General features: G+C 67.3%; 43 protein-coding genes. 22 read left to right on the top strand and 21 right to left on the bottom strand.

Annotated features, from left to right (window positions below):
- The 4 genes from J0F76_RS11645 to J0F76_RS11630 form a co-directional block, all read right to left on the bottom strand.
- On the bottom strand, window positions 1–864 hold an 864-nt coding region (locus J0F76_RS11645; RefSeq protein ID WP_207469592.1), incomplete at its 3' end, for an asparaginase domain-containing protein.
- Complete coding sequence (locus J0F76_RS11640) at window positions 864–2333, bottom strand: amino acid permease (protein ID WP_207469590.1); 1470 nt, start codon at window positions 2331–2333, stop codon at window positions 864–866. The genes J0F76_RS11645 and J0F76_RS11640, both read right to left, overlap by 1 nt.
- A gap of 120 nt (window positions 2334–2453) precedes the next feature.
- Window positions 2454–3155: a FadR/GntR family transcriptional regulator gene (locus tag J0F76_RS11635; RefSeq protein WP_207469588.1), complete on the bottom strand. Its 702-nt coding sequence runs from the start codon at window positions 3153–3155 to the stop codon at window positions 2454–2456.
- Between the two features lie 38 nt (window positions 3156–3193).
- A complete protein-coding gene (locus tag J0F76_RS11630; RefSeq protein WP_207469586.1) occupies window positions 3194–4192 on the bottom strand; it encodes a bile acid:sodium symporter family protein in 999 nt (332 codons plus the stop codon).
- Window positions 4193–4260: 68 nt separating this feature from the next.
- Between J0F76_RS11630 and J0F76_RS11625 the strand changes: the two genes are divergently transcribed.
- The 12 genes from J0F76_RS11625 to J0F76_RS11570 all read left to right on the top strand — a co-directional run bounded on the left by J0F76_RS11625 (window position 4261) and on the right by J0F76_RS11570 (window position 14987).
- A complete protein-coding gene (locus J0F76_RS11625) occupies window positions 4261–4896 on the top strand; it encodes a GntR family transcriptional regulator (protein ID WP_207469584.1) in 636 nt (211 codons plus the stop codon).
- Between the two features lie 63 nt (window positions 4897–4959).
- The gene (locus J0F76_RS11620) at window positions 4960–5793 is read left to right on the top strand and encodes a PaaX family transcriptional regulator C-terminal domain-containing protein (RefSeq protein ID WP_207469582.1); all 834 of its coding nucleotides are present in this window, start codon (window positions 4960–4962) and stop codon (window positions 5791–5793) included.
- A gap of 124 nt (window positions 5794–5917) precedes the next feature.
- Window positions 5918–7123 (top strand): 3-oxoadipyl-CoA thiolase, encoded by a 1206-nt coding sequence (gene pcaF, locus J0F76_RS11615; protein ID WP_207469580.1) that lies wholly within the window; start codon window positions 5918–5920, stop codon window positions 7121–7123.
- Window positions 7124–7135: 12 nt separating this feature from the next.
- A complete protein-coding gene (gene paaA, locus J0F76_RS11610) occupies window positions 7136–8134 on the top strand; it encodes a 1,2-phenylacetyl-CoA epoxidase subunit PaaA (RefSeq protein WP_207469578.1) in 999 nt (332 codons plus the stop codon).
- Between the two features lie 54 nt (window positions 8135–8188).
- Window positions 8189–8473: a 1,2-phenylacetyl-CoA epoxidase subunit PaaB gene (gene paaB, locus J0F76_RS11605; protein ID WP_207469577.1), complete on the top strand. Its 285-nt coding sequence runs from the start codon at window positions 8189–8191 to the stop codon at window positions 8471–8473.
- Window positions 8473–9324: a 1,2-phenylacetyl-CoA epoxidase subunit PaaC gene (gene paaC / locus J0F76_RS11600; protein WP_207469576.1), complete on the top strand. Its 852-nt coding sequence runs from the start codon at window positions 8473–8475 to the stop codon at window positions 9322–9324. Before paaB ends, paaC begins: the two co-directional genes overlap by 1 nt.
- A 4-nt stretch (window positions 9325–9328) precedes the next feature.
- Window positions 9329–9850 carry a 1,2-phenylacetyl-CoA epoxidase subunit PaaD gene (gene paaD, locus J0F76_RS11595; RefSeq protein ID WP_207469573.1) on the top strand — a complete coding sequence of 174 codons (522 nt, stop codon included), beginning with the start codon at window positions 9329–9331 and terminating at the stop codon, window positions 9848–9850.
- 26 nt (window positions 9851–9876) lie between these two features.
- Entirely contained in the window at window positions 9877–10950 is a 1074-nt protein-coding gene (gene paaE, locus J0F76_RS11590) for a 1,2-phenylacetyl-CoA epoxidase subunit PaaE (RefSeq protein WP_207469571.1), read from the top strand.
- Between the two features lie 7 nt (window positions 10951–10957).
- Window positions 10958–11710, top strand: a complete 753-nt coding sequence (locus J0F76_RS11585) for a Phenylacetic acid catabolic protein (RefSeq protein WP_207469570.1) — start codon at window positions 10958–10960, stop codon at window positions 11708–11710.
- 31 nt (window positions 11711–11741) lie between these two features.
- Window positions 11742–13805 (top strand): phenylacetic acid degradation bifunctional protein PaaZ, encoded by a 2064-nt coding sequence (paaZ, locus tag J0F76_RS11580; RefSeq protein ID WP_207469569.1) that lies wholly within the window; start codon window positions 11742–11744, stop codon window positions 13803–13805.
- Window positions 13805–14419, top strand: a complete 615-nt coding sequence (locus J0F76_RS11575; RefSeq protein WP_207469600.1) for an acyltransferase — start codon at window positions 13805–13807, stop codon at window positions 14417–14419. Before paaZ ends, J0F76_RS11575 begins: the two co-directional genes overlap by 1 nt.
- A 121-nt stretch (window positions 14420–14540) precedes the next feature.
- A complete protein-coding gene (locus tag J0F76_RS11570) occupies window positions 14541–14987 on the top strand; it encodes a hypothetical protein (RefSeq protein ID WP_207469568.1) in 447 nt (148 codons plus the stop codon).
- Between the two features lie 350 nt (window positions 14988–15337).
- Here J0F76_RS11570 and J0F76_RS11565 read toward each other — a convergent pair whose 3' ends face one another.
- From J0F76_RS11565 to paaG, 4 genes are all read right to left on the bottom strand, one after another.
- On the bottom strand, window positions 15338–15937 hold the full coding sequence (locus J0F76_RS11565) for a TetR/AcrR family transcriptional regulator (protein ID WP_207469566.1): 600 nt from the start codon (window positions 15935–15937) through the stop codon (window positions 15338–15340).
- Between the two features lie 77 nt (window positions 15938–16014).
- Window positions 16015–17325: a phenylacetate--CoA ligase PaaK gene (gene paaK / locus J0F76_RS11560; protein ID WP_207469564.1), complete on the bottom strand. Its 1311-nt coding sequence runs from the start codon at window positions 17323–17325 to the stop codon at window positions 16015–16017.
- Window positions 17326–17347: 22 nt separating this feature from the next.
- Complete coding sequence (paaI, locus tag J0F76_RS11555; protein WP_242690158.1) at window positions 17348–17773, bottom strand: hydroxyphenylacetyl-CoA thioesterase PaaI; 426 nt, start codon at window positions 17771–17773, stop codon at window positions 17348–17350.
- Between the two features lie 14 nt (window positions 17774–17787).
- On the bottom strand, window positions 17788–18582 hold the full coding sequence (gene paaG, locus J0F76_RS11550; RefSeq protein WP_207469557.1) for a 2-(1,2-epoxy-1,2-dihydrophenyl)acetyl-CoA isomerase PaaG: 795 nt from the start codon (window positions 18580–18582) through the stop codon (window positions 17788–17790).
- Between the two features lie 113 nt (window positions 18583–18695).
- Between paaG and paaN the strand changes: the two genes are divergently transcribed.
- The 7 genes from paaN to J0F76_RS11515 are packed head-to-tail and all read left to right on the top strand — an operon-like array spanning window position 18696 to window position 26783.
- The gene (gene paaN, locus J0F76_RS11545; RefSeq protein WP_207469556.1) at window positions 18696–20324 is read left to right on the top strand and encodes a phenylacetic acid degradation protein PaaN; all 1629 of its coding nucleotides are present in this window, start codon (window positions 18696–18698) and stop codon (window positions 20322–20324) included.
- Between the two features lie 26 nt (window positions 20325–20350).
- Window positions 20351–21493, top strand: a complete 1143-nt coding sequence (locus J0F76_RS11540; RefSeq protein ID WP_207469555.1) for an ABC transporter substrate-binding protein — start codon at window positions 20351–20353, stop codon at window positions 21491–21493.
- Window positions 21494–21549: 56 nt separating this feature from the next.
- The gene (locus J0F76_RS11535; RefSeq protein WP_207469553.1) at window positions 21550–22422 is read left to right on the top strand and encodes a branched-chain amino acid ABC transporter permease; all 873 of its coding nucleotides are present in this window, start codon (window positions 21550–21552) and stop codon (window positions 22420–22422) included.
- A gap of 1 nt (window position 22423) precedes the next feature.
- Window positions 22424–23380: a branched-chain amino acid ABC transporter permease gene (locus J0F76_RS11530; protein WP_207469552.1), complete on the top strand. Its 957-nt coding sequence runs from the start codon at window positions 22424–22426 to the stop codon at window positions 23378–23380.
- The gene (locus J0F76_RS11525) at window positions 23377–24156 is read left to right on the top strand and encodes an ABC transporter ATP-binding protein (protein WP_207469550.1); all 780 of its coding nucleotides are present in this window, start codon (window positions 23377–23379) and stop codon (window positions 24154–24156) included. Before J0F76_RS11530 ends, J0F76_RS11525 begins: the two co-directional genes overlap by 4 nt.
- Entirely contained in the window at window positions 24143–24844 is a 702-nt protein-coding gene (locus tag J0F76_RS11520; protein ID WP_207469548.1) for an ABC transporter ATP-binding protein, read from the top strand. Before J0F76_RS11525 ends, J0F76_RS11520 begins: the two co-directional genes overlap by 14 nt.
- A gap of 1 nt (window position 24845) precedes the next feature.
- The gene (locus J0F76_RS11515; RefSeq protein ID WP_207469546.1) at window positions 24846–26783 is read left to right on the top strand and encodes a 3-hydroxyacyl-CoA dehydrogenase NAD-binding domain-containing protein; all 1938 of its coding nucleotides are present in this window, start codon (window positions 24846–24848) and stop codon (window positions 26781–26783) included.
- 60 nt (window positions 26784–26843) lie between these two features.
- Here the strand turns inward: J0F76_RS11515 and pcaF (J0F76_RS11510) are convergent, their stop codons facing one another.
- Genes pcaF (J0F76_RS11510) through J0F76_RS11500 form a run of 3 tightly spaced genes read right to left on the bottom strand, consistent with a single transcriptional unit; the run spans window position 26844 to window position 29450 of the window.
- On the bottom strand, window positions 26844–28046 hold the full coding sequence (gene pcaF / locus J0F76_RS11510; protein ID WP_207469544.1) for a 3-oxoadipyl-CoA thiolase: 1203 nt from the start codon (window positions 28044–28046) through the stop codon (window positions 26844–26846).
- Between the two features lies 1 nt (window position 28047).
- On the bottom strand, window positions 28048–28719 hold the full coding sequence (locus J0F76_RS11505; RefSeq protein WP_207469542.1) for a CoA transferase subunit B: 672 nt from the start codon (window positions 28717–28719) through the stop codon (window positions 28048–28050).
- Complete coding sequence (locus J0F76_RS11500) at window positions 28716–29450, bottom strand: 3-oxoacid CoA-transferase subunit A (protein WP_207469540.1); 735 nt, start codon at window positions 29448–29450, stop codon at window positions 28716–28718. Before J0F76_RS11500 ends, J0F76_RS11505 begins: the two co-directional genes overlap by 4 nt.
- 104 nt (window positions 29451–29554) lie before the next feature.
- Between J0F76_RS11500 and J0F76_RS11495 the strand changes: the two genes are divergently transcribed.
- The gene (locus J0F76_RS11495; RefSeq protein WP_207469538.1) at window positions 29555–30313 is read left to right on the top strand and encodes an IclR family transcriptional regulator domain-containing protein; all 759 of its coding nucleotides are present in this window, start codon (window positions 29555–29557) and stop codon (window positions 30311–30313) included.
- On the opposite strand, the gene otnC is transcribed toward J0F76_RS11495, so the two are convergent.
- The 9 genes from otnC to J0F76_RS11450 all read right to left on the bottom strand — a co-directional run bounded on the left by otnC (window position 30310) and on the right by J0F76_RS11450 (window position 40555).
- Window positions 30310–30957: a 3-oxo-tetronate 4-phosphate decarboxylase gene (gene otnC / locus J0F76_RS11490; RefSeq protein ID WP_207469536.1), complete on the bottom strand. Its 648-nt coding sequence runs from the start codon at window positions 30955–30957 to the stop codon at window positions 30310–30312. The two genes, J0F76_RS11495 and otnC, sit on opposite strands and share 4 nt — an antisense overlap.
- The gene (gene otnK, locus J0F76_RS11485; protein WP_207469533.1) at window positions 30954–32192 is read right to left on the bottom strand and encodes a 3-oxo-tetronate kinase; all 1239 of its coding nucleotides are present in this window, start codon (window positions 32190–32192) and stop codon (window positions 30954–30956) included. The genes otnC and otnK overlap by 4 nt, the downstream gene beginning before the upstream one ends.
- Before the next feature lies 1 nt (window position 32193).
- Window positions 32194–33576, bottom strand: coding sequence for an NAD(P)H-dependent oxidoreductase (locus J0F76_RS11480; RefSeq protein WP_207469531.1), 1383 nt, complete (start codon window positions 33574–33576; stop codon window positions 32194–32196).
- A 9-nt stretch (window positions 33577–33585) separates the two neighbouring features.
- Window positions 33586–35091 (bottom strand): tripartite tricarboxylate transporter permease, encoded by a 1506-nt coding sequence (locus J0F76_RS11475; protein WP_207469530.1) that lies wholly within the window; start codon window positions 35089–35091, stop codon window positions 33586–33588.
- Window positions 35092–35103: 12 nt separating this feature from the next.
- Entirely contained in the window at window positions 35104–35616 is a 513-nt protein-coding gene (locus tag J0F76_RS11470) for a tripartite tricarboxylate transporter TctB family protein (protein WP_207469521.1), read from the bottom strand.
- 64 nt (window positions 35617–35680) lie between these two features.
- Window positions 35681–36673 (bottom strand): tripartite tricarboxylate transporter substrate binding protein, encoded by a 993-nt coding sequence (locus J0F76_RS11465; protein ID WP_207469519.1) that lies wholly within the window; start codon window positions 36671–36673, stop codon window positions 35681–35683.
- A 52-nt stretch (window positions 36674–36725) separates the two neighbouring features.
- On the bottom strand, window positions 36726–37772 hold the full coding sequence (locus J0F76_RS11460; protein WP_242690156.1) for a 4-hydroxythreonine-4-phosphate dehydrogenase PdxA: 1047 nt from the start codon (window positions 37770–37772) through the stop codon (window positions 36726–36728).
- A gap of 138 nt (window positions 37773–37910) precedes the next feature.
- Window positions 37911–39620 carry a dihydroxyacetone kinase family protein gene (locus J0F76_RS11455; RefSeq protein WP_207469515.1) on the bottom strand — a complete coding sequence of 570 codons (1710 nt, stop codon included), beginning with the start codon at window positions 39618–39620 and terminating at the stop codon, window positions 37911–37913.
- On the bottom strand, window positions 39617–40555 hold the full coding sequence (locus J0F76_RS11450; RefSeq protein WP_242690155.1) for a sugar phosphate isomerase/epimerase family protein: 939 nt from the start codon (window positions 40553–40555) through the stop codon (window positions 39617–39619). The genes J0F76_RS11455 and J0F76_RS11450 overlap by 4 nt, the downstream gene beginning before the upstream one ends.
- A gap of 208 nt (window positions 40556–40763) precedes the next feature.
- On the opposite strand from J0F76_RS11450, the gene J0F76_RS11445 reads away from it, so the two are divergent.
- Together J0F76_RS11445 and J0F76_RS11440 are read left to right on the top strand one after the other, a co-directional pair.
- On the top strand, window positions 40764–41447 hold the full coding sequence (locus J0F76_RS11445; RefSeq protein ID WP_341351587.1) for a GntR family transcriptional regulator: 684 nt from the start codon (window positions 40764–40766) through the stop codon (window positions 41445–41447).
- 160 nt (window positions 41448–41607) lie between these two features.
- Window positions 41608–42978: a transposase gene (locus tag J0F76_RS11440; protein ID WP_207469594.1), complete on the top strand. Its 1371-nt coding sequence runs from the start codon at window positions 41608–41610 to the stop codon at window positions 42976–42978.
- A gap of 83 nt (window positions 42979–43061) precedes the next feature.
- Here J0F76_RS11440 and J0F76_RS11435 read toward each other — a convergent pair.
- Window positions 43062–43273, bottom strand: a 212-nt coding sequence (locus J0F76_RS11435; RefSeq protein WP_207469513.1) for a PhzF family phenazine biosynthesis protein, incomplete at its 5' end; no start/stop codon positions are given.

Below are 43273 nucleotides of genomic sequence, written 5' to 3'. Positions count from 1 at the left end.
CGCGATCAGCGCCGCCAGCAGCACGCGCGCCTGTCCGGGGCGCAGCACCGCCGACAGCACCGCCCCGGCGCGCGCCAGGTCATGCCCGCCGCCGCCGCCGCCATAGCTGGCCGCCAGCCGTCCCATGGGCACACGGCTGGACACGACGACCGGCACCCCCGCCGCCGTGCAGCGCGCCACGGCCTGGGCGATCGCGGGCGTAGCGTTCCCGGACCCCAGCGCCGCCAGCACGATCCCCTGCGCCCCGGCGGCAAGGCTCGCGTCGAGATGGACCGCGTCGGCACCGGGATGGATCGCCACGACGTCGACGCGGATGCCGCCGACAGGGGCGGCCAGCCTCATGTCCGGCGCGGCGACGTCGCAGGCCAGCCGGAAGGCGTCGGCGCTGTCGGTGGCATGCTTGACCAGCCCCCAAGCCGGCAGCACGCGCCCGCCGAAGGCCAGCCGGACCCCGCCACCGTCCAGAACCGCACGGATGGCGGCGGCCATGTTCGCGGGACCGTCGGCCTGCGGATGGTCGTCGGTGAACTGCGCGCCGGTCAGCACCACCGACGCGCCCGGATGCTGAAGCGAGACCAGAAGCGCCGTTTCCTCCATTGCGTCGGTGCCGTGCAGGATCACGACGCCCGCCGCCCCGGCGGACAGTTCCGCCCCGACCGCGTCGCTGACCGCCTGCATGTCCGCCAGCGTCAGGGTCGAGGAGTCGCGCGCGAACAGGTCCACCGGCCTCAACCGGACCGGCGGCAGGTGGCCAAGCCGGGCCAGCAGCGCCTGCCCGTCCAAGCCGGGCGTACTGGAACCGTCGGCATTCGTCCGGCTGGCGATGGTCCCGCCCGTGGCGATGACGGCGATCAGCGGTTCCATCAGCGCAGGTCCAACCCGCCGCGATCCAGCCCGTGCTGCGCGGCGACGGCGCCGATCCGGTCGCGCGCCAGGAACCATCCCAGGACCAGCGCCGGGACGATCACCACCAGCGAGGCGACGGTCCAGGTGCCGACCGGATAATCGAAGGCCATCAGCACCACGACGCCCGCCAGGAAGGCCAGCGTCAGAACGCCCGTCCAGGGCGCGCCGAACATGCGAAAATCCGGGCGCGGCAGGATGCCCTGGCGCGACAGGTGCCACAGCTTCAACTGGCAAAGGATGATCGTGCCCCAGGCGGTGATGATGCCAAGGGCCGCGACGTTCAGCGCGATCTCGAAGGCCTCGGCCGGGACATAGGCGTTCATGATGACGCCAAGCACCGTCACCGCGGCCGTCACGGCGATGCCGCCATAGGGCACGCCCTGCCTGTTCATCCGGGCCAGGGCGGCGGGCGCCGATCCCGACACCGCCATGGAATGGAGGATGCGGCCCGTGGAATACAGCCCCGCGTTCAGCGACGACAGCACGGCGGTCAGCACCACCAGGTTCATGATGATGTCCGCGCCCTCGACCCCGATCTTGCCAAAGAAGGTGACAAAGGGGCTGACCCCGCCCTGATAGGCCGTATAGGGCAGCAGCAGCGACAATAGCAGGACCGAACCCACGTAGAAGACCACCAGCCGGAAGACGACCGTGCGGATCGCCTTGGGCATGACGGTGCGCGGGTCGGCGGTCTCGCCCGCCGTGGTCCCGATCAGCTCGATCGAGGCATAGGCGAAGACGACGCCCTGGATCACGATCAGCGCGGGCAGGATGCCGCCCGGGAACATGCCGCCGAATTTTGTGATGGTCGCCAGACCCGGCACGTGGCCCTCGATGGGGGTGCCGGTGACGACGAACCAGATGCCGACGACCAGAAAGGTCAGCAGCGCCAGCACCTTGATCAGGCTGAACCAGAACTCCAGCTCTCCGAAGACCTTGACCGACAGCATGTTCATGGCCAGCACCACGATCAGCGCGATCAGCGCGAAGACCCACTGGTCGATACCTTGCAGCATCGGCACGTAGGCCTTGAAGAAGTTCATGTAAAGCGCGACGGCAGTGACATCCGCGACCGAGGTCATGGCCCAGTTCAGCCAGTACATCCAGCCCGCCGCGAAGGCCAGCTTCTCGCCATAGAACTCTCGGGCATAGGACACGAAGGACCCGGACGTTGGGCGGTGCATGATCAGCTCGCCCAGGGCGCGCAGGACCAGGAAGGCGAAAAAGCCGCAGAGGGCATAGACCAGCACAAGGGCCGGCCCGGCGGCGGCAAGGCGGCCGCCCGCGCCCAGGAACAACCCGGTGCCGATGGCGCCGCCGATGGCGATCATCTGGATCTGGCGGGGCTTTAGCGCCTTGTGGAAGCCCGCTTCCTCCTCGGCATAGACGTGGCCTTCGGCAGGGTTCGTGGGTGGCGTGTGCAGCATGGATTTCCTTCTCGAGCCCGGGGACAAGGACCATCAGCCCGTCAGGCTGTCATACAGATTTGCGCGCCATAAAGACCCGGCAGCCGGCTGGTCAAGAAAAATCGTCAGCCCCTGGTGACGTCAGCCGGCCCTGTCGGCGGCGATCTGCGCCAGCGTAGCCTCGACATTGCGCAGATGGGTTTCCATCGCGGCGCGGGCGTCCGCCTCGCTGCCTCTGGCGATGGCCTCGACGATGGCGCGATGCTCTCGGTTCGAGGCGCTGCGGCGCGGCCCCAGCAGGTTCAGCAATCCCGACTGCCCGCGCAAGGCGTCGCGCATGTCGCCGACAAGCTTGGCAAAGACCCCGTTCTTCGAGGTTCGGGCGATCAGGCCGTGGAAATCGCTGTCCAATTGCGTCCAGGCCTCGGGGTCTTCCTCGGTGTCCATGCGGTCGCACAGGGCCAGCAGCCCGGCCAGTTCGGCGTCGTCGCGGCGACGGGCGGCCCAGCCTGCGGCGGGGATCTCGACGCAGGGCCTCGCCTCGGCCAAGTCGGCTGCGGAATAGCCGCCGAACCGCAGGTCGCCTTCCGCCTGCAGCACGAAGGTGCCGCTGCCGGTGCGGGTCCGGGTCAGGCCCAGGGCGTTCAGCGACCGCAGGGCCTCGCGGATCACGGGGCGGCTGACGGCATAGCGCGCGGCCATCTGCGCCTCGGACGGCAGGCGGGTTCCGGGGGACAGGCGGCCCGACCGGATCAGGTCGCGCAGGGATTCGAACACCTGCTGGGCCGCGCTCTTGCGGTCCAGCGGCGCGGGGCCGGTCAGCCAAGCATCGACATCGCTCATCCGGAAAGGATCGGCACGGGGCGGCGGACTGTCAATCGTCACGCGGGGCGCAGATCCAGCCGGCCCGCCATCCGCTGCGAGATGATCGCGCAAACGCCCAGTTGCAACAGGTGGAACAGCATCAAGGGCAGGATTATCAGCGACATGTCCTGGCCCGCGAACAGGATGCCCGCCATGGGCAGGCCGGTCGCAAGGCTTTTGGTCGATCCGCAATACAGCACCGCCATCAGGTCGGCATGGGGCATGCGCGCTGTCCGCCCGATCAGGAGGGCGGCCGCCAGCACCGCCGCCAGCAGGATCAGGCACAACGCCACCAGCACCGCCAGCGACGGGACCGAGATCACCTGCCAGATGCCGTTGACCACCCCCGCCGAGAAGGCCGAATAGACGATCAGCAGGATCGACCCGCGATCCACGATCATCGTGGGGGTCCGGTATCGGTTCAGCAGGCCCGACAGCAAGGGCCTGCACAGTTGCCCGACCGCGAACGGAAGCAGGATCTGCTGGACGATCTTCCAGATGGCCGAGGGGTCGATCCCGTAGCCGGACCCTTGCGGGATCAGCAGCGCGAACAACAGCGGCGACAGCACCACCCCGATGAGGTTGGAGATCGAGGCCGCGCAGATGGCGGCCGCCACGTTGCCCTGCGACACGGCGGTGAACGCGATCGAGCTTTGCACCGTCGAGGGCATGCAGCCGATGTAAAGAAAACCGATGCCGACGGCAGAGGGCAACCACAGCATCGACAAGGGCTTCAGCGCAAGGGCAAGCAGCGGGAACAACAGGAACGTCAGCGCCAGCACCGACAGTTGCAGCCGCCAGTTCGCCAGCCCCGCCAGGATCGTCGCCGTGGTCAGCTTGGCGCCATACAGGAAGAACAGCAGCGCGATGACCCAATAGGTCACATGCGACAGGCCGGCGGCCATGGCCCCCCGCGCGGGCAGCACGGACGCCAGCACCACCGTCAGCACCAGAAGCAGCATGTAGCGGTCGAAACCGAAACGGGCCAGCACGGCCTCGGCCCTGCGCAGGGACATGGAAAATTCCTAGGATTGTCGCTTTTTGCCAGCTTGTATAAGTGCCGTCCCTGCAATCCAAGAGGCTGATGAAGGCCTTTGATGCAATGCGGCTTGCCGACCGGATCGGCGATGCGATCCTGAAGGGCGACGTGCCCCCCGGCACCCGCCTGGATGCCGCCGGCGTGGCGTCGCTGCTGGGCCTGTCCGAAGCGGCCGCGCGCGATGTCCTGGCCGAGATCTGCGCCCGCGGCCTGGCCCAGCGCCGGTCCGCCACCCTGGTCGAGGTGATGTCTCCCGACCCTGCCATCCTGCTGAACCGCTTCGAGGCGCTGGGTGAGATCCAGGCCCTGTGCGCCGGACTTGCGGCACGCCGGGCGCCTGCGGGCGATCTTCTCGCGCTCGAGGATCTGGTGGCGCGGCTGGAAGAGGCCGATTCCGAAGCCTATGCGCAGATGTCCCTGGACCTGCACGAGCGGATCTGCCGGATGACCAGGAACCCCGAACTGGCGCGCGTGGCCCGCGAATTGCGCCAGCAACTGTCGGCGGACTGGCGCACGCGGCTGGGCCATGCCAGCCGCCGCCAGCGCTCGATCGAGGAACACCGCGCCCTGGTCGAGGCGATCCAGGACCGCAACGAGGGCTTGGCCGCCACGATCATGCGGGGCCACCTGCGCGCCGACGCGCGCGAGGTCCTGTTCATGACGCGCGACCGGTCCGGCTGACCGCGTTTGACATCGGCCCGCCCTGCCCCTAGGCCCAAGGCGGAACCACGACCGGACGCGCCGATGAGCCAGACCGACCTGATCCCCCGTCTGACGGCCGATCTTCCGATCACGGCGGGGTCGTTCATCGTCACGGTCTATGGCGACGTGGTGGTGCCGCGCGGCGAGGTGCTGTGGATCGGCAGCCTGATCGCGATCTGCGCCCGCATCGGCATCAGCGAGAACCTGGTCCGCACGGCCGTGTCCCGCCTGGTCGCGGCGGGACGGCTGGAAGGCGAGCGGGTGGGGCGGCGCAGCTTCTACCGCCTGGCCCCCGCCGCGCGCACGGAATTCGCCGGCGCGGCACGGCTGCTTTACGCACGTCCCGCGCCCTCGGGCGAATGGCTGGTGATGCTGCACCCAGACATGCCCGAGGATCTGGCCCGCCGCCACCGCATGGCGCGCATCGGGGGCGATATGTGGCTTTGTCCGGCACGGGGCGAGTTGCCGGATACGGGCGGGCTGGTCCTGCGCGCGGTTCCCGCCGGGGGGCTGGACCAGTTGCCAAGACTGGCCGAGTTCTGGGACCTGGCCGCGCTTGCCCATGGCTATCGCATGGTGCTCGAACGTTTCGGTCCGCTGGCCGGGGGCCCGGCCCTGCCGCCCGGGGACGCGCTGATCGCCCGCCTGCTGCTGGTCCACCTGTATCGCGGCGTGCTGCTGCGCGATCCCGGACTGCCACCCGAGGCCCTGCCCTCCGACTGGCCGGGAACCGAGGCGCAGGCCCTGTTCCGCAGCCTGTATTCCGCCCTGACCCCCCTAGCGGAACCGCATATCGCCCAGGTGATGGAGGGCGAGGGCGGCCCCCTGCCCCGGGCCACTCCCAGGACCGAGGCGCGCCTGAAGGCGCTGGCTTGAAACATTACAGCGTCATGCACATTTCTCTTGGCGATGTAATGTGTCGCCTGTTATAAGCTGACCAATCGGTCGATGAATTGGGAGAATCATCGGCCTCATCCTGAAAATTCTTGTGGGGTCTTGCATGTCCGAAGCCTTCATCTGCGACGCGATCCGCACGCCGGTCGGCCGTTACGGCGGGGCACTTGCGACGATCCGTGCCGACGATCTGGCGGCCCTGCCCTTGCAGGCGCTGATGGCGCGCAACCCCGGCGCGGACTGGTCCGCCGTGGACGACGTGATCCTGGGCTGCGCCAACCAGGCGGGCGAGGACAACCGCAACGTGGCCCGCATGGCCGTGCTGCTGGCCGGAATGCCGATCGGCGTGCCAGGCACCACGGTCAACCGACTCTGCGGATCGGGCATGGACGCCATCGGCATGGCGGCCCGCGCGATCCGGGCGGGCGATTGCGACTTCATGGTCGCGGGCGGCGTCGAAAGCATGACCCGCGCGCCGTTCGTGATGCCCAAGGCGGAAACCGCCTTCTCGCGGTCGAACGTCGTCTACGACACCACCATCGGCTGGCGCTTCCCGAACCATGCGCTGCGCAAGGCCCATGGCACCGACTCGATGCCGGAAACCGCCGACAATGTGGCCGCCGATTACGGCATCAGCCGCGCCGACCAGGACGCCTTTGCCGCGCGGTCGCAGGAACGCTGGGCTGCCGCCCAAGCGGCCGGTGTTTTCCGCGACGAGATCATCCCGGTGCATGTCCCGCAGAAGAAGGGCGACCACGTCACGGTCGACACCGACGAACATCCTCGCCCCGGCACCACGGTCGAGACCCTGGCCAAGCTGAAGGGCGTCAACGGCCCCGATCTGACGGTGACGGCGGGCAATGCGTCCGGCGTGAACGACGGCGCGGCCGCGCTTGCGATCCTGTCCGAGGACGCGGCCCGCGCCCAGGGCCTGACCCCCAGGGCGCGCATCATCGCCATGGCGGCGGCGGGCGTGGAACCGCGCGTCATGGGCATCGGCCCGGTGCCTGCCGTGCGCAAGGTCCTGGCACGCGCGGGCCTGTCGCTGAACGCCATGGATGTGATAGAATTGAACGAAGCCTTTGCCGCACAGGGGCTGGCCGTGCTTCGTGACCTTGGCCTTGCCGACGACGATCCGCGCGTGAACCCGAATGGCGGGGCCATTGCCATCGGGCATCCGCTGGGCATGTCCGGCGCCCGGCTTGTGACCACCGCGATGTATCAGCTGCACCGCACCGGCGGGAAATACGCCCTTTGCACCATGTGCGTGGGCGTGGGCCAGGGCATTGCCATCATCATCGAACGCGTCTGAGGAGGAACTGCCATGTATGCACAGCTGGTCAAATCCGAAGGGTCGAAATCCCGCGACGAGATGACGCCCGAGGAGATCGCCTTCCAGGACCGCATCGACCGGAACGAGAAGATCGAGCCGAAGGAATGGATGCCCGAGGGCTATCGCAAGACGCTGATCCGCCAGATCGGGCAGCACGCCCATAGCGAGATCGTGGGCCAGCTTCCCGAGGGGAACTGGATCACCCGCGCCCCCACGCTGGAACGCAAGGCGATCCTGCTGGCCAAGGTCCAGGACGAGGCGGGCCACGGCCTTTACCTGTATTGCGCCGCCGAGACGCTGGGCGTGTCGCGTGACGAGCTTCTGGAAAAGCTGCATAGCGGCAACATGAAGTATTCGTCGATCTTCAACTATCCGACCCTGACTTGGGCCGACATGGGCGCGGTCGGCTGGTTGGTCGACGGCGCGGCGATCATGAACCAGGTTCCGCTGCAGCGCACCAGTTACGGCCCCTACAGCCGCGCGATGATCCGCATCTGCAAGGAGGAGTCGTTCCACCAGCGGCAGGGCTACGACATCATGATGAAGATGTGCGCGGGCACGCCGGAACAGAAGGCGATGGCGCAGGACGCGCTCAACCGCTTCTGGTATCCGGCGCTGATGATGTTCGGGCCGTCGGACAAGGACTCGGTTCATTCCGCGCAGTCGATGGCGTGGAAGATCAAGATGAACACCAATGACGAGCTGCGCCAGAAGTTCGTGGACCAGACCGTGCCGCAGGCCGAATACCTTGGCCTGACCGTCCCCGACCCGGACCTGAAATGGAACGAGGACAAGGGCGGCTACGATTTCAGCGAACCCGACTGGTCGGAATTCTTCGCCGTCATCGCCGGCAACGGCCCCTGCAACGCCGAACGCCTGGGCGCCCGCGTCAAGGCCTGGGAGGACGGCGCCTGGTTCCGCGAGGGGCTGATGGCCCATGCCGCCAAGGCCGAGGACCGCGCCCGCGCCGCCCGCCACGCCGCCGAATAACCGGGCACCCCTGCCCACCCAGCCACGTCCCCGCAGCTTTTGGGAGGAAGCATCATGTCCAGCGAATGGCCGCTTTGGGAAATCTTCATCCGGGGCCAGCACGGCCTCAACCATCGCCATGTCGGCAGCCTGCACGCCCCCGACGCCGAGATGGCGATCCGCAACGCCCGCGACGTCTATACCCGCCGTAACGAGGGCGTGTCGATCTGGGTGGTCCGGTCGAACGACATCACAGCGTCCTCGCCGTCGGAAAAAGGGCCGCTTTATGATCCGTCGAACAGCAAGGTCTATCGCCACCCGACCTTCTACGACATCCCCGACGAGATAGGGCACATGTGATGCCGTCCCTTCCCGACATGACCACCCCGAACCTGACCGCGCTTGCCGGTCAGGCCCTGGCCGACAGCGGCCACGTGGCGGTGCCCGCCCCAGACGCCGGGCAGCCCGAATTCGTGGAATTCCTGCAGCGGATGGGCGACAACTGCCTGATCTTGGGCCACCGCGTGTCCGAATGGTGCGGCCACGCCCCGGCACTGGAGGAAGACATCGCCCTTGCCAACCAGGCGCTGGACCTGATCGGCCAGTGCCAGTTGTGGCTGGGCCTTGCCGCTGACATCGAGGGCAAGGGCCGCGACGCCGACGCGCTGGCCTACCTGCGCGACGCTGGCGCGTTCCGCAACCTGCTGCTGGTGGAACTGCCCAACGGCGACTTCGGGGTCACGCTGATGCGCCAGTTCCTGTTCGACGCCTTCCATATCGAGATGCTGCGGGCGCTGAAGGCATCCTCGGACCCCCGCGTGGCCGAGATCGCCGCCAAGGCCGAGAAGGAAGTGGCCTATCACCTCGAACGCTCCGCCGATCTGGTGATCCGGCTGGGCGACGGCACGGACGAGAGCCGCGCCCGGATGCAAGCCGCGCTGACGAAGCTGTGGTCCTATACCGGCGAGATGTTCCTGGACGATGCCGTCGATCAGGCCATGTCCGATGCCAGAATCGCGCCGCTGCCGTCGTCGCTGCAAGCGGCTTGGGAAAAGACCGTCGCGGCGGTCCTGGACGAGGCGACGCTGGCTGCCCCGACAGGCGCATGGCAGCACAAGGGCGGGAAAAAGGGCATCCACACCGAACACCTGGGCTATATCCTGGCCGAGATGCAGTTCCTTCAGCGCGCCTATCCAGGCGCCAAGTGGTGATGTCATGGCAACCACGACGCTGCCCCCAACGGACCGGATCTGGGAATGGCTGTCGCAGGTGCCGGACCCGGAAATCCCGGTCATCAGCCTGACCGACCTGGGCATCATCCGCGACGTGCAATGGCAGGGCGACACGCTGGTGGTCACGGTCACGCCCACCTATTCCGGCTGCCCCGCGACCAGCATCATCAACCTGGACATCGAGACCGCCCTGCGCAGCCACGGGATCGAGAAGCTGGAACTCAAGCGCCAGCTTGCCCCCGCCTGGACGACCGACTGGATCACCCCCGAGGGCCGCGAGAAGCTGCGCGCCTACGGCATCGCGCCCCCGGTGGACGGCACGGCGGCGGACGGCGTCCTGGCGGGCCGGGTGTCGCGCCTGATGGGCAACAACCTGACCATCCAGTGCCCGCGCTGTGGATCGACCCATACGCAAAAGGTCAGCCAGTTCGGCTCGACCCCGTGCAAGGCCAGCTATCGCTGCACCGACTGCCTGGAACCCTTCGACTATTTCAAGTGCATCTGACTGCACGCCCAAGGAAAGACACCCCAATGGCACGCTTTCTGCCCCTGAAGGTCACCGATGTGCGCCGCGAAACCCGCGATGCGGTCGTCGTGACGCTCATGCCCCGCGACGAGGATCGCGCGCAGTTCGACTTCACCCAAGGCCAGTACCTGACCTTCCGCCGCGATTTCGATGGCGAGGAATTGCGCCGGTCCTATTCCATCTGCGCGGGCGTCGATGACGGCTGTTTGCAGGTGGGCATCAAGCGCGTCGATGGCGGAGCCTTTTCTACCTGGGTGAACGAGAACCTGGCGGCGGGCGACACCATCGAGGCGATGCCGCCCATGGGCAAGTTCTCGCTGCCGCTCGATCCGGAAGCCGCGCGGCACTATGTCGGGTTCGCCGCCGGGTCGGGGATCACGCCGGTCCTGTCCATCGTCAAGACGGTCTTGCGGCGCGAGCCGAAGTCGCGCTTCACCCTGGTCTATGCCAACCGCCAGATCAGCAGCATCATGTTCCGCGAGGAACTGGAGGATCTGAAGAACCTGCACCTCGGCCGCTTCTCGGTCCTGCATGTGCTGGAGAGCGAGGCGCAGGAGATCGACCTGTTCACCGGCCGCATCGACGCGGAAAAGATGACCGCGCTGTTCGACCGCTGGATCGACGCCAAGTCGGTCGATGCCGCCTTCATCTGCGGGCCGGAACCGATGATGCTGACCGTAGCGCAGGGCTTGCGCGACCATGGGCTGCGCGACGACCAGATCCGCTTCGAACTGTTCGCCAGCGGCCAGCCGGGGCGCGCCAAGGCCCGCCCCGTGTCAAAGGCGACCGAGGCAGGCGAGGGCACGCAGGCCACCGTGACGCTGGACGGCGCCACCCGCAGCTTTTCCATGCCGCGCGAGGGCCAGACCATCCTGGACGCCGCCATCGCCGCCAACCTCGACGCGCCCTATTCCTGCAAGGCGGGCGTCTGTTCCACCTGCCGCTGCAAGGTGCTGGAAGGCGAAGTGGAAATGGCCGTGAACCACGCGCTGGAAGACTACGAGGTTCGCGCCGGTTACGTGCTGTCCTGCCAGTCCTATCCGCTGACTGACCGCGTGGTCGTCACCTATGACGAGTGAGGATGCCATGTCCGACACCATGAACATCGAGGACTATCTGGCCCAGGGCGGCGTCCTGACCGCGCCGGGCAACGTGCCAGCCCGCTATCGCGGAGAGCTGATGCGGCTGATGTCGTCCTTCGTGGACAGCGAACTGGCGGCCTCGGCAGGCTTTGCCGCGTCGATCAACTTCGCGCCGGGCATCAAGGAACGGATCGCCGCCAGCCGGATCACGCTGGAAAAGGCCGATCATGCGGAACGCGTTCTGGCGGTCATGGGCGATTTCGGCACCGATACGCGCCGCTATCAGTCGCAGCACGACTGGGCCGCCCGCGTGGATCGCGACAGCGACCTGGGGACCACGCGCCGCGAAGGCGACATGCGCCTGTCGGTGTTCCACTATCCGATCACCGGATGGATCGACGCCGTGGTGATGAACGTGCTGCAAGGGCTGGCGACCGGCGTGCAGATGGCGGAACTGACCCGCGTCTCCTATGCCCCCCTGGCCGAGGTCTTCCGCAACATCGCCCCGCGCGAGGCGCGCCATGCCGAACTGGGGCGGGAGGGGCTGGCACGGATCGTCGAAACCGATGAAGGACGGGCCGAGGCGCAGCAAAGCATCGCCTATTGGCGCCCCCGCGTGGCGGCGGGCTTTGGCGTCGCCAACTCGGCCCGCCATGACACGCAGGCGCGGTTCGGCATCCGCCGTACCCCGAACGAGACGCTGCTGGCCCGCTGGGAAAAGCTGACCAACGAACATCTGGCCGCCCTGGGTCTCTGACCCGCACGCCATTGACGATAAAGGAACTGCCATGACCATCACGCTTCGCGCCCCGCGCCGCCTGGAAAGCCATGTCTGCGGGGAATGGGTGCCCGGCGCGAAAGAAGGGCAGACCCTTCTGGACGCCGCCACCGGCGATCCGGTGGCAACCATCGATTCGACCGGCATCGACTTCGCGGCGGCGCTTGACTACGGCCGCAGCAAGGCCGGGCCAAGGCTGCGGGCCATGACCTTCCACGAACGCGCCGGGATGCTCAAGGCGCTTGGCCTGGCGCTGATGGCGCAGAAGGAAGACTTCTACGCCGAAAGCCTGCACACCGGCGCGACCCGGCCTGACGGCTGGGTCGATATCGAAGGCGGCATCGGCACCATGCTGACCTTCGCCTCCAAGGGCCGGCGCGAGCTGCCCAACGCCCGAGTCCTGACGGATGGCAACGTGGAGCCGCTGTCGAAAGACAACAGCTTCAGCGCCCAGCATATCCTGACGCCGCTGCATGGCGTGGCGATCCACATCAACGCCTTCAACTTCCCGGTCTGGGGGATGCTGGAAAAGATCGCGCCGACGCTGCTGGCGGGGGTTCCCTGCCTGGTGAAGCCCGCCAGCCAGACGGCCTACCTGACCGAACTGGTCGTCCGGCGCATCGTGGAAACCGGCATCCTGCCGGACGGCGCGCTGCAACTGGTCTGCGGATCGGTGGGCGACCTGCTGGACCACGTCACCGAACAGGATGCCGTGACCTTTACCGGCTCGGCCCACACCGGCCGCAAGCTGAAGACCCATGCCGCCATCGTGCAGCATTCCGTCCGCTTCACGATGGAGGCCGACAGCCTGAACGCCACCACCCTTGGCCCTGACGCCGTGGCGGGAACGCCCGAGTTCGACCTGTTCGTGAAGGAAGTCGCGCGGGAAATGACCTCGAAGGCGGGCCAGAAATGCACCGCCATCCGCCGCGTCATCGCCCCGCGCGGACAGGTGGACGCGCTGATCGCCGCCTTGCGCGACCGGCTGGACAAGACCGCCCTGGGGATGCCGGGGGACGAGGGCACGCGCATGGGTCCGCTCGCCAGCCTGGGGCAGCGGGACGAGGTGCGGGCGCGCATCCGCGAGTTGCAGGCGGTGGCCGAGATCGTCGCGGGCAACCCCGATGACGTGCGCATCGGGTCCGGCGATGCCGAAAAGGGCGCCTTCCTGAACCCCGTCCTGCTTTACGCCGACAAGCCCTTCCAAGCCGATGCCGTGCATGATTGCGAGGCCTTCGGACCGGTTTCCACCGTCATGGCCTATGACGACCTGGACGAGGCGGTGGCCTTGGCCGCGCGGGGTCGCGGCTCGCTGGTGTCCTCGGTCTTCACCGACGACAAGGACGTGGCCGAACGCGTGGTGTTGGGGGTCGCGCCGTTCCATGGGCGGGTGCTGATCGGCAACCGCGCCTCGGCCAAGACGTCCACCGGGCACGGCTCGCCCCTGGCGCCGCTGGTCCATGGCGGCCCCGGCCGCGCGGGCGGCGGCGAGGAGATGGGCGGCATCCGCGGCGTCAAGCATTTCATGCAGCGCACCGCCGTCCAAGGCACGCCGCGCCTGCTGTCGGCGGTGACGGGCCGCTGGATCGAGGGCGCCGATACGCAGCATGGCACCCATCCCTTCCGCAAGTCGCTGGCGGACCTGCGCATCGGCGACCAGTTGGTGACGACGGCCCGCAAGGTGACGCAGGAGGATGTCGAGCATTTCGCCCATTTCACCGGCGACACCTTCTACGCCCACATGGACAGCGAGGCCGCCAAGGCCAACCCGTTCTTCGATGACCGCGTGGCCCATGGCTACCTGATCGCCAGCTTCGCGGCGGGGCTGTTCGTGGAACCGAACCCCGGCCCGGTTCTTGCGAACTATGGCGTGGACAATCTGCGCTTCCTGACCCCGGTCTATTTCGGCGATACCCTTCAGGTCCGCCTGACCTGCAAGGAGATCAACCCGCGCGAAAACGCCGGCCACGGAGAGGTCCGCTGGGACTGCCAGGTGACGAACCAGGACGGCGCCGTGGTCGCGCAATACGACGTGCTGACCATGGTCGCCAAGACTTGGCCTCCGGTGGCGTGATGGCCAGGGTCTATTCCTGGGACGGCATCGTGCCGGTGATCGACCCATCGGCCTTCGTCCACCCCGAGGCCGTGGTGATCGGCGACGTGATCGTGGGTCCCGGCGTCTATGTCGGCCCCTGCGCCGTCCTGCGCGGAGATTTCGGGCGCATCATCCTGCACGCAGGCTCGAACGTGCAGGAAAACTGCGTGGTCCACAGCTTTCCCGGCAAGGATGTCGTGGTTGAGGAATCCGGCCATATCGGCCATGGCGCGGTCCTGCACGGCTGCCATATCGGCCGCAACGCCATGGTCGGCATGAACGCCGTGGTCATGGACGAGGCTGTCGTGGGCGAAAACTCCATCATCGCCGCCATGGCCTTCGTGAAGGCCGGCGCGCGGATTCCGCCAAATTCGCTGGCGGTCGGCTCACCCGCGAAGGTGGTGCGGGAACTCTCGGCGGACGAGATCGCCTGGAAGCGGCAGGGCACCGGCGTCTATCAGCAGCTTGCGGTCGAGGCAAAGGCGAAGCTGGTCCCCGCCATGGCGCTGACCGAGGTTGAGGTGGATCGGCGGCGGGCCGAGGCGCCGAGGTATGATCCGCTGGTCATGGCGCGGAAGGGGTTTGCGCCGTAGGGTGCGTGCCTGCACGCCCCATGGCGCTACACTGGCGCCTTGCCGCCAATCAAAGATTTTTTTATTTATATTACAGCAGTTTGCGTATTAAGATCTAGTCCATTCTCTCAGGAGAATGGGAATGAAACGTGTATCCATAGCACCGGCAGCGGGATTGATCTTCGCCATGATCGGCGCAACACCGGCGGCAGCCGAACCGGGTCACGACAAGGGCAACGGCAAGGGCCAACCGCGCCATGCCGAGCCACGCGATCACCGCGACGTGCGCCGGGACGGCCGCCGCGACCGCATCGTCCATGTCGCCCATTGCCCTCTGGGCCTTGCCAGGAAAGACCCATCCTGCGTCCCGCCCGGCCAGGTGCGCAAGCATTCGCACCATGACCGCCGCCGCGTCGGCGACATCCTGGACCATGGCGACTATGCCATCATCCGCGATCCCCGCCGCTATGACCTCGAGCCCGGGGGCGGATGGGACTACTATCGCGATGAAAGCAGCATCTACCGCGTGGACAGCAATACGCGGAAAATCCTGGCGGTCATCAACCTGATCAACGCCTTCTCGAACTGACGGCGCGACGGCCGCAGGCCACGTGATCTATTCGCCCGGATCGGTGAAAGGTGGCAGCAGGGGTTCCTGCAGTCCCGAGGAAAGGGGCCGCATTCTCAACCGATGCGGTTTCCCCGGGCGTCGATGATCGTCTGCCCGTCCTCCTTGAACAAGGGGCCGTGGAGAGGCCGGTCACACGGTTTCCGATCTCTCCGGTGCCAGTCCCCCGACCCCGGCCCGACCTAGCAGGCGAAAGGCGTCAAACCGGGTTTCCGGGCCAAGCGGACAGGGCATCAAGCACGCAGTTCTTTTCCATTGTTCCGGAATAATAGAGACGTCCTCGGTTCGTAAGCCTCTCCGGCGGCTGTGCGCTATCGCACAGCCTTGATCCCCTCCAGGATCAGCGTTGTCGCGACATCGGCGTAATCCTCTCGGCTGATCCGACCGCCATCCTTGAACCACATGTAGACCCAGTTCATCATCCCGAACAGCGACATGGTGACGGGCATCAGCAGCGGGCGGTCCTTGTCCTTCAGGTCGGGATTGATCTGGTCCAGCACCGCCGAGAACCGCTTCACGATGCCGCGTTCCACCGCCATGATCCGCGCCTTCTGGTCGTCCGTCAGCGCGGCCGTGGCGTTCAACTGGACCTTGTGCTGGTTGTCGGCCCCGCGATAGCCCTCCAGGACCGCGCCGACCAGGCTGCGCAAGCGCCGGTGGGGCGGCAGGGAGGCGTCGTCCGCCGCCTCGATGGCGTCCTGCAGTTCCTCCAGATGCGTCATGATGATCGCGAAGATCAGCGCGTCCTTGCTGGGATAATAGTGGTAGAGCAGCGCCTTGCTGACCTGGGCCTGCTGGGCGATCTGCGCCATCGAGGCCTTGTCCATCCCCTGTTCGGCAAAGACCAGCGCCGCATGATCCAGGATGCTGCGCTGCTTTTCCTCGAAATCCTGTGCCCGCGTCCTGGCCATGGCGTTCTATCCTTGCGTCCTGTCCGCCGCTTTATCCGGGGGTTGTGGCAAAGTCACCACCACCCCCGTGCAGACCGTCATTCTTTCGGGCGATTGTCGATCACGCGCTTGGCCTTGCCTTCCGACCGGGCAATGCCGCCGGGATCGCGGACCTCGATCCGGGTCGAGACGCCCACCACCGACTTGATGTGATGGGCCAGTTCCCGGGCCGATGCCGCACGGGCCTCGGCTGCCGCGTGATCCTCGGCGCACTCCACATGAACGGTCATGGTGTCCATCCGTCCGGACCGGGTCATCTCGATCTGGAAATGCGGGGCCAGCCCCCGGCATTTCAGGATCTGCTCCTCGATCTGGGTCGGGAAGACGTTGACGCCGCGCAGGATGATCATGTCGTCGGACCGGCCGGTGATCTTGTCCATGCGCCGCATGGACCGCGCCGTGCCGGGCAGCAGGCGCGTCAGGTCGCGGGTGCGATAGCGCACCATCGGCAGCCCTTCCTTGGTCAGCGTGGTGAAGACCAGCTCGCCCATCTGGCCGTCCGGCAACACCTCGCCCGTGACGGGGTCGATGATCTCGGGGTAGAAATGATCCTCCCAGATGTGCAGCCCGTCCTTGGTTTCCACGCATTCCTGGGCCACGCCCGGTCCCATCACCTCGGACAGGCCATAGATGTCCACGGCGTGCATGTCGAACGCCTCCTCGATCTCCTGGCGCATGGCGTTGGTCCAGGGCTCGGCGCCGAAGATGCCGACTTGCAGCGAGCTTTCGCGCGGGTCGAGGCCCTGGCGGCGGAACTCGTCCAGGATCGACAGCATGTATGAGGGCGTGACCATGATGATGCGCGGCTTGAAGTCGTGGATCAGCGTCACCTGCCGTTCGGTCATGCCGCCCGACATCGGCACCACGGTGCAGCCCAGCCGTTCCGCCCCGTAATGCGCGCCAAGCCCGCCGGTGAACAGGCCATAGCCATAGGCGTTGTGCAGCATGTCGCCGGGCCGCCCGCCCGCAGCCCGGATCGACCGGGCGATCAGGTTCGCCCAATGGTCAATATCGGCCTGGGTATAGCCCACCACGGTCGGCTTGCCGGTGGTGCCGGACGATCCGTGGATGCGCACCAGTTTCGACTGCGGCACGGCGAACATGCCGAAGGGATAGCAGTCGCGCAGGTCCTGCTTCACGGTAAAGGGAAACTTGGCGATGTCCTTCAGGGTCTTCAGATCCTCGGGATGGACATCGGCCTTGATGAACTGGTTGCGGTAGAAGGGCGAGTTCTCGAAGGCGTGCTTCAGCGACCGCTTCATGCGGTGGAACTGCAGCGCCTCGATCTCGTCGCGGGACGCGGTCTCGATCGGGTCGAGATCCTTGGGGTTGGGGGTCAGGTCTTCCATGGTCTCCTCCCTGAGATGGCGGTCAGGCGGGCAGGTGCGTGCCCTTGACGGTGCGCGAATGGCCGCGGAATTCGGCCACATGGTCCCCGTCCTGGTTGGTGATGCGGATGTCGTAGATGCCCGACCGGCCCCGGCGCGAGGTCTCGGTCGCGGTGGCGGTCAGCCGGTCGCCGATGCGGCCGGGGATCAGGTAGGTGATGGAACAGTGCTGCGCCACGACCATCTGGTTGTAGCTGTTGCAGGCAAAGGCGAAGGCGCTGTCGGCCAGCGTGAAGATATAGCCGCCATGGGCGTTGCCGTGGCCGTTCGACATGGCCTCTGTGATCGTCATGGACAGCGTGGCCTGTCCCGGCGCGATGTGGTCCAGGGTCATGCCAAGCCGCTGGCTGGCCGAATCGTCGTTCCACATGGCGCGAGCCGAGGCTTCGGCGATCTCCTGCGGGGTCATGTCGGCCACGGGTTTCATTTGCCGCTGAACCTCGCCGGGCGTTTTTCCAGGAAGGCGGTGACGCCCTCGGCATAGTCGGCGCTGCGGCCCGCCTGCTGCTGGCAGTCGCGTTCCGCGTCAAGCTGCTGATCAAGGGTGCGGGTCGCCGCGTCCTGGATCAGCCGCTTGGTCAGGCCAAGGCCCAGGGTCGGGCCAGCCGCAAGCTGTGCCGCCAGGGCCTGCGCCTCGGGCATCAGCGCATCGTCCTCCACGGCCTTCCAGATCAGCCCCCAGTCGGCGGCCTTTTCGGCGGGCAGCGGCTCGGCGGTCAAGGCCAGCGCCTTGGCGCGGGGTTCGCCCAGGATGCGCGCCAGGGACCAGGTGCCGCCCGCATCGGGGATCAGGCCGATCTTGGCGAAGGCCTGAATGAACTTCGCCGATTTTGCCGCCAGCACGATATCGCAGGCGAAGGCGATGTTGGCGCCTGCCCCCGCCGCCACGCCGTTGACCGCGCAGACCACGGGCTTTTCCAAGCTGCGGATCAGCCTCAGCGTCGGGTTGTAGAACGTCTCAAGCGTATGCCCCAGATCCGGCGCGGGCCCGCCCTTGCGGGGATCGCGGTCGCCCAGATCCTGGCCCGCACAAAAGCCGCGCCCGGCCCCGGTCAGCAGCACCGCGCGAACGGCGGGGTCGTCATGCGCCCGCTGGATGCCCTCGCGCAGGGCAAGGTGCATCTCCTCGTTGAAGGAATTCAGCTTCTCGGGACGGTTCAGCGTCAGCGTCAGCACGCCATCGGCCAAGGCCGACAGCACCGTGGGGGATGCGGTCATGGTCTTCTCCCTTTCGCCACGATTTCTCGGGCTCCTCGAAGAAATCTGTTGCATAAACCGACCGGCCGGTCAATGATATTCGCAAGCCGGAGGAGGAACCGGCGGAGGAGCCCATGACCGATTTCATTGCCCGCCATCGCCGGATGCTGGAGGATGCCGTTCAGGCGCTGCACGCGCGGACATTCTGGACGCCTTTCCCCGAGGTGCCCAGCGGCAAGATTTATGGCGAAACCGCCAAGGCGGATGGCGAGGCGGCCTTTGCGGCGCTGCTGGGCCAGCCCTTCGCGCTGCCCGGCCATCCCGAACAGCGGCGCCTGGGGGCCGAGGTGTCCCCTTGGGGCAAGGCACTGCGAATCACCTATCCGGCGGCGGATGCGCCCGCGCTGATCGCGGCGGCGCAGGGGGCGGCTGACGATCTGGCCTCTGCCAGCGTGGAAACCCGCATCGGCGCCTGCCTGGAGATCCTGTCGCGGCTGAACCGCATCAGCTTCCTGCTGGGCCACGCGACGATGCACACCACAGGTCAGGCCTTCGCCATGGCCTTCCAGGCAGGCGGGCCGCACGCGCAGGATCGCGGGCTGGAAGCGGTCGCCGTCGCCTGGACGGAAATGACCCGCTTTGCCGACGCCGCCCGCTGGGAAAAGCCGCAGGGCAAGGGTGTGCCGCTGGTGATCGACAAGCAGTGGACGCTGGTGCCTGCGGGTGTGTCGCTGGCCATCGGCTGCAACACCTTCCCGACCTGGAACAGCTATCCCGGCATCTTCGCCAGCCTCGCCACCGGCAATCCGGTCATCGTGAAGCCCCATCCCTCCGCGATCCTGCCGCTGGCCCTGACCGCCAAGGTGGCGCGCGAGGTGCTTGCAGAAGCGGGCCTTCCTGCCGACGCGATGCTGCTGGCCGTGGACGAGCCGGGGGCAGAGATCACCAAGTCGCTTGCCACCGATCCTGCCGTGCGGCTGATCGACTATACCGGGTCTGCCGTTTTTGGCGACTGGCTGCGCCAGAATGCGACGCAGGCGCAACTGTTTACCGAGGAAACCGGCGTCAACAGCATCGTCATCGCCGCAACCGACGATTTTGACGGCATGTGCGCGAACCTTGCCTTCTCGCTGTCGCTCTATTCGGGGCAGATGTGCACCTCGCCGCAGAACATCTATGTTCCGCAGGGCGGGATCGACACGGATCAGGGACGCAAGTCCTTCGATGATGTCGCCGCCGGTCTGGCCCAAGCCATTGACACCCTGCTGGCCGATCCCAAGCAGGCGGCGGGCATCTGCGGCGCCATCGCCAACCCGACCACGCAGGAACGTGTCGCCCGCGCCCGCACTCAGGGCCGCGTCATCCGCGACGGCACGCCGCTGTTGCTGGGGGTGGATGCCGATGTCCCCGTGGCGCAGGACGAATGCTTCGGTCCGGTGGGTTTCGTCATTCCCTGCACGGACGCCGACGACGGCATCGCCCGCGCTGCCGGTCTTGCGGCGACCAAAGGCGCCATCACCGCCGCGCTTTATGACACCGATGAAGCCCGCATCGAGCGCGCCATTCGCGCTTTTGCCCGCGCGGGGGTGAACCTGTCGGTCAACCTGACCGGCAACATCTTCGTCAACCAGTCGGCGGCCTTCAGCGACTTCCACGTGACCGGCGCGAACCCCGCCGGAAACGCCAGCCTGACCGACACCGCCTTTGTCGCGACCCGCTTTCGCCGCGTGATGTGGCGCAGGCCCGCCGCCGCCACCGTTTGACCAAGTTCTCTGGGGAGGAGACGACCATGCAGAAGACCCTGACGACCACCGCCCTTGCCACCCTTCTGGCGCTTGGCGCCACCGCCGCATCCGCCGAAATCCGCATCGGCGCGTCCGTGTCCGCCACCGGCCCCGCCGCCTTTCTGGGCGACCCCGAGGCGAAGACGCTGGAAATGCTGGTCGAGCAGATCAACGAAAAGGGCGGCATCAACGGCGAGGAGATCGCCCTGACGCTCTATGACGACGGCGGCGACCCGAACAAGGCCCGCACCTTCGCCACCCGCCTGATCGAGGATGACGAGGTCGTGGCGATCATCGGCGGGTCCACCACCGGCACGTCGATGTCGATCCTGTCGGTGGCCGAGGACAACGAGATTCCCTTCATCTCTCTGGCGGGCGCCATCGACATCATCGACCCCGTGAAGCCCTTCACCTTCAAGACCCCGCATACCGACCGCATGGCCTGCCAGAAGATCTTCGAGGACATGCAAAAGCAGGGCATCACCACCATCGGCATGATCTCGGGCACCGACGGCTTCGGCGCGTCGATGCAGGCGCAGTGCAAGTCGGTCGTGGGCGACTACGGCATCACCGTCGCGGCGGACGAGACCTACAACCCCACCGACGCCGACATGACCACGCAGCTGACCAAGATCCGCAACACCGAGGGCGTGCAGGCCGTGCTGAACCCCGGCTTCGGCCAGGGACCGTCCATTGTGACCCGCAACTATCGCCAGCTTGCCATCGACCTGCCGCTGTACCAGTCGCACGGCGTGGCCTCGGACGGCTTCATCGAACTGGCGGGGTCTGAAGCCGCCGAGGGCGTGCGCCTGCCCGGCACCGCGCTGCTGATCGCCGACCAGCTTCCTGCGGACGATCCCCAGAAGCCGGTTGTGGACGCTTACAAGACCGCGTTCGAGGAAAAGACCGGCACGGCGGTCGGCACCTTCGGCGGCTATGCCCACGACGCCTTCCTGATCCTGACCGACGCCATCACCCGCGCGGGCAGCGCCGAGCCGCAGGCGATCCGCGACACCATCGAGGCGACCTCGGGCCTTGCCGGGACCACCGGCGTCTACACCATGTCGCCCGAGGATCACCTGGGCCTCGACCTGTCCGCCTTCCGCATGTTGCAGATCAAGGGCGGCGAATGGACCGTGGTGGAATGATCCGCTGACAGCCGCGCCCCTGTCCGGGCGCGGCATCATCTGCTTGGGGGGTCGCCATGGCGGAACTGCTGCAATTCCTGTTTTCGGGCGTGACGGTCGGCGCGGTCTACGCGCTTGTCGCGCTTGGCTTCACGATCATCTACAACGCATCCGACGTGGTGAACTTCGCCCAGGGCGAATTCGTCATGCTGGGCGGGATGCTGACCTTCGTCTGCCATGCGGCGGGCCTGCCCCTGCCCCTGGCGGCGCTCATCGCCATCGTCGTCACCTCGGCCATCGGCGTGGCGATGAACAAGCTGGCGATCGAGCCCGCGCGCGGCGCGCCGGTCGTGTCGCTGATCATCATCACCATCGGCGCCTCGATCTTCATCCGGGGCGGGGCGCAACTGCTGTTCGGCAAGCAGATCCACAGCTTTCCGGCCTTTTCCGGCGACACGCCCCTTCGCATCGGCGGCGCCACGATCCTGCCGCAAAGCCTGTGGGTGATCGGCGGCGCGGTGGTGGTCTTCGTGGGCCTGTGGCTGTTCTTCACCCGCACGCTGACGGGCCGCGCCGTGCTGGCGACGTCGAACAACCGGCTGGCCGCGCAACTGGTGGGCATCAACACGGGCTTCGTGATGACGCTGTCCTTCGCGCTGTCGGCGGGCATCGGCGCGCTGGCGGGGGTGCTGGCGACGCCGATCACGCTGACCTCGTATGACGTAGGGCTGGCCTTCGCGCTGAAAGGCTTCGCCGCCGCCATGCTGGGCGGCATGGGCAATCCCAAAGGCGCGCTCGCGGGCGGGTTCCTGCTGGGCCTGCTGGAAGCGCTGACGGCGGGCTACCTGTCCTCGCAATACAAGGACGCGGCGGCCTTCGTGGTGATCCTGCTGGTGCTGTTCTTCATGCCGCAGGGCCTGTTCGGCCGCAAATCGACCGAGCGGGTGTGACATGAAACTGACCCCGAAATCCGCCACTTTGCTGGTTCTGCTCGTGCTGATCCTGCTGTCGCCGGTGCTGTTCCCCTCGGGGTACTATTACCGCGTCGGCGCGCTGATCTTCGTCAACGCCATCGCCGTCACCGGCATCGTGATCCTGACCGGCTATGCGGGCCAGATCAGCCTGGGCCATGCCGGTTTCGCCGGGATCGGCGCCTATGCCTGCGCCCTGGCGCCGGTGCATCTGGGGCTGCATCCGTCGTTGGCGCTGGCCCTGGGCGCGATAATTTCAGGCGTTATCGCCTTCCTGGTGGGCCGCCCGATCCTGCGGCTGAAGGGCTATTACCTGGGCGTCGCCACCCTGGGCTTCGGCATCCTGGTGTCCATGGTGCTGAACAACGAACGCCAGCTGACCGGCGGCCCCGACGGGATGGAGGTTCCGGACCTGGGCCTGCGCGGATTGCTGAAGGATGCCGGGCTGGACCTGACCAACGGCCAGTTCTGGTACTGGTTCTGCGGCCTGGCCCTGATCCTTGGCGCCTGGCTGGCGCTGAACCTTTACAACAGCCCCACCGGCCGCGCGCTCCGCGCCCTGCACGGCTCCGAGGTCGCGGCCCGCACCGTGGGCATCGACGTGGCGCGGCTGAAGCTGCGGGCCTTTGTCATCTCGGCCGTCTATGCCTCTGTCTCGGGCTCGCTGCTGGCGCTGCAGAACAAGTTCATCACGCCGGATGTCGCGGGCTTCATGCATTCGATCGAGATGGTGACCATGGCCGTCCTGGGCGGCGTCGGCTCGATCCTGGGCGCGATCTTCGGCGCGGCGGTCCTCACGCTGCTGCCGCAGGTGCTGACCGTCTTTGCCGAATACGAGCAGCTTGTGCTGGGCCTGGTGATGATGCTGGTGATGATCTTCCTGCCGCAGGGGCTTCTGCCGTCGATCCTGCGCAAGATCCGGGGGAAAGGCGAATGACCGCGCTTCTGTCAGTCGAGGGGCTTGGCATCAGCTTCGGCGGCCTCAAGGCCGTGAACGATGTCAGCTTCACCGTCCAGCCGGGCGAGATCACCTCGGTCATCGGGCCGAACGGGGCGGGCAAGACCACGCTGTTCAACATGATCTCGGGCGTCTACCAGCCCGGTCAGGGGCGCGTGTTGCTGGGGGGCGAGGACGTGACCGGCATGGCGCCGCATCTGCTGGCCCGGCGCGGCATGTCCCGGACCTTCCAGAACCTGCAGATCTTCCAGTCGATGACCGTGCTGGAAAACGCCATCGCGGGCTTTCACCTGTCGGAACGCGGGCCGGTTCTGGCCGATCTGTTCGCCCTGCCCTCCTCGCGCCGCCGCGCGGCTGAGGCCCAAGCGGGCGCCCGTGATCTGCTGGCCCGCGTCGGGCTGGAGCGCGCGGCGGAGCGCGAGGCGGGCAACCTGTCCTATGGCGCGCTGAAGCGGCTGGAGATCGCCCGCGCCCTGGCGCTGTCGCCCAGGATCCTGCTGCTGGACGAACCCGCCGCCGGCTGCAACGCCGTCGAGACCGAGGAGATCGACCACCTGATCGCCGAGGTGGCGCGATCCGGCGTGGCGATCCTGCTGGTGGAACACGACATGAAGATGGTCATGCGCATATCGAACCACATCGTCGTGCTGGACCATGGCGAGAAGATCGCCGAGGGCGATCCCGCCGCCGTCAGCCGCAACCCGGCGGTGATCGCCGCATACCTGGGGACGGAGGCTGCAAATGCTGACGGTTGAAGGGCTCCGGTCGCGCTATGGCCGAATCGAGGTTCTGCACGGCATCGACCTGCACGTGGACTCGGGCGAGATCGTCACCGTGGTCGGCGCCAACGGCGCGGGCAAGACGACGCTGCTGAAATGCCTGTCGGGCACGCAGCAGGTGTCCGGCGGCTCGATCACCTTCCGCGGCGAGGGCCTGACCGGCGTGCCCGCGCATCGCCGCCCCGCGCGCGGCCTGACCCAATCGCCCGAAGGGCGGCAGATCTTCACCAACCTGACGGTTGAGGAGAACCTGCGCCTTGGCGCCTACCTGTTCACCGACGACCGCGTGGAAAAAGACATGGAGGACGCCTTCGCCATGTTCCCCATCCTGCGCGAGAAGCGCAACCTTGCGGCGGGCGGGCTGTCGGGCGGGCAGCAGCAGATGCTGGCCATGGCCCGCGCGCTGATGGGGCGCCCGTCCTGCCTTTTGCTGGACGAGCCGTCGATGGGCCTGGCCCCGATCATCGTGCAGCAGATCTTCGACGTGGTCAGCGGGCTCAAGGCGCTTGGCGTCACGGTGCTGCTGGTCGAGCAGAACGCCTTCGGCGCGCTGAAGATCGCGGACCGGGGCTATGTCATGGAAACCGGCCGCATCACCATGTCCGGCGCGGCGGCGGACCTGATCGCCGACCCGCGCATCCGCGAAGCCTATCTGGGAATATAGCATGTCAGTCGTGACCATCGCCCGCCAAGGCGAGATCGCCATCGTCACCGTGGACAACCCGCCGGTCAACGCCCTGTCGCAGGCCTTGCGGCAGGGGCTGTGGGATGCGGTCGGAACATTGGACGCCGACCCGCAGGTCCGCGCGGTGGTCCTGATCTGCGCAGGCCGCACCTTCATCGCCGGGGCCGACGTCACCGAGTTCGGCAAACCGCCGCAGGAACCGCACCTGCCCGACCTGGTGGACCGGATCGAGGGCGCGGCAAAGCCCTGGGTCGCCGCCATCCACGGCTCGGCCCTGGGCGGGGGCTTCGAAGTGGCGATGGGCTGCCGCTTCCGCGTGGGCTTGGACAGCGCCTCGGTCGGCCTGCCCGAGGTGAGCCTGGGCATCGTTCCCGGCGCATCAGGCACCGTGCGCACGCCGCGCCTGGCAGGGGTCGAAACCGCCGTCGATCTTGTGACATCGGGCAAGCCGGTGAAGGCAACCAAGGCGCTGACGATGGGCCTGATTGACGCGGTGTTTGCGGGCGACCTGCAAGCCAACGCGGTCGCTTTCGCGCGCGACGCCCTGACGCGCGACCTGCCGCCGCCTGCATCCGCGCGCCCGATCACCCCGCCTGACGCCGGTTTCTGGGACGACCACCGCAAGGCCGTGGCAAAAGCCGCCAAAGGCGCCGAGGCGCCGCTGCGCGCGCTCGATTGCCTGCGCAAGGCGGCGGAGGCACCCTTTGCCGAAGCCATGGCCTTCGAGCGCCAGACCTTCCTGGACCTGCGCGGATCGGACCAGGCGGCGGCGCTGCGGCATGTGTTCTTTGCCGAACGCGCAGCCCCCCGGCCCGCGCATCTGAAGGACGTGGACCCCCTGCCCCTGCGCAGTGCGGGCGTGATCGGCGGCGGCACCATGGGTGCAGGGATCGCCGCCGCCCTGCGTGATGCCGGTATTCCCGTCACCCTGATCGAACGCGACGACCAGGCGCTTGAGCGCGGCATATCCAACCTGCGCGCCATCTTCGACGGCGCCGCGAAACGCGGCAAGCTGACCGAGGCGCAGGCGGCGGACCGCATGGCGGGCGTGTCGGCCACCACCGACTACGCGGCGCTGTCCGATGCAGACCTGGTGATCGAAGCCGTGTTCGAGGACATCGCCGTCAAGTGCGCCGTGTTCGCTCAGCTTGCCACTGCCTGCCGCGCGGATGCCATGCTGGCGACGAACACGTCCTATCTCAACCCGCGGCTGATCGCGGATGACCTGCCCAACCCCCACCGCTTCATCGGGCTGCACTTCTTCAGCCCCGCCAACGTCATGCGCCTGCTGGAGATCGTGCCGGTTCCCGAAACCTCCGACCGCACGCTGGCCACCGGCTTTGCCTTGGCCCGGATGCTTGGAAAAATCCCGGTGCAATCCGGCATCTGCGAGGGCTTCATCGGCAACCGCATCCTGAAGCGATACCGCGCCAGCGCCGAGGCCCTGGTCCGCCAGGGCATTGCCATCGCCGAGATCGACGCGGCCATGCGCGCCTACGGCTTCGCCATGGGACCGTTCGAGGCGCAGGATCTGGGCGGGCTCGACATCGCCTTTCTGCAACGCGAAGGGGCGCGGGCGGCGGGGCAGGACGTGCCGGAAACGCTGGGCGACATCCTCGTGCGCGCGGGCCGCAAGGGCCAGAAGACCGGCGGCGGCTGGTACGATTATGCGTTCGGGGACCGCAGGCCGCAGCCCTCTTCCGCCGTGGCCGACCTGTTGGCGGGCGCGATCACCGGCGCCACGTCGATGGAGGGCGACGCCATCGCCCGCCATCTGGTCGGCGAGATGGCCGCCGAGGGTCAGGCGATCCTGGACGAGGGCATTGCCGCAAGGGCATCCGACATCGACCTGGTGGAGATCCACGGCTATGGCTTCCCGCGCTGGCGCGGCGGGCCGATGTGGGCCGTCAATCGCTAGCGAGTGGCGTCTTTCCCTGGACAACCTGGTTGCAGGCCGTCCAGGGAACAATCGCAATGCTCACACTCGTTCCAGCGCCAGGGCGATGCCCTGCCCCACGCCGATGCACATGGTGGACAGGGACCGCCTGCCACCGCTGCGCACCAGTTCCAGCGCCGCCGTGCCGGTGATGCGGGCGCCCGACATGCCCAAGGGATGACCCAGCGCGATGGCCCCACCATTGGGGTTCACGCGCGGGTCGTCGTCCGCGATCCCCAGATCGCGCAGCGTGGCCAAGCCCTGCGATGCGAAGGCCTCGTTCAACTCGATCACGTCGAAGTCTGCGGCCGTCAGGCCAAGCCGCGCCATCAGCGCCCTGGACGCGGGCGCCGGGCCAAAGCCCATGATGCGCGGCGCCACGCCCGCCACCGCCCCGCCCAAGACGCGGGCGATGGGTGTCAGCCCGTGCCGCTTCGCCGCCGCTTCCGAGGCGATGATCAGCGCCGCCGCCCCGTCGTTCACGCCCGAGGCATTGCCCGCCGTCACCGTGCCGCCTGCACGGAACGGCGCCTTCAGGCTGGCCAAGGCTTCCAGCGTGGTCTCGCGCGGGTGTTCGTCGCGGTCCACCAGCTTCGGATCACCCTTGCGCTGCGGGATCGCGACCGGGGTGATTTCCTGTGCCAGCCGCCCGTCGGCCTGGGCCGCGGCGGCCTTTTGCTGGGACCGCAGCGCGAAGGCGTCTTGGTCGGCGCGGCTGATGCCAAAGTCCTCGGCCACGTTCTCGGCCGTCTCGGGCATGCTGTCGACGCCGTATTGCGCCTCCATCAGCGGGTTGACGAAGCGCCAGCCGATGGTGGTGTCATAAACCGTGTTCGACCGCGAGAAGGCGCTTTCCGCCTTGGGCATCACGAAGGGCGCTCGCGACATCGACTCGACCCCGCCCGCAATCATCAGGTCCGCCTCACCCGCCTTGATGGCGCGGGCGGCCGTGATCACCGCGTCCATGCCTGACCCGCACAGGCGGTTGATGGTGGTGCCCGGAACCTCGACCGGCAGGCCGGCCAGCAAGGACGACATGCGGGCCACGTTGCGGTTGTCCTCGCCCGCCTGGTTGGCGCAGCCGAAGATCACGTCATCGACCGCCCCCCAGTCCACGCCCGCGTTGCGCGCCATCAGCGCCCGCAAGGGGATCGCGCCCAGGTCATCGGCGCGGACGGATGACAGCCCCCCGCCAAAGCGGCCGATCGGCGTGCGGATATAGTCGCAGATGAAAGCGTCGGGCATCTCATACCTCGGGGCAGGTCAGGTCGGCCAGGTCGCCGTCCAGGTGGAGGGGCGCGCCGGTCACGGATTGCAGTTCATCCAAGGACAGCGCCGGCAGCTTTTCCCGCAGCACGAAGCGGCCATCCACGATGTCCACCACCGCCAGCGAGGTATAGACGCGCGTCACGCAGGCCACCCCGGTCAGCGGCAGGGTGCAGGCCTCGACCAGCTTCGGCTTGCCGTCCTTGGTGACATGGTCGGTGATGACCGCCACGCGCTTGGCGCCATGGACCAGATCCATCGCGCCGCCCACGGCGGGCACGCCCTTCGGCCCGGTGGACCAGTTCGCCAGATCGCCGTTCTGCGCGACCTGGTAGGCGCCCAGGATCGCCACGTCCAGATGCCCGCCCCGCACCATGGCGAAGCTGTCAGCGTGGTGGAAGAAGGCGGTGCCCGGCTTGATCGTCACGGCCTTCTTGCCGGCGTTGATCAGATCCCAGTCCTCGGCGCCCGGCGCGGGCGCCTCGCCAAAGCCGAGGATGCCGTTTTCGGTGTGGAAGATCGCCTGCCGCCCTTCGGGCTGGAAGCGGGCGACCATCTCGGGGAAGCCGATGCCGAGGTTCACATAGGCGCCGTCGTGGATGTCCTGGGCCGCGCGCCAGGCGATCTGCGCGTTCGAAAGCTTGGCAGTCATGCCGTCACCTCAGGGTAATATGCATTGGCGCGGTTCAGGTCTTCTTCCTGCGCAGGGTCGGGAACGGTCACGATGGCGTCGACGAAGATGCCGGGGGTGACGACCGCCTCGGGGTCGATGCCGCCGGGTTCGACCACCTGGCTAACCTGCGCGACGGTGCGCGCCGCCGCCGTCGCCATGATCGGCGCGAAGTTCCGGGCGGCCATGCGATAGGTCAGGTTGCCCAGATGGTCGCCGACCTCGGCCTTGATCAGCGCATAATCCGCCTTGAGCCAGCGTTCCTGCACATAGGACCGCCCATCGAATTCGGCCACGGGCTTGCCCTTGGCCAGATCGGTGCCGAACCCGGTCGGCGTGTAGAAGGCCGGAATTCCCGCCCCGCCCGCGCGGATGCGTTCGGCCAGGGTGCCCTGCGGGACCAGTTCCAATTCGATCTCTCCGGCAAGGTACTTTTCCGTAAAGACACGCGGATCAGCCGAGCGTGGAAAGGAACAGACCATCTTCGCGACCATGCCCTGCTCGATCATCGCGGCAATGCCGACATGGCCGTTGCCCGCGTTGTTGTTGATCACCGTCAGCCGCGCCGGGCTGCCGGTCGCCAGAAAGCGGTCGATCAGGGCGTGGATCAGTTCGATCGGGGCGCCAGACCCGCCAAAGCCGCCGATCATCACCGTGGCACCATCGGGAATATCCGCGACGGCATTGGCGAGACTTGCAATGCGCTTGTCCATGGAAACCTCCTGCAATTGGCCAAGACTAGACCCGTCCACAGCGCGGCAAAACCAAAATCGTGCGCATCTTGACTTTTGTTCGCATGGCGGCATTGCTTGTGCGCATGGCGAACAGAACAGATACTCTCGGATCACTGGGCAAGGGCCTGCGGGTGCTCGAAGCGTTTCGCGCCGAACAGCCCCGCATGTCGATTTCCGACGTGGCTGCCGTGACGGGGCTTGACCGCGCCACGGCCCGGCGCTGCCTGCTGACCCTGCACGACGGGGGCTATGCGGATTACGACGGCAAGTTCTTCACGCTGACCGCCCGTGTCCTGCGGCTGGGCATGGGGGCGCTGGCAGCAATGCCTTTGGCGCAGTTGGTCCAACCGTGGCTGGACCAGTTGTCCGACCGGATCGGGCAGTCCACCTCGGTCTCGATCCTGGACGGGACCGAGATCGTCTACCTGGCCCGCGCAGCGCAACGCCGGGTCATGTCCATCGGCCTGATGCCCGGATCGCGCCTGCCCGCGCATTGCACGTCCATGGGCCGCGTGCTGCTGGCCGCCCTGCCCGCCGACGAGGCTCGCGCGATCATCGAGGCCTCGGACCTGACGCCGCGCACGCCGCACAGCCTGACCGACCCCGTCGAGATCATGGGCCGCGTGGACGCCGCGCGCCGCGACGGATACGCCATCATCGACCAGGAGGTCGAGCTTGGACTGCGCTCCATCGCCGTGCCGCTTCATTCGGTGCATGGCAAGGTGGTGGCCGCGATCAACACGGGCGTGGCAGCGGTGCAGGCCGATGCGGGCGATCTGGCGGACCTGTATCTGGAACCGCTGCTGAAGGTGCAGGAAGGGCTGCGGCGGGTGCTGCGCTAGTCGTCCCAAGCGACATCGTGGATGCGCACCAGTTCGGCCACCTGTCCGGGCGTCAGCATGTTTGGCGTGGTGCCGCGCAACAGCAGGGCAAGGCGCGCGGTGGCCTCCAGTTCCTCGACGGCGTTGCAGGCGGCGTCCAGGTCCAGGCCCGCGACGACCGGGCCGTGGTTGGCCAGCATCACCGCCGACCGCTTGCCCGCAAGCCCGCGCACCGCGTCGCCGATGGCCGGGTCGCCGGGGCGGAAATAGGGCAGCAGCTTGACGCGGCCCAACTGCATGAAGGCATAGGGCGTGATCGGCGGCAGGAAATCGTCGGCGTCGGCGTCGGGCAGCACGGACCAGGCGACGGAATGGCAGGAATGCAGGTGCACCACCGCCGCCGTGCGGTTCCGGGTGTCATAGAACGCGCTGTGCAGCGGCATTTCCTTGGTGGGCTTGTCGCCGCCGACATGGTGGCCCGCCGGGTCGAAGCGCGACAGGCGCGCGGGGTCCAGCCGCCCGAAGCTGGTGCCGGTGGGGCTGACCAGCAGCCCACCATCCTCGGTTCGGGCGCTGATGTTGCCGGTGGACCCATGCGTCAGGCCGCGGTCGAACAGCGATTTCGCCAGCAGGCAGATCCGTTCGCGAAGGCGGGCGTCGCTCATCCGGCGAGCCTTTCGGCGGCCTTGGCGAAGAAATTCTCGGCGCCGAAATTGCCGGATTTCAGCGCCAGAACCAAAGCATCGCCCGCCCGGATCGCGGGCACGCCGGGGTCGATCTCGGGGCCGATCTCCAGGCTTGCGACGGACAGCCCCTCGACCACCGCCCCCGAGGTCTCGCCGCCTGCGGTGATCAGACGGGTGACGCCGCCCGCGACCAGCAGGCGGGCGGTCTCGGCGAAGAAGGAGTCGAGGCGCGCAGCCACGGCCTCGGTCCCGTGGCGCTGCTGCACGGCGCGCACGTCATCCGGATCGGCCGAGGAATAGACCAGCGGCAGACCGTCTTGCGACAGCGCCCAATCCGTCGCATGGCGCGCCGTCATGGTCCCAGCCATCACCGCCTCGGGGTCGATTTCCATCGCAGGATTGCCATCCGCGATGTGGCGGGCGACCTGACCCCGCGTGGCGCGAGAGCAGGAGCCGGACAGCGCAGCGACCGGACCCGGCTGCCCGTGCCAATGCGGACCTTCCGCAGACAGCAGCCCCCGGGCGCGGAAGTTGGCCGGCAAGCCAAGCGCAATGCCCGACCCGCCGGTCAGCAGCGCCTGATCGGCCACGGCCTGACCCAGCACGACAAGATCCTCGTCGCGGATCGCGTCGGTGACGACGAAGCGATGCGGTTGCGCGGACAGCGCGGCGCGCACGGCATCCGGCCCCTGCCAGACGGTTGCGGCGGGAATGTGGCCCACGCCCTCGCGCGTCTGGCGCGACAGCCAGCGGCGAAGGTCGGGGTCGGTCATGGGGGTGAGGGGGTGGTTCTCCATCCCGCTTTCCGACAGCAGCCGGTCGCCCACGAACAGGTGTCCCTGGTAGATGGTCCGCCCCGTCGCGGGAAAAGCCGGGCAGAAGATCACCCGGTCCGCGTTCAGCGCATCCGCCAGGGCCTCGGCCACGGGGCCGATATTGCCTTGGGGAGTGGAGTCGAAGGTCGAGCAGTACTTGAACAGGAACTGCCGGCAGCCCTGGGCGCGCAGCCAGTCCAGCGCCTCCAGCGACAGGCGCACGGCGTCCGCGACCGGCATGGTGCGCGATTTCAGCGCGACGATGCCTGCCTCGACATCCGGGGCGGCGGGCATGATCGGCGTGCCGGAGTATTGGACGACCCGCATCCCGGCCTTGACGAGCGTGTTGCCCAGGTCGGACGATCCGGTGAAGTCGTCCCCGATGCATCCCAGCAGCATGTCAGGACCAGTCCGTCACGGCGTCCTGCGCGGCGCGCAGGCGATAGAGTTCGGAGCCCGTGTCCAGTTCCACGTCGCCGCAGAGGATCATCTGGCCCGCCGTCACGTCCCGCTTCAGGCGGCACCCCGACAGCAGGTAATAAGGGATCGGCGCATCGTCCGACAGCGCCCGCGCGGGCGTCATCCGGCCCGAGACATTGGCGATGGTGTGGTGATGCCCCTCGGCCACCAGCAGCGACCCGGCGGGCAGGTCGGCGTCGGCATGGGCGGTCAGATCCATCACCGGGCGGGGCTTTTCAGCACCGGACGACACGCCCAGAAGGGCGACCTCGAACACGGTGGTCGCGGCCTCCATCCCCAGCAGGTGACGCGGCAGGCCGATCATCGCCGTCCTGCCATTGCGCGCGACGACATGGCCCTTGTCGCGCAGCATGGCCCAGGTCTCGTCATCCTCGCAGGCGACGGTGACGAAGACGCCGCCCGCGAAGGAGGGCTCGCCCGGCAGACGCAGGCAGTTGAAGACGTCAAGCTGGCCGTTCCCCTCCAGCAGCCCGCCGTCGGCGACAGGCGCCATCAGGTCGGCCAGTTCGGTGATCCGGGCGATGGGGGCGTGGTAGTCGGGCCGGTCCGGGGCCATGTCGAGCGCATTGGCAACCACGACCATCTCGCACAGGTCGGGGACGGCGCGCTGCGGCAGAGGCACCAGACGGGCGCGGGCAGCAATGACCTCGGCCCAGGGACGATCGCCCGCGTCCAGCCAGTCGCCGAAGCCGGGTGCATCCACGGTGACACCGTTGCTGGTGATCTTGTCGGTCGCGGGATCGTAAACAAAGTCGTATTCGCTGGACTTGCCTGCCGCCACGATGCGCAACCCGCAGACTTGTGCCCAGGTGGCAAGCCCGATCAACAGACTCGGCTGGTCGCCGTCGATGGGCGAGCAGACCACGCCCTTCTCTGCCGCCATGCGCGCCAGGATCGGACCTGCCACGCTGTCGGTTTCCTTTGTCACCATCACCACATGCCTGCCCGCCTGAATGGCAAGACGTGCATGACGCGCACCCGCCTCGGGATTGCCGGTGGCTTCCAGCACCACGTCGACGGGCAGGTCCGCCACCACGGCCAGGTCGGCGGCGGCGATGGCCTGCCCCGCGTCCCACGCTGCGCGCGCGGCAGCCGCATCGGCGCATTCGGCAATGTCGGCAACGCCGACCGAGGCCAGCACCTTGGCCGCAGTTGCGGCATCGCGGTCAACCGCCACGCGACAGCTCAGGCCCTTCACATGCCGCGCCTGCGCCAGGAAGCTGCGCCCGAAGCCGCCCGTGCCGACGATGGCGCATTCGACCGTCCGGGCGCCGAGCCCCGCGAAATAGCGATGATGGTTCATGGTCTTTCCTTACTCTACCGGAACCCGGCGACGGAAGCGCGATCCCAGCGAGACCAGCTTGGGCAGGACCAGCAGCGCGATGCCGATCACCATGATGCTGCTGACCAGCGGGTTCGCGAAGAAGATCCCCAGCGAGCCGTCCGACAGCACCATCGACTGGTGGAAGGCGTTTTCCGCCTTGTGGCCAAGAACCATCGCCAGCACCAGCGGCGCCAGCGGATAGTCCAGCCTGCTGAACAGGTATCCCACCAAGCCGAACAGCAGCACCAGCCACAGGTCGAAGGTCGCGTTCGACACGGTATAGGCACCGACGAAGCAGATCGCCACGATCATCGGCCCGATGATGGTGAAGGGGATGCGCAGCAGGGCCGCGAACATCGGCACGGTGGCCAGAACCAGCACCACGCCCACGATGTTGGACACGTACATGCTGGCGATCAGGCCCCAGACGAAGTCGGGCTGGGTCTGGAACAGCATCGGCCCCGGCGTCAGGCCCCAGATCATCAGCCCGCCCATCATCACGGCGGCGGTGGCCGAGGACGGCACCCCAAGCGCCAGCATCGGCAGCATCGCGCAGGAACCCGCGCTGTGGTCGGCGGTTTCCGGCGCCACGATCCCTTCCGGGCGGCCGGTGCCGAAAGGCGCGCCCTTGCGGGACGACGACCGGGCAATGCCATAGCTCATGAAGGACGCGGCGGTCGGGCCGCCCGGCGTGATGCCCATCCAGATGCCGATCAGGCCCGACCGGATATAGGTCGCCCAGTAACGCGGCAGTTCCGCTATGGTCTTGAACACGTCGCGCAGGTCGATCTTGGACGCCACGCCCCGGAAGCGCAGGCCTTCCTGCACGGTGGACAGCAACTCGCCGATGCCGAACAGGCCGATCACGACCACCAGGAAGCTGATTCCGCCCAGCAGATCCTCGAACCCGAAGGTCAGGCGGATCGAGCCGGTGACGCTGTCCATGCCGACCGATGCCAGCAGCAGACCTGCGGCCAGCGACACCAGCGTCTTCATGGGCGCGGCGCTGCCCATGCCGATGAAGGCGGCGAAGGCCAGGAAATAGACGGCGAAATACTCGGGCGCGCCGAATTTCAGCGCGAAGTTCGACGCCCAGCCTGCCAGCAGCGTGATCACGATCACGCCCAGCAGCGCGCCAAAGCCCGCCGACATGAACGCGAGCGTCAGCGCGCGGGTCGATTGGCCCGACCGCGCCAGGGGATAGCCGTCGAAGGTGGTGGCGACCGAGGACGGCTCACCCGGGATGTTGAACAGGATCGAGGTCGTCGATCCGCCGAACAGCGCGCCCCAATACATCGACGACAACAGGATGATGGCCGAGGTCGGGTCCAGCGCGAAGGTCAGCGGGATCAGCAGGGACACGCCGTTGGGTGCGCCCAGGCCGGGCAGCACGCCCACGATCAGGCCCATCAGCACGCCGCCTACCATCAGCATCAGGTGCATCGGCGTGATGGCGATGCCGAAGCCGTGCATCAGAAGATCGAAGTTTCCCATCGGTGCGCGCCCTTAGTAGATGCCCAGAAGCGGCTCGATCGGCCCCTTCAGCAGCGGAATCTTGAAGATGACCTCGAAGATCAGATACAGCGCGACGGCAAAGCCCGCGCCCACGCCAAGCGCCAGGGGCAGGCGGTATCCGCCCTGCCTCCAGGCGCTCCAGGTGATGTAGAGGATCGAGCCCACATAGATGCCCATGGTCAGGGTGACGACCACAAAGGCCAGCAGCGCGGACAGGAAAATGCCCAGACGCCCGGCGCGTTCGCGGTCCAGGAAGGGTTCCTCGGCATCGCCGCCGCCCGCGACATGGGCCATGGCCTGGCGATGGTGGACAAAGGCCGCGACCAGGTTCCACAGGCTGGCGCCGATCAGGATCAGCCCGACATAGAAGGGGAAATAGCCCGCCTGTGGGCCGCTTTCCTCCCAGCCGTAGCCAAGCTCGGTCGCGCCGATCACGCCCGCAAGGCCCAAAAGCCCGGTGGCGACGGCGGTGCCGAGTTCGGCGTGAAAGACTTTGACGGTCATGGTCCCCCCTTCTTGGTCGCGGTCCCGCGCCGGACCCGTGCCCGGCGCGGGAAACGTCAGGCCCTCACTGGGCGGTCCAGCCCTCGGCCTCGAAGACCTTGACGGCGTTGGCTTCGCTGGTCTCGATGAACTTGGCCAGTTCGTCGCCGGTCAGGAAGGATGCCGACTGCGAGGTCTTGGCAAGGTAGTCCTTCCAGTCCTGGCTTTCGGCGACCTTCTGCAGCGCGGCCTGGTAATAGGCCAGCACCTCGGGCTCGGTCCCGGCGGGCAGCCAGACGGTGCGCGGCATCTGGTAGCTTTCGATCTCCAGCCCCTGCTCCTTGCAGGTCGGGATGTCGTGCCAGCCCATGTCGCCGCTGACGGGTTCCGATTCCGCCATGCGCTGCGGCGAGAAGACGCAGAGCGGACGGATCGCGCCGGCCTGCCACTGGCCCGCGTTTTCGTTGGGGTTGTTCACGTTCGCCGCGACATGGCCGCCGGCCAGCTGCACGCCGACCTCTCCGCCGCCGTTGAAGGGAACGTACTTGAAGTCCGCGCCGGTGGTCTGCTCGATCAGCGCGACCAGGGTTTCGTCGGTGTCCTTGGACTGGCTGCCGCCGAAGGGAATGGTGCCGGGCGCTTCCTTGGCCGCGTTCACCAGATCCATGACGTTCTGGTAGGGCGCATCGGCCTTGACCCAGACCAGGAACTCATCCAGCGCCAGAGCGGCGACGGGCTGCAGATCCTCGACCGTGTAGGCCAGCTTGGCGACATGCGGCAGCAGGTAGACGTTGTTGGTGCCGAAGATCAGCTTGTGCGGGTCGCCTTCGTTCTGGCGGGCATACAGGAACGCCTCGGCGCCCGATCCGCCGCCCTTGTTCAGCACGACGATGGGACGCTCCACGATCTCGTCGCGGGTCAGCACGGCCTGGATGGTGCGGGCGAAGTTGTCGGTGCCGCCGCCGGCGCCGGATGCGACGACGAATTCGACGGGGCGGCTGGGGGCGAATTCCGCAAGCGCGGGCGCGGCCAGCATCAGCGCGGTCGCGGCCAGAAGGCCGGCTTTGGTCTTGGTCATGAGTATCCTCCTCCGGGGAAAAACCGGCCCCGGTCGGGGCCGGAAACTGGTCTTATTCGGCCATGGCGGCCTGCGCGCCCTCGACCCCGGCGGTTGCCCAGTCGGCGGGCAGCGGCTGGCGGTCGCGGGCGGGGTTCAGCGCGGCCAGGCGCGCGCCCAGCAGGGCGGCTTGCAGCGTCGCGCCCAGATCGGCGCGGCCCTTGCCCGCGATGTCGAAGGCGGTGCCGTGGGCCGGAGTGACGATGGGGAAGCCGTAGCCCGCGATCAGCGTCACGCCGCGGTCGAAGCCCATCAGCTTCATCGCGATCTGGCCCTGGTCGTGATACATGGTCAGCACGGCGTCGAATTCGCCGCGCACGGCGCGCACGAAGACGGTATCGGACGGGATCGGACCCTTGGCGTCTATGCCCTCGGCCACGCCGGCGGCGACGGCGGGGGCGATGATGTCGTCATCCTCGGTCCCGAAGTTGCGGCCGTCGCCCGCATGGGGGTTCAGCGCGGCCACGCCGATGCGGGGGTTGGGCTTGCCCGCGCCTGTCATTGTCTCGTGCGTCAGGCGCAGGCTGCCCAGGATGCGCTCGACGCTCATCTTGCTTGCGACCTCGCTCAGCGGGATGTGCGACGTGACGCGGGCGTTCCAGACCTCTTCCAGCACGTTGAATTCGCGGCCGGAACGGTCGGTATCCAGGACGCGGTCGATGAAGCCGATCTCATCGACATAGGCCGGGCGGGCCAGGCGCATGGAGTGCTTGTTGAAGGGCGTGAACATCACCGCGTCGGCAATGCCCGCCTTGGCCAGCCGCAGCACGGCGGCAAAGTTCTGCAACGACGCCGCACCCGTTTCCGGGCTGGAGCCGCCCAGCGTTACCGTATCCGCCGGGATATTGCCCAGATCGACCAGGACGTGACCCGAAGGCAGGCTTCCGACCTGATCCGCGGAAACCACCGGCAGGTCCAGCGTCACGCCCGCGTGGGACGCGCCCATCTTCAGCACGCTGGCATCGCCGACGACGACCACGTCCTGATCCTTCAGGGCCGGGTCAGCCAGCAGCTTCGCCGCAAGTTCCGGGCCGACGCCACCGGCGTCACCGATTGCCAAGGCTATGCGCATTTCCCGATTCTCCGTCCTCTATGTAACATTCTGTATACAGCATTAAGCATCAGATCCAGATTTTTTGCGGGTGATGCGGTTGCCGGTTTGGACAGGCGGGCGCCCAACGCGCCCGCCGGTAAGGGTTTATTCCGAAAGGTTCGCACCTACGACGCGGGCGCACAGGGCCAGCGAGATCGCCCCCGCGTCCGGATGGCCCAAGCTGCGTTCCGCCAGCGGGCGCGCACGGCCAAGCTTCGGGGTCAGTTGCGCGGTGGCATCCGCAGCCTCGGTCGAGCGGGCGGCGGCGGCGGCCCAGGCCACGCCCAGGCTTTCACCCGCCGCAACCTGTTCGTTCAACACCTCGACAAAGGGCACCAGCGAATCCACCAGGGTCTTGTCGCCCACCTTTGCCCCGCCAAGCCGGACAATGGCGTCATGGGCGGCCCGCGCGCCCCGCGCGACAGTTGCGGCCGAGGGCTTTTCGCCGTCGCCAAGCGCCTGTCCCCAGGCCCGCAGCGCCACACCCCACAACGCCCCCGAGGTTCCACCCGCGCGATCCGCCCAGGCATCGCCCGCCAGCGACAGCACGGTTCCCGCGCCGGCCCCGGCCTGCACGGCCTTGCCGGCAGCGGCGGCGGCAGCGGCGGAGCCGCGCGCCATGCCCTGCCCGTGGTCACCATCCCCGGCCTGGGCGTCGATGCGGCCCAGTTCCTCCTCGGCATCGGCCAAGGCATTGGCGACATGGCCGATCAGCGCGGCCACGCGGCGCCCGGCTTCCTGCGATTCAGGGCTGCCCGGCGCGATCTCGGCCTCGGCCTCGATCTCGGTTTCAGCCGCTTCCGCATTCAGAGGGCGCGCGACGGTGCCCTTGCGGAAGGCGGGGGCGTCGGCGGGCGCGCGCCAGTAGCCCTCAAGCTCGTCGTCCAGCCAGGTGAGGGTCAGCGAACAGCCCGCCATGTCCAAGCTGGTGACGAACTCGCCCACCTCGGGTTCCACGACGGTCAGCCCGGCATCGGCCAGCATCCCGGTCAGGTGGTGCCACAGGACGAACAGTTCCTCGTATTTCGTGCGGCCCAGGCCGTTCAGGATCACGGCCACGCGGCCGTCGTGGCCCGCCGGGCGTTCGGCCAGCAGCGGCTCCAGCAGGGTCCGCGCCAGTTCAACGGCGGGCATCATCGGCTTGGTGCTGATGCCCGGCTCGCCGTGGATGCCCAGGCCCATGCCGACCTGGCCCTTGTCCACCGTGAACAGCGGCGTGCCCTGCCCCGGCAGCGTGCAGCCGTCGAAGGCCACGCCGAAGGACACCGTGGCCCCGTTCACCTTGGCGGCGACAGTCATCACCGCGTCCATGTCCAGCCCGGCCTCGGCCGCCGCTCCCACGATCTTGAAGACCGGCAGGTCGCCCGCCACGCCCCGGCGCTTGGTGCGTTCGTCGGCCTTGGCGCTGGCGACGTCGTCGGTCACGGCCAGGATGCGCGCGTCGATCCCCTCGGCCCGCAGCTGTTCGGCGGCGGAACCGAAGTTCAGCACGTCGCCCGCATAGTTGCCAAAGCCCAGGATCACCCCGCCACCTCGGTTCGCGGCGCGGGCCACGCGATAGATCCACGCGGTCGAGGGCGAGGCGAAGACGTCCCCGGCCACCGCCGCATCGGCGAACCCGGTGCCCACATAGCCCAGGAAGGCCGGGTAATGGCCCGACCCGCCGCCCACCAGCAGCGCCACCTTGCCACGCGCGCCCGGCGCGGCGCGCACGGCGCCATGGGCGACGGCGCGGACGCGGTCGGCATTGGCGGCGCAGAAGCCCTGCAATGCGGTCTCGGCAAATTCGTCGGGCGCGTCAAAAACCTGTGTCATGTGCGGATCGTCCTCCCCCTCAGGATGCGTCTGATGTAGTCGCGGTTCTCGGCGCAGATGCCCAGACCGTCGCCGCCGTAATGTTCGACAAGGAAGGGACTGTCAAAGCCTGCCTCGATCGCCTTGCGGATCGCATGGCGCCAGTTGATCGTCCCGCCCATCAGCGGCGCCGGATGCGACATGACCAGGCCCGAGGGGTCCTCGATCCGGTAGTAGTTCTTGACGTGCCAGTAGCCCGCGAAGGGGATGCACAGGTCGATCATCTCGGACCAGTGTTCCACGGGGCGGTGCAGGCGGATCAGGTTGCCGATGTCGATGTTCAGCTTGACGGAGGGATGGTCCACGTCTGTGACGAAGCGCACGGCATCGCGCGCGGTGCCGACATAGGTGTCCTCGTACATCTCCAGCGCGATCTGGATGTTCAGGTCGGCGGCATGGCGGGCAAGGTCGCGAATCCGGTCGACGGCCAGCTTGTAGGTCGCGGCGTCGTCGGGGTTCTTCACGCCCTGCTCGGTCCAGAACCACAGCGCCTTCTGCTGCGCCGGGCTGAAGGGGCCGAAGAAGCCGAAGCTCACATAGCCCGCGCCCAGTTCGGCGGCGGTGTCGATCACGCGGTGGCTGTAGGCCAGGTAGTCGTCGCCATGCTGGGGGTCGATCACGCTGCGCCGGGAAGTCGAGATCGCCGGGACCGACAGGCCCAGGTCGCGGCAGATCGCCACGAACTCGGCCCGGCGGGCGGGGTCCAGGTCGGCCACGCGCAGCCAGCTGTCGGTCGGGTCCACGCAGTCGAAACCCGCATCGGCCACGTCCGTCAGGCTTTCGGCCCAGACCTCGGGTGCTGCGTCCTGCACGGGGCTGCCATCCGGCAGGCGCCCCGGAAAGGGGATCATGGCCGCGGCAATGGGCCAGGTCTCGGCGGTCCAGGGTAAGGTCAACGCAACGCCTCCTTCGTTCCGGGAAAGCTGATGCGGGCAAAAAGACGCAGCCCCTCCGGCCGCGACTTCCGAATCACTCCTCCACGGCCGGACGCTAGCATGAGGGATGACGAAGGTTCAAGAATACTGTATACAGAATTTAGCGCGCATGATTGACTCGCGTCGTCTTGCCGCATACCGATAGGCGACAGCCAGGGAGGCACTCGTGGTGGCGGTCATTCCCCAACCCAGTCCGGTTCCATCGACCCGGATCGAACGGCAGTCGCTGCACGACGCCATCGTCACGCGCCTGCGCGACATGATCATCGAGGGGCACCTGCCGCCCGGCACCCGCATCAACGAGGGGCAGATCGGCGCGCAGCTTGGCGTGTCGCGCACCCCCCTGCGCGAGGCGATCAAGTACCTGGCCAGCGAGGGCCTGGTGGAACTGGTCCCCAGCCGGGGCGCGGTGGTCAAGTCGTTCGGCGCCAAGGAGGTGCTGGACATGATCGAGGTGATCCGCACCCTGGAACAGTTCGCCGGAACCCGGGCCTGCCAGGTCGCCACCAACCAGGACATCGGTCATATCCGCGACCTGCACGACGAGATGCTGGCCTGCTATCGGTCCGGCGACCGGCTGCAATACTACAAGCTGAACCAGGCGATCCATTCGGGCATCGTGGCGCTGGCGGGCAACGCGGCGCTGTCGGACGTCCACGGCATGTTGCAGACGCGCCTGAAGCGCATCCGCTTCATCGGCCACGAGGGCCCCGAGAAATGGGCCAATGCCGTCGCCGAGCACGAGGAGATGATGGCGGCCCTGGAAGCCCGCGACCCCGACCGCCTGTCGGCGATCCTGGGCCGCCACCTGACGCTGGCTTGGGAGCGGGTCAAGGACGATCTTCAACCCTAGCGCGCGCCACCTGCCGAATGGTTCCCAGTCTGTCGCGGGTTCACCCTTGGTCTGGCAAGCCAAGTTTGGAAAGGCAGCTCTGCGGAGATTCTGTTGAAAAACGCAGTTGCCGCAAAGCTTCCCAGCTGATTCACTTTAAGAAAGCTTGGAGATGACGGCGATGATGGGGCCACGGCAGATCGCGCAAGGACAGCTTTTCTACGACTTCTCGCTTGAAGCGATGGTGCCGCCGGATCACCTGCTGCGCTCGATTGATCGCTTCGTCGATCTGTCAAATGTGCGGTCGACGCTTGCTTCCTCTTATAGTTCGACTGGCAGGCCCTCGGTGGATCCCGAGTTGATGATCCGGATGCTGCTGATTGGCTATTGCTACGGGATCCGCTCCGAGCGCCGGCTGTGCGAAGAGGTTCGGTTGAACCTGGCCTATCGCTGGTTCTGTCGCCTTGATTTGACAGATCTGGTTCCGGATCACTCGACCTTCTCGAAGAACCGTCATGGTCGGTTCCGCGATTGCGATTTGCTCCGGCAGGTCTTTGAAGCCGTGCTGGCGCGCTGCATCGCCGAGGGGCTTGTCGGTGGCCAACTGTTCGGGGCGGATGCTTCGCTGATCAAGGCCGATGCGAGCCGCTACAGCAAGGTGCAGGCTGAGGACTGGTCGGCCGGCGACACCGTCAGTCGCGCCACGCAGGAATACCTCGACACCCTTGATGATGCGGCCTTCGGCGGCGCAACCTCGGTGCAACCGAAGACCCTGTCCCCCAGTGATCCGGCCGCCCGTTTCACCGGAGCAAATGGAGACCGCCCTTTCTTTGCATACAGCACCAACTACCTGGTCGATCTGGATCACGCGATCATCGTTGATGTTGAGGCAACCGCGCCGGTGCGGCAGGCTGAGGTCGGCTCGGTGCGCGAGATGCTCGTGCGCACCGAGGAGGTCTTTGGCCTGCACCCGGACACGCTGGTCGCCGATACCGCTTATGGGTCGGGGGAGATGCTGGGCTGGCTGGTGGATGAGCAGGATATCGACCCTCATATTCCGGTTTTCGACAAGACAGAGCGCAATGACGGTGCCTTCCCGGCTACGGCCTTCACCTTTGATCGCGAAGCCAACGAATACACCTGCCCGGGCGGCAAGAAGCTGAAGAAATACTGGCGCGAGATGCGTCAGCCACGAACAGGAGTCTGCAAGGATGGCTCGACCAGATACTATGCCAGCAAGCATGATTGTTCGGCTTGTGCCCTGAAACCGAGATGCACTCCGACTGTCACCGCTCGCAAGATCGCCCGGCATAAGCACGAGGATGCCCGGGACTATGCCCGGGAACTGGCGAAGACGGATGCCTATGTGACCTCCAGCTACGCCAGGAAGAAGGTTGAAATGCTCTTCGCCCACCTCAAGCGTATCATGCGGCTGGACCGATTGCGGCTACGTGGACCAAATGGCGCGAAGGACGAATTCCTCCTGGCTGCGACCGTCCAGAACCTGAGAAAACTGGCGAAGTTGGTGCCGATGCCACCAAGGGCCGCATGAAACGGCAAACCCTGCCGTTTTGAGCGCCTACGACGGCCCATTAAACACCGACTTCTTCAACACCATCCGGACGAAGCTGACGTTCAGGCGAACGTCAGCTTGCCATCCACGGTCGTGACTGCTTGCCCGCCCACATAGATGCGCCCCGCCTTGGCTGTGATGTGAACCTGTCCGGAGCGTCCCACGCATCGGCCTTGGGTGGCGATATAGTTAGATGCATCCGTGATCTGCCCTCGGGAAAGGCGATAGGCTGCAACTGAGCCATTTCCGCTGCCGCAAACCGGATCTTCGTTCA

The sequence above is a fragment of the Paracoccus fontiphilus genome (genome assembly GCF_017356265.1).
Lineage (GTDB): Bacteria > Pseudomonadota > Alphaproteobacteria > Rhodobacterales > Rhodobacteraceae > Paracoccus > Paracoccus fontiphilus.
This window is presented reverse-complemented; position numbering and strand designations above follow the sequence as displayed.

Bases quoted from the DNA above. Each gene is read 5' to 3' on its own strand.
- J0F76_RS11635 (WP_207469588.1), bottom strand. From the start codon at position 3,155: ATGAGCGATGTCGATGCTTGGCTGACCGGCCCCGCGCCGCTGGACCGC.
- paaD (WP_207469573.1), top strand. From the start codon at position 9,329: ATGGCAACCACGACGCTGCCCCCAACGGACCGGATCTGGGAATGGCTG.
- J0F76_RS11500 (WP_207469540.1), bottom strand. From the start codon at position 29,450: ATGGACAAGCGCATTGCAAGTCTCGCCAATGCCGTCGCGGATATTCCC.
- J0F76_RS11465 (WP_207469519.1), bottom strand. From the start codon at position 36,673: ATGACCAAGACCAAAGCCGGCCTTCTGGCCGCGACCGCGCTGATGCTG.
- J0F76_RS11570 (WP_207469568.1), top strand. From the start codon at position 14,541: ATGAAACGTGTATCCATAGCACCGGCAGCGGGATTGATCTTCGCCATG.
- paaN (WP_207469556.1), top strand. From the start codon at position 18,696: ATGACCGATTTCATTGCCCGCCATCGCCGGATGCTGGAGGATGCCGTT.
- otnC (WP_207469536.1), bottom strand. From the start codon at position 30,957: ATGAGCGACGCCCGCCTTCGCGAACGGATCTGCCTGCTGGCGAAATCG.
- paaI (WP_242690158.1), bottom strand. From the start codon at position 17,773: ATGACCCCGCAGGAGATCGCCGAAGCCTCGGCTCGCGCCATGTGGAAC.
- J0F76_RS11470 (WP_207469521.1), bottom strand. From the start codon at position 35,616: ATGACCGTCAAAGTCTTTCACGCCGAACTCGGCACCGCCGTCGCCACC.
- J0F76_RS11535 (WP_207469553.1), top strand. From the start codon at position 21,550: ATGGCGGAACTGCTGCAATTCCTGTTTTCGGGCGTGACGGTCGGCGCG.
- pcaF (WP_207469544.1), bottom strand. From the start codon at position 28,046: ATGCCCGACGCTTTCATCTGCGACTATATCCGCACGCCGATCGGCCGC.
- J0F76_RS11505 (WP_207469542.1), bottom strand. From the start codon at position 28,719: ATGACTGCCAAGCTTTCGAACGCGCAGATCGCCTGGCGCGCGGCCCAG.
- paaE (WP_207469571.1), top strand. From the start codon at position 9,877: ATGGCACGCTTTCTGCCCCTGAAGGTCACCGATGTGCGCCGCGAAACC.
- pcaF (WP_207469580.1), top strand. From the start codon at position 5,918: ATGTCCGAAGCCTTCATCTGCGACGCGATCCGCACGCCGGTCGGCCGT.
- paaK (WP_207469564.1), bottom strand. From the start codon at position 17,325: ATGGAAGACCTGACCCCCAACCCCAAGGATCTCGACCCGATCGAGACC.
- J0F76_RS11530 (WP_207469552.1), top strand. From the start codon at position 22,424: ATGAAACTGACCCCGAAATCCGCCACTTTGCTGGTTCTGCTCGTGCTG.
- paaG (WP_207469557.1), bottom strand. From the start codon at position 18,582: ATGACCGCATCCCCCACGGTGCTGTCGGCCTTGGCCGATGGCGTGCTG.
- J0F76_RS11525 (WP_207469550.1), top strand. From the start codon at position 23,377: ATGACCGCGCTTCTGTCAGTCGAGGGGCTTGGCATCAGCTTCGGCGGC.
- J0F76_RS11640 (WP_207469590.1), bottom strand. From the start codon at position 2,333: ATGCTGCACACGCCACCCACGAACCCTGCCGAAGGCCACGTCTATGCC.
- J0F76_RS11620 (WP_207469582.1), top strand. From the start codon at position 4,960: ATGAGCCAGACCGACCTGATCCCCCGTCTGACGGCCGATCTTCCGATC.
- J0F76_RS11455 (WP_207469515.1), bottom strand. From the start codon at position 39,620: ATGACACAGGTTTTTGACGCGCCCGACGAATTTGCCGAGACCGCATTG.
- J0F76_RS11575 (WP_207469600.1), top strand. From the start codon at position 13,805: ATGGCCAGGGTCTATTCCTGGGACGGCATCGTGCCGGTGATCGACCCA.
- J0F76_RS11520 (WP_207469548.1), top strand. From the start codon at position 24,143: ATGCTGACGGTTGAAGGGCTCCGGTCGCGCTATGGCCGAATCGAGGTT.
- J0F76_RS11630 (WP_207469586.1), bottom strand. From the start codon at position 4,192: ATGTCCCTGCGCAGGGCCGAGGCCGTGCTGGCCCGTTTCGGTTTCGAC.
- J0F76_RS11625 (WP_207469584.1), top strand. From the start codon at position 4,261: ATGAAGGCCTTTGATGCAATGCGGCTTGCCGACCGGATCGGCGATGCG.
- otnK (WP_207469533.1), bottom strand. From the start codon at position 32,192: ATGCTGCTGGGATGCATCGGGGACGACTTCACCGGATCGTCCGACCTG.
- paaB (WP_207469577.1), top strand. From the start codon at position 8,189: ATGTCCAGCGAATGGCCGCTTTGGGAAATCTTCATCCGGGGCCAGCAC.
- paaC (WP_207469576.1), top strand. From the start codon at position 8,473: ATGCCGTCCCTTCCCGACATGACCACCCCGAACCTGACCGCGCTTGCC.
- J0F76_RS11475 (WP_207469530.1), bottom strand. From the start codon at position 35,091: ATGGGAAACTTCGATCTTCTGATGCACGGCTTCGGCATCGCCATCACG.
- J0F76_RS11540 (WP_207469555.1), top strand. From the start codon at position 20,351: ATGCAGAAGACCCTGACGACCACCGCCCTTGCCACCCTTCTGGCGCTT.
- J0F76_RS11440 (WP_207469594.1), top strand. From the start codon at position 41,608: ATGATGGGGCCACGGCAGATCGCGCAAGGACAGCTTTTCTACGACTTC.
- J0F76_RS11480 (WP_207469531.1), bottom strand. From the start codon at position 33,576: ATGAACCATCATCGCTATTTCGCGGGGCTCGGCGCCCGGACGGTCGAA.
- paaZ (WP_207469569.1), top strand. From the start codon at position 11,742: ATGACCATCACGCTTCGCGCCCCGCGCCGCCTGGAAAGCCATGTCTGC.
- paaA (WP_207469578.1), top strand. From the start codon at position 7,136: ATGTATGCACAGCTGGTCAAATCCGAAGGGTCGAAATCCCGCGACGAG.
- J0F76_RS11585 (WP_207469570.1), top strand. From the start codon at position 10,958: ATGTCCGACACCATGAACATCGAGGACTATCTGGCCCAGGGCGGCGTC.
- J0F76_RS11565 (WP_207469566.1), bottom strand. From the start codon at position 15,937: ATGGCCAGGACGCGGGCACAGGATTTCGAGGAAAAGCAGCGCAGCATC.
- J0F76_RS11515 (WP_207469546.1), top strand. From the start codon at position 24,846: ATGTCAGTCGTGACCATCGCCCGCCAAGGCGAGATCGCCATCGTCACC.
- J0F76_RS11495 (WP_207469538.1), top strand. From the start codon at position 29,555: ATGGCGAACAGAACAGATACTCTCGGATCACTGGGCAAGGGCCTGCGG.